45 protein-coding genes (2 of these 45 only partly in view) are annotated in these 57,671 nt (G+C 60.3%); 19 read left to right on the forward strand and 26 right to left on the reverse strand.

The genetic code is table 11. The features are described from left to right. From kdsB to cspE, 5 genes are all read right to left on the reverse strand, one after another. Positions 1 to 67 carry the start of a 3-deoxy-manno-octulosonate cytidylyltransferase gene (kdsB, locus tag ACMGF7_RS23615; protein ID WP_004928235.1) on the reverse strand. The gene continues 683 nt to the left of window position 1, outside the view, so 67 of the gene's 750 nt are visible here — the first part of the coding sequence; it begins with the start codon at positions 65 to 67; the stop codon falls past the left edge of the window. Next, positions 64 to 246, reverse strand: a complete 183-nt coding sequence (locus ACMGF7_RS23620) for a Trm112 family protein (RefSeq protein WP_004928237.1) — start codon at positions 244 to 246, stop codon at positions 64 to 66. Before ACMGF7_RS23620 ends, kdsB begins: the two co-directional genes overlap by 4 nt. A gap of 298 nt (positions 247 to 544) precedes the next feature. Beyond that, complete coding sequence (locus ACMGF7_RS23625; RefSeq protein ID WP_164095249.1) at positions 545 to 1,771, reverse strand: winged helix-turn-helix domain-containing protein; 1,227 nt, start codon at positions 1,769 to 1,771, stop codon at positions 545 to 547. A gap of 113 nt (positions 1,772 to 1,884) precedes the next feature. After that, a complete protein-coding gene (locus ACMGF7_RS23630; RefSeq protein WP_004928241.1) occupies positions 1,885 to 2,106 on the reverse strand; it encodes a cold-shock protein in 222 nt (73 codons plus the stop codon). Between the two features lie 223 nt (positions 2,107 to 2,329). Beyond that, positions 2,330 to 2,539, reverse strand: a complete 210-nt coding sequence (gene cspE, locus ACMGF7_RS23635; protein WP_004928244.1) for a cold shock domain-containing protein — start codon at positions 2,537 to 2,539, stop codon at positions 2,330 to 2,332. 525 nt (positions 2,540 to 3,064) lie between these two features. Between cspE and ACMGF7_RS23640 the strand changes: the two genes are divergently transcribed. Further along, positions 3,065 to 4,471, forward strand: a complete 1,407-nt coding sequence (locus ACMGF7_RS23640) for a VOC family protein (protein ID WP_033633443.1) — start codon at positions 3,065 to 3,067, stop codon at positions 4,469 to 4,471. A gap of 2 nt (positions 4,472 to 4,473) precedes the next feature. Here the strand turns inward: ACMGF7_RS23640 and lpxK are convergent, their stop codons facing one another. From lpxK to ansB, 9 genes are all read right to left on the reverse strand, one after another. Continuing rightward, positions 4,474 to 5,454 carry a tetraacyldisaccharide 4'-kinase gene (gene lpxK, locus ACMGF7_RS23645; RefSeq protein ID WP_004928251.1) on the reverse strand — a complete coding sequence of 327 codons (981 nt, stop codon included), beginning with the start codon at positions 5,452 to 5,454 and terminating at the stop codon, positions 4,474 to 4,476. Continuing rightward, positions 5,454 to 7,202 carry a lipid A ABC transporter ATP-binding protein/permease MsbA gene (msbA, locus tag ACMGF7_RS23650; RefSeq protein ID WP_021504329.1) on the reverse strand — a complete coding sequence of 583 codons (1,749 nt, stop codon included), beginning with the start codon at positions 7,200 to 7,202 and terminating at the stop codon, positions 5,454 to 5,456. The genes lpxK and msbA overlap by 1 nt, the downstream gene beginning before the upstream one ends. A 35-nt stretch (positions 7,203 to 7,237) precedes the next feature. Continuing rightward, positions 7,238 to 9,514 (reverse strand): ComEC family protein, encoded by a 2,277-nt coding sequence (locus tag ACMGF7_RS23655; RefSeq protein WP_420286779.1) that lies wholly within the window; start codon positions 9,512 to 9,514, stop codon positions 7,238 to 7,240. A gap of 270 nt (positions 9,515 to 9,784) precedes the next feature. Next, positions 9,785 to 10,069, reverse strand: coding sequence for an integration host factor subunit beta (gene ihfB / locus ACMGF7_RS23660; protein WP_004928264.1), 285 nt, complete (start codon positions 10,067 to 10,069; stop codon positions 9,785 to 9,787). A 62-nt stretch (positions 10,070 to 10,131) separates the two neighbouring features. Continuing rightward, entirely contained in the window at positions 10,132 to 11,805 is a 1,674-nt protein-coding gene (gene rpsA / locus ACMGF7_RS23665; RefSeq protein ID WP_004928267.1) for a 30S ribosomal protein S1, read from the reverse strand. A gap of 184 nt (positions 11,806 to 11,989) precedes the next feature. Next, positions 11,990 to 12,679: a (d)CMP kinase gene (gene cmk, locus ACMGF7_RS23670; RefSeq protein ID WP_004928270.1), complete on the reverse strand. Its 690-nt coding sequence runs from the start codon at positions 12,677 to 12,679 to the stop codon at positions 11,990 to 11,992. 259 nt (positions 12,680 to 12,938) lie between these two features. After that, positions 12,939 to 14,225 carry a 3-phosphoshikimate 1-carboxyvinyltransferase gene (aroA, locus tag ACMGF7_RS23675; protein WP_016928320.1) on the reverse strand — a complete coding sequence of 429 codons (1,287 nt, stop codon included), beginning with the start codon at positions 14,223 to 14,225 and terminating at the stop codon, positions 12,939 to 12,941. Positions 14,226 to 14,339: 114 nt separating this feature from the next. Next, positions 14,340 to 15,425 carry a 3-phosphoserine/phosphohydroxythreonine transaminase gene (serC, locus tag ACMGF7_RS23680; RefSeq protein ID WP_004928275.1) on the reverse strand — a complete coding sequence of 362 codons (1,086 nt, stop codon included), beginning with the start codon at positions 15,423 to 15,425 and terminating at the stop codon, positions 14,340 to 14,342. A gap of 302 nt (positions 15,426 to 15,727) precedes the next feature. Further along, positions 15,728 to 16,774 (reverse strand): L-asparaginase 2, encoded by a 1,047-nt coding sequence (gene ansB, locus ACMGF7_RS23685; RefSeq protein WP_420286735.1) that lies wholly within the window; start codon positions 16,772 to 16,774, stop codon positions 15,728 to 15,730. A gap of 148 nt (positions 16,775 to 16,922) precedes the next feature. Between ansB and ycaO the strand changes: the two genes are divergently transcribed. The 4 genes from ycaO to pflA all read left to right on the forward strand — a co-directional run bounded on the left by ycaO (position 16,923) and on the right by pflA (position 23,367). Beyond that, positions 16,923 to 18,686 (forward strand): 30S ribosomal protein S12 methylthiotransferase accessory factor YcaO, encoded by a 1,764-nt coding sequence (gene ycaO / locus ACMGF7_RS23690; protein ID WP_004928282.1) that lies wholly within the window; start codon positions 16,923 to 16,925, stop codon positions 18,684 to 18,686. 461 nt (positions 18,687 to 19,147) lie between these two features. Beyond that, complete coding sequence (gene focA, locus ACMGF7_RS23695; protein ID WP_004928284.1) at positions 19,148 to 20,008, forward strand: formate transporter FocA; 861 nt, start codon at positions 19,148 to 19,150, stop codon at positions 20,006 to 20,008. Between the two features lie 54 nt (positions 20,009 to 20,062). After that, positions 20,063 to 22,345: a formate C-acetyltransferase gene (gene pflB / locus ACMGF7_RS23700; RefSeq protein WP_004928286.1), complete on the forward strand. Its 2,283-nt coding sequence runs from the start codon at positions 20,063 to 20,065 to the stop codon at positions 22,343 to 22,345. Positions 22,346 to 22,626: 281 nt separating this feature from the next. Beyond that, positions 22,627 to 23,367, forward strand: a complete 741-nt coding sequence (pflA, locus tag ACMGF7_RS23705) for a pyruvate formate lyase 1-activating protein (protein WP_015377324.1) — start codon at positions 22,627 to 22,629, stop codon at positions 23,365 to 23,367. Between the two features lie 49 nt (positions 23,368 to 23,416). On the opposite strand, the gene ACMGF7_RS23710 is transcribed toward pflA, so the two are convergent. Then, complete coding sequence (locus ACMGF7_RS23710) at positions 23,417 to 24,568, reverse strand: MFS transporter (protein WP_420286736.1); 1,152 nt, start codon at positions 24,566 to 24,568, stop codon at positions 23,417 to 23,419. A 163-nt stretch (positions 24,569 to 24,731) separates the two neighbouring features. Between ACMGF7_RS23710 and ACMGF7_RS23715 the strand changes: the two genes are divergently transcribed. Next, entirely contained in the window at positions 24,732 to 25,097 is a 366-nt protein-coding gene (locus ACMGF7_RS23715) for a DUF1801 domain-containing protein (protein WP_015377322.1), read from the forward strand. Positions 25,098 to 25,150: 53 nt separating this feature from the next. Here ACMGF7_RS23715 and serS read toward each other — a convergent pair whose 3' ends face one another. The 5 genes from serS to lrp form a co-directional block, all read right to left on the reverse strand. Next, positions 25,151 to 26,443 carry a serine--tRNA ligase gene (gene serS / locus ACMGF7_RS23720; protein WP_004928296.1) on the reverse strand — a complete coding sequence of 431 codons (1,293 nt, stop codon included), beginning with the start codon at positions 26,441 to 26,443 and terminating at the stop codon, positions 25,151 to 25,153. A gap of 109 nt (positions 26,444 to 26,552) precedes the next feature. After that, the gene (locus ACMGF7_RS23725) at positions 26,553 to 27,839 is read right to left on the reverse strand and encodes a replication-associated recombination protein A (RefSeq protein WP_273889998.1); all 1,287 of its coding nucleotides are present in this window, start codon (positions 27,837 to 27,839) and stop codon (positions 26,553 to 26,555) included. A 67-nt stretch (positions 27,840 to 27,906) separates the two neighbouring features. Beyond that, positions 27,907 to 28,518 carry an outer membrane lipoprotein chaperone LolA gene (lolA, locus tag ACMGF7_RS23730; RefSeq protein WP_015377319.1) on the reverse strand — a complete coding sequence of 204 codons (612 nt, stop codon included), beginning with the start codon at positions 28,516 to 28,518 and terminating at the stop codon, positions 27,907 to 27,909. Positions 28,519 to 28,713: 195 nt separating this feature from the next. Then, on the reverse strand, positions 28,714 to 32,280 hold the full coding sequence (locus ACMGF7_RS23735; protein WP_420286737.1) for a DNA translocase FtsK 4TM domain-containing protein: 3,567 nt from the start codon (positions 32,278 to 32,280) through the stop codon (positions 28,714 to 28,716). A gap of 120 nt (positions 32,281 to 32,400) precedes the next feature. Next, complete coding sequence (lrp, locus tag ACMGF7_RS23740; RefSeq protein WP_004928318.1) at positions 32,401 to 32,895, reverse strand: leucine-responsive transcriptional regulator Lrp; 495 nt, start codon at positions 32,893 to 32,895, stop codon at positions 32,401 to 32,403. A 654-nt stretch (positions 32,896 to 33,549) separates the two neighbouring features. Between lrp and trxB the strand changes: the two genes are divergently transcribed. The 5 genes from trxB (at position 33,550) to infA (ending at position 39,352) form a co-directional block, all read left to right on the forward strand. After that, entirely contained in the window at positions 33,550 to 34,521 is a 972-nt protein-coding gene (trxB, locus tag ACMGF7_RS23745; protein WP_004928321.1) for a thioredoxin-disulfide reductase, read from the forward strand. Between the two features lie 240 nt (positions 34,522 to 34,761). After that, complete coding sequence (cydD, locus tag ACMGF7_RS23750; protein WP_049241127.1) at positions 34,762 to 36,531, forward strand: heme ABC transporter permease/ATP-binding protein CydD; 1,770 nt, start codon at positions 34,762 to 34,764, stop codon at positions 36,529 to 36,531. 2 nt (positions 36,532 to 36,533) lie between these two features. Further along, entirely contained in the window at positions 36,534 to 38,273 is a 1,740-nt protein-coding gene (gene cydC, locus ACMGF7_RS23755; RefSeq protein ID WP_049241125.1) for a heme ABC transporter ATP-binding protein/permease CydC, read from the forward strand. Positions 38,274 to 38,302: 29 nt separating this feature from the next. Further along, on the forward strand, positions 38,303 to 39,028 hold the full coding sequence (gene aat, locus ACMGF7_RS23760; RefSeq protein WP_015377315.1) for a leucyl/phenylalanyl-tRNA--protein transferase: 726 nt from the start codon (positions 38,303 to 38,305) through the stop codon (positions 39,026 to 39,028). A gap of 105 nt (positions 39,029 to 39,133) precedes the next feature. Next, positions 39,134 to 39,352: a translation initiation factor IF-1 gene (gene infA / locus ACMGF7_RS23765; RefSeq protein WP_002211347.1), complete on the forward strand. Its 219-nt coding sequence runs from the start codon at positions 39,134 to 39,136 to the stop codon at positions 39,350 to 39,352. Between the two features lie 205 nt (positions 39,353 to 39,557). Here infA and clpA read toward each other — a convergent pair whose 3' ends face one another. Then, entirely contained in the window at positions 39,558 to 41,837 is a 2,280-nt protein-coding gene (gene clpA / locus ACMGF7_RS23770; protein WP_004928343.1) for an ATP-dependent Clp protease ATP-binding subunit ClpA, read from the reverse strand. Between the two features lie 27 nt (positions 41,838 to 41,864). Beyond that, positions 41,865 to 42,185: an ATP-dependent Clp protease adapter ClpS gene (gene clpS, locus ACMGF7_RS23775; protein ID WP_004928347.1), complete on the reverse strand. Its 321-nt coding sequence runs from the start codon at positions 42,183 to 42,185 to the stop codon at positions 41,865 to 41,867. A 355-nt stretch (positions 42,186 to 42,540) separates the two neighbouring features. Between clpS and cspD the strand changes: the two genes are divergently transcribed. Continuing rightward, positions 42,541 to 42,762 carry a cold shock-like protein CspD gene (gene cspD, locus ACMGF7_RS23780; protein ID WP_004928349.1) on the forward strand — a complete coding sequence of 74 codons (222 nt, stop codon included), beginning with the start codon at positions 42,541 to 42,543 and terminating at the stop codon, positions 42,760 to 42,762. An 87-nt stretch (positions 42,763 to 42,849) separates the two neighbouring features. On the opposite strand, the gene macB is transcribed toward cspD, so the two are convergent. Both macB and macA read right to left on the reverse strand, forming a co-directional pair. Then, positions 42,850 to 44,796: a macrolide ABC transporter ATP-binding protein/permease MacB gene (gene macB / locus ACMGF7_RS23785; protein WP_164095253.1), complete on the reverse strand. Its 1,947-nt coding sequence runs from the start codon at positions 44,794 to 44,796 to the stop codon at positions 42,850 to 42,852. Further along, a complete protein-coding gene (gene macA, locus ACMGF7_RS23790; RefSeq protein ID WP_031299864.1) occupies positions 44,796 to 45,911 on the reverse strand; it encodes a macrolide transporter subunit MacA in 1,116 nt (371 codons plus the stop codon). The genes macB and macA overlap by 1 nt, the downstream gene beginning before the upstream one ends. A gap of 194 nt (positions 45,912 to 46,105) precedes the next feature. On the opposite strand from macA, the gene ACMGF7_RS23795 reads away from it, so the two are divergent. Further along, the gene (locus ACMGF7_RS23795) at positions 46,106 to 47,059 is read left to right on the forward strand and encodes a VirK/YbjX family protein (RefSeq protein WP_164095254.1); all 954 of its coding nucleotides are present in this window, start codon (positions 46,106 to 46,108) and stop codon (positions 47,057 to 47,059) included. Positions 47,060 to 47,073: 14 nt separating this feature from the next. On the opposite strand, the gene ACMGF7_RS23800 is transcribed toward ACMGF7_RS23795, so the two are convergent. Beyond that, positions 47,074 to 48,732, reverse strand: coding sequence for an ATP-dependent endonuclease (locus tag ACMGF7_RS23800; protein WP_004928362.1), 1,659 nt, complete (start codon positions 48,730 to 48,732; stop codon positions 47,074 to 47,076). 187 nt (positions 48,733 to 48,919) lie between these two features. Between ACMGF7_RS23800 and ACMGF7_RS23805 the strand changes: the two genes are divergently transcribed. From ACMGF7_RS23805 to ltaE, 5 genes are all read left to right on the forward strand, one after another. Continuing rightward, positions 48,920 to 49,816 (forward strand): lysine exporter LysO family protein, encoded by an 897-nt coding sequence (locus ACMGF7_RS23805; RefSeq protein WP_004928363.1) that lies wholly within the window; start codon positions 48,920 to 48,922, stop codon positions 49,814 to 49,816. A gap of 180 nt (positions 49,817 to 49,996) precedes the next feature. Continuing rightward, entirely contained in the window at positions 49,997 to 51,646 is a 1,650-nt protein-coding gene (hcp, locus tag ACMGF7_RS23810; RefSeq protein ID WP_420286738.1) for a hydroxylamine reductase, read from the forward strand. A gap of 56 nt (positions 51,647 to 51,702) precedes the next feature. After that, complete coding sequence (gene hcr / locus ACMGF7_RS23815) at positions 51,703 to 52,704, forward strand: NADH oxidoreductase (RefSeq protein WP_164095256.1); 1,002 nt, start codon at positions 51,703 to 51,705, stop codon at positions 52,702 to 52,704. Between the two features lie 199 nt (positions 52,705 to 52,903). Then, on the forward strand, positions 52,904 to 54,625 hold the full coding sequence (poxB, locus tag ACMGF7_RS23820) for a ubiquinone-dependent pyruvate dehydrogenase (RefSeq protein ID WP_103798747.1): 1,722 nt from the start codon (positions 52,904 to 52,906) through the stop codon (positions 54,623 to 54,625). A gap of 75 nt (positions 54,626 to 54,700) precedes the next feature. After that, positions 54,701 to 55,717, forward strand: a complete 1,017-nt coding sequence (gene ltaE, locus ACMGF7_RS23825) for a low-specificity L-threonine aldolase (protein WP_047572066.1) — start codon at positions 54,701 to 54,703, stop codon at positions 55,715 to 55,717. 28 nt (positions 55,718 to 55,745) lie between these two features. Here the strand turns inward: ltaE and ACMGF7_RS23830 are convergent, their stop codons facing one another. After that, entirely contained in the window at positions 55,746 to 56,093 is a 348-nt protein-coding gene (locus ACMGF7_RS23830; RefSeq protein WP_019454570.1) for a DUF1294 domain-containing protein, read from the reverse strand. A 149-nt stretch (positions 56,094 to 56,242) separates the two neighbouring features. Here ACMGF7_RS23830 and ACMGF7_RS23835 point away from each other — a divergent pair, with 149 nt between their 5' ends. Beyond that, positions 56,243 to 57,671, forward strand: the 5' portion of a protein-coding gene (locus ACMGF7_RS23835; RefSeq protein WP_273889953.1) for a DUF2867 domain-containing protein. Its footprint extends 11 nt past the window's final position; the window shows 1,429 of its 1,440 coding nt (coding positions 1-1,429); the start codon lies at positions 56,243 to 56,245; its stop codon lies beyond the right edge, outside the window.

The raw sequence follows: 57,671 nt of genomic DNA on the forward strand, positions 1-57,671 counted from the left end.
CGGCCAGCGGTTTGCCCGGCAAACGGGTTGAGGCATAGCGGGCGGGAATAATAGCGATAAAACTCATGCGTGCTTCTCATCCAGCGACAGCGCACGCGCTTCATTTTCCAACAGCACCGGAATGCCATCACGCAGCGGGTAAGCCAACCCGTCCGCTTTGCACACCAGTTCCTGGTTTTCTTTATTGAAATAGAGTTTGCCGTTGCATACCGGGCAGGCAACGATTTCGAGTAAACGGTGGTCCATGCATCCTCCGCTAGGGGATAGGTCATCTGGGAAAGGCAGTGAGGATAGCATAACGCCCGGCCTCAGGTTAATCATCGGCGGCGCCAAGCCGCCGATATTTCCTCACTGCGTCAGCGCGACAGCTTGAACTGCGGCGCATCCCGGCGTAGAATTTTGTGACACAAATCACAAAAGAAAGCCGTGATATATGATCAAACGTCTGCATAAAATCATCGCTCTGTTCGCTAACTTCAGCCACTGAGCCCCTTTGTAACGAGCGACGCTTCACTTCGTTTTACCCCACCGACGGCGTCGCTCGTTATCCCACTTCCCAGCCGGCACCCCATTCTGCGGCCAACGCGGCCGGAATGTCGCCCAGCGCGACGCGTTGCGCACCGTGCCATTTGGCCGTGCGCGCGATGGCCTGCCGGATGTCCTGCGTTCGCTGTTTACCGAAGCGCACCTGCGGCTCCGCATGGAAACTGATGATCTCGAAGATGCCCTGGCGACGGTGCGCCTTGGCGTCAATCCGCCCCACCAGCTCGCCCCGATGCAGCACCGGCAACGTGAAGTAACCATAGCGACGTTTTTCTTTCGGCGTGTAACACTCCAGCCGATAGTCAAAGTTGAACAGTTCGAGCGCCCGGCGGCGATCCCACACCACCGGATCAAAAGGCGACAGCAGGCTGGTGACCGTCGATTTCAGTTTGCCCTGCTCCGCCAGCGGCAGCAGTTCCGCCTGTGATTCATGCACATAGAACTGCCCTTCCAGCCCCTCTACCTGCACCGGCGAAATTTCCCCCTGCGCCTGCAGCTCTGCCAGCAAGGCTTTTGGCGCCACGCGTTTCAGCCGATAATAATCCGCCAACCACTCGGCGCGGAAAATGCCCAGATAGCGGCAGGTGCGATGCAACATCTGCCGGCGCGCCCGCTCCGCAGGCAGCGCATGACGCGCATCGTCCCAGGCCGGCAGCAGCCTTTCGGTCAGATCGTAAACCCGGTGGAAGTTGCGACGCTCGGCCACCATCAGCTTGCCGGCGGTAAACAGGATCTCCAGGTGCCGTTTCTCCGGTTTCCAGTCCCACCACCCGCTGTTGCCTTTCTTCTCGGCGCTGAAATCGGCGGAACGCACCGGCCCCTGTTGTTCGATGTGCCGCAGTAGGTTGTCCATCGCTGCCTGGTGCTGCTGCACCCAGTCGGCCGAGTATTTCCAGCCCATATCATGCGGCGCCAGCATGCGATGCCGCAACAGACCAAAATCCTCGATCGGCAGGAAACAGGCCTCGTGCGCCCAATACTCGAACAGCTTGCGGCCGGCGAGCGCCTGCTCCAGCCACTCCGGCTGATAGGCCCCCAAACGGCTGAACAGCACCAGATACGGGCTGCGGGCGACGACGCTAATGGTATCGATTTGTAATAGCCCCATGCGCTGGATCGCGCTCACGACGTCATCGGGCCGAGCCTGGCGTTTAAGCGGAGAAAGCAGCCCCTGGGCGGCAAGGTGCAGCGCGCGAGCGGCGGTAAGGGAAATGGTCGGGGTGGTCATCCTGATATCCGTGGCGAGTAGGCAATGGCCTGATAATAGTGGATATCGCGGGATTTATCTTCGCCAGTGCTTGCGGGTGGCGACACCGGCACTGGCGAGGAAGGAGGATGCGATCAGAACGCGATAACGTCTGCCGCGGACAGCCCATGCGAGCTGCGATAGATCGAGAACTCAACGTTCTGACCTTCGTTCAACGACTTATTTTTGGTGTTGGCGATAGCATTGCGGTTGACATAGATTTCGTCGCTGCCATCTACCGGTGAAATAAAACCATAGCCTTCGGCCTGATTAAACCATTTCACACGACCCATTTTTAACACAGTATTTTTAAACATAACTTATATCCTTTTACTTGAGCATCCTTGACAACGTCATTTTTTATATTGTCTGGACGCTACCAGCCCATCCTAAAGTTTTTCGTAACAAACCTCTCGTGAGCAAAAAAATAAAAAACCCGCACTAAGGCGGGCTTGTTGAACTTAATATCTTCCGCATGACTCAGCGCTGAAGCGTCACCATGGTTGTATTAAGATCTCTTTATACGCGTTCCCTGTCTTCTTACAGAGCAACTACGTTGGCGGCAGCCGGCCCGCGCGGGCTGTCCTGGATGGTGTACTCGACGCGCTGGCCTTCAGCCAGGGTCTTGAAACCGTCGGTCATGATTGCGGAGAAGTGTACGAATACATCTTTGCCGCCGTCGTGCTGCTCAATGAAACCAAAACCTTTGCTTTCGTTGAACCACTTAACTTGACCCGTCTTCTTAGACATTACTTTTACCTTTAAATATATTTACAAAACCTGCCATAAGAGGCAATTGCGGCCATTTCAGAAACATTACTTATGGGAGGTACTTAGAAGGTTCGTCTTTGAAGCGGAATCGGATGATAACGTTTTTGGAGGAACTGCTTAACTCTAAACTCGAACATAAATAGGTCTGGATTACAGGCCGACTTGCATTAACTCATAAAAATGGTGAATGCACAAGAGGTTTATTGCAATAAATTCATCATTACGCCGAATTTATTTTTATCCCCATGAATATACATGACTTAATTTAACGCTCGCCGCAGCCGATCCAGCGCGTTCCTCTCCTCACCGGGGCATCATTTGCCCATCTGAGCGCTGCAAATGAGAGCTAACGCATAAAACTCTAATATGCTTGGCGCCGCTATAACAAATCCCAAATCAGATGGCTAAACTTGAGGGGAAAACAAGGCAGACGGCTTTTTCGCCAGCACTTTTGCCGCTAAAAACACGATTTTTCAGATTATGCTGAATCAAGGAGCTATGCGCATGACCGCCCAGCAGTTCGTTTCACCTAATGAAATCCGCGCCAGATTCTCTCACGCGATGTCGGACATGTATCAAAAAGAGGTACCGCTGTACGGCGATCTGCTGGAGCTGGTGGCGGAAACCAACCGGCAGGTTCTACGCGAAGATGCCGCACTGGCTCATCAACTGCAAATCACCGGCGAGATCGAACGCCTGGCCATGGAGCGCCACGGCGCGATCCGGGTCGGCACGGCGGACGAACTGGCCACCCTGCGCCGCCTGTTCCGGGTGATGGGCATGGCGCCGGTCGGTTACTATGACCTGTCGGTGGCGGGCGTTCCGGTGCACTCCACCGCTTTTCGCGCCATACACGAAGATGCGCTGCAGATCAGTCCTTTCCGCGTGTTCACCTCCCTGCTGCGCCTGGAACTGATAGAAGATCCCGCGCTGCGTGCGCTGGCCGAGCGCTTGCTGGCGCGCCGCCGTATCTTTACCGATCGCGCGCTGGAGCTGATGGCGCTGCAGGAAGCGCAAGGCGGGCTGAATGAAGTGCAGGCGCAAGAATTTGTCGAACAAGCGCTGGAAACCTTCCGCTGGCATAACCAGGCGACGGTCAGCGCCGAAGAATACCGGCAGCTGCACGATCAGCATCGCCTGATCGCCGACGTGGTGGCGTTTAAAGGGCCGCATATCAACCATCTGACACCACGTACGCTGGATATCGATCGCGTTCAGCAAGCGATGCCCGGCCGCGGTATTACGCCCAAAGCGGTCATCGAGGGCCCGCCGCGCCGCCGCCGCGCGATCCTGCTGCGCCAAACCAGCTTCAAAGCGTTGGAAGAAAGCGTCGATTTCGTTGAGCACGACGGCCACGCCATCGCCGGTCACCATACCGCGCGCTTCGGCGAGATCGAACAACGCGGCGTGGCGCTAACGCCTAAAGGACGCGAACTTTATGACCGTTTGCTGCAGGCGACCAACGATGCGTTACAGGCGCCGCCGAGCGAGAAGAATGCCGAGCGCTACTATCAACTGCTGGAAGAAAACTTCCGGGCGTTTCCGGATGATTACGCCACGCTGCGTGAGCAACAGTTGGCCTGGTTCCGCTATTTCCCGACCGAATGCGGCCTGGCGGCCAAAGAGTCGCTGGACAAGCACAGCACCCTGGAACAATTGATCGAGAAAGAACACGTTCGCTTCCAGCCTCTGGTATATGAAGATTTTCTGCCGGTCAGCGCGGCGGGGATTTTCCAGTCAAATCTGGGTGACAGCCGCCACGCGCAGTACAATGCCGCTTCCAGCCGAGCAGCGTTTGAACAAGCGTTGGGCAGTGAGGTGATCGACGAGCTGGCGCTGTATCAACAAACCCAGCAGCGTTCGCTGGAAGCCTGCGCGCAAGCCCTGGGGCTTGCCACGCTGGCATCCTGAGATTACTTAGTCAGCAGAGATTCGATATCCTGCAGCAGTTGCTCAGCCTGAGCGGACGGTAGCACCGCATCAACCGGCAAATACCACCAATTAGGCTGGGCAAAGGCGCGACACTTCACCGCGTCCTTCTCCGTCATCAACAGCGTTTGATCGGCTGCAACCAACGCCGCCAGCGGTTCCTGCTGATATTCCTGATGATCGGCAAACGCCACTTCCTGCACGACTTCGACGTTCAACTTTTCCAACGTCGCGAAGAAACGCGGCGGATGGCCGATGCCCGCCATCGCCACCACGCGCGGCAGCTCGGCCGCCGGGCGACGTTCACCGCTCAGCAGGTTCACCGCATCACGCGCCTGCAGGCGCATGGCAATTTCCCCGGCCTGCGCCACGCCGCCATTGGCGACGCGCGCATCGACGCTGCCAAGCCGCGCGGCGCGCTCGCGCATCGGCCCGGCCGGCAACCACCAGCCGTTGCCGAAACGACGCACGCCGTCGATGACCACCAGCTCGAAGTCACGCTGTAAAGCGTAGTGCTGCAAGCCGTCGTCGGTGATGATCACATCCAGCGGCTGTTGTTGCAGCAGGGCCTGCACCGCCTCGGCTCGCTTGGGCGCGATCGCCACAGGCGCACCGGTACGTTGATAAATCAGCACCGGCTCATCGCCCGCCTCGCGGGTCGACGTATTCTGACCGAGCACCAGCGGATAAACCGCCGACTTGCCGCCGTAGCCGCGTGACACCACGCCAACGCGATAGCCCCGTTGTTGCAGGTGTTCCACCAGCCAAATCACCATCGGCGTTTTACCGTTGCCGCCGGCGGTGAGGTTACCCACCACCACTACCGGCACCGGCGAACGCCAACTTTTACGCAGGCCGCAGCGGTAACTGAGACGGATCAGCCAACTGAACAAGCCATAGAGCCACGAGAGCGGCAATAGCGCCAGATAAAGCAACGAACCGCCGGACCAGATGCGCTCAATCATTATTGACCAAACTGCATGCGGTGCAGCTGCGCATAGGCGCCCTGCCGCTCAAGCAACTCGGCGTGTTCACCGCGTTCGACGATGCGGCCGTCCTCCACCACCAGGATCTCGTCCGCCTTCTCAATGGTCGACAGACGGTGCGCGATCACCAGCGAAGTGCGGTCTTTCTGCAACTCGTCCAGCGCGGCCTGAATGGCACGCTCGGATTCGGTATCCAGCGCAGACGTCGCCTCATCCAGGATCAGGATCGGGCAATCGCGCAGCAAAGCACGCGCGATGGCAATGCGCTGACGTTGGCCGCCGGACAGCATCACACCGTTTTCACCGATCACCGTATCCAGACCGTTTTCCATCTTGTTGATGAAGTCCATCGCGTACGCCATTTCCGCCGCTTTCTCAATCTGCTCGCGGCTGTATTCGCTCTCACGCGCATAGGCGATGTTGTTGGCGATGGTGTCGTTGAACAGGTGCACGTTTTGCGAAACCAGGGCCACCTGATTGCGCAGCGAGGCCAGGGTATATTCACGCAGATCGTGGCCATCCATCAGGATTTCGCCTTCCTGAATATCGTAGAAGCGCGTCAGCAGGTTGGCGATGGTGGATTTACCCGAACCGGAACGGCCCACCAACGCGACGGTCTTGCCTTCGGCGATTTTCAGGTTGATATCACGCAGCGCCGGCGTTTCTTTGGCCGGGTAGTAGAAGGTGACGTTGCGGAATTCGATATCGCCTTTCGCACGCTTCACTTCGCGGGTGCCGGTGTCTTTTTCCTGTTCCATATCCAAAATGGAGAACAGCGTCTGACAGGCCGCCATCCCTCGCTGGAACTGGGCATTGACGTTGGTCAGCGACTTCAGCGGACGCATCAGCGCGATCATCGACGAGAACACCACGGTAATGGTGCCGGCAGTCAGGGTTTCCATCACACTTGGGAAGCTGGCGGCAAACAGCACGAACGCCAGGGCCAGCGAAGCAATCAGCTGAATGATCGGATCGGAAATGGAAGACGCGGAGACCAGTTTCATGCCCTGTTGGCGCATGCGGTTGCTCACCGAGTTAAAGCGCTCGGTTTCCACCTGCTGGCCGCCGAAGATCAGCACTTCTTTATGGCCTTTCAGCATCTGCTCGGCGCTGGTGGTGACCTGCCCCATGGTGTTCTGCATGTTCTTGCTGATGTTGCGGAAACGCTTGGACACCAGGCGAATGGCGATGGAGACGATCGGCGCCAGCACGATCAGGATCACCGACAGCTGCCAGCTGTAGTAGAACATCATGATGAACAGGCCAATGATCGAGGCTCCTTCACGCACTACGGTCACCAGCGCGCTGGAAGAGGAGGAAGCTACCTGCTCGGAATCATAGGTAATGCGCGACAGCAAAGTCCCGGTGGACTGCTGATCGAAGAAGGCCACCGGCATTCTCATCATGTGGCCAAACAGGCGGCGGCGCATTTGCATCACCACCATGCCGGAAACCCAGGAAATGCAGTAGCTTGAAACAAAACTGGTCACGCCGCGCATCAACATCAGCGCAATCACCGCCAACGGCATCCATACCAGCACGCTGCTGTCGGTTTTTCCAAACCCATCGTCCAATAGCGGTTTAAGCAGAGACAGCATCAGCGTGTCCCCCGCTGCGTTCATAATCAACGCAATGGCGGCCACAATCAGCCCGGTCTTAAAAGGAGTGATCATCGGCCAGAGTCGACGGAACGTCTGCCAGGTCGAGAGATCTTTATCATTCATCATGCAAATACCAGCATCGGAAGAAATAGCGGCCTATTTTACTCATTATCACCCTCTACGCCAAACCGCTGATGGTACCAACGGGGCATTAATTGTTCGCGAAAGCCTTTAATTTGCCAATCGTTGTCGAAAAAAAGTACCGATAACTGACCGGAGCGCGTCGTATCGCGCCATTGGATGCCATTTGCCCGGTATCTGGCGACCACTTTCCGCGCCGGCAATCGCCATTTGTTGTAACGCGATGCGGAGGCCAGCGCCACTTCGGGATTGACCGCGCGCAGAAACGGCGGCGTCGAGGACGTCTTGCTGCCGTGATGCCCCACCTGCAACACCGTTGCCGCCAAGCGATCGCGCCGCAACCGTAACAGCTGCGCCTCCGCCTGCTTTTCCGCATCGCCGGTGAGCAGCAAACTGAATTGCCCATCGTCGATGCGGATCACGCAGGAGTCGTCATTGACCGGCCTTTTGCGCGTTTTCGGTGGCCACAGCACCTCGAATTGCAGCGATTGCCAGCGCCAACGCTCCCCGGCGATGCAGGGCAAGTGTCCTTCCCCGCGTATCGGGCTGCGCACCGTCGCCTGCGGAAACGCCCGCCGCATCACCGGCAGCCCGCCGATATGATCGAGGTGAATATGGCTGATAATGATCTGCTCCAGTTCAATATTCCGCCAGTTCAACATCGGTAAGATATGCCGTTCGGCAGCGCAGCCCGTGGGCCAACGATCGCCGGTATCGTACAGTATCCCCTTGCCGTTTTGCTCGATAACCACCGCCAACCCGTGCCCGACATCAAGCATATCGACGCGCCAGCGATAGTCCGGCGCTTTGCCACGCCACAACACGCAGCATATCGCCACCGCCGCCAGCCCCGGCGCATAGCGCCACCACCAATGAAAGCGCCAGCAGATAACGATAAGCCATCCCGCTATGCTGGCCAGCAGCGAGGCGGCCCCCAAATCCACCCAACCGCGTTGCAGGTAATGCAGCGGCACAAACACCCCGCTCAACGTGAAATCTGCCAACCACCAAAGCCCGTAACTTAGCGAGGGGAAGACGCCGCCGATCACCGCCAGCAAAATCAACGGCACCGTCACCAATGAGACGATGGGCACAGCCCAAAGGTTGGCAGGCAGCGAGGTCAGCGTCAGACCTAAAAACAGCGCGACCTGCATCGGTACCAGCAACAACGTCATGCCCAACTGAATATGCAGCCAGCGTACCGGCGCCCAATACCAGGCCGAGCGAAATCGCTCGCTGAGCGGTGCCCATTCAAACCAAAAAATCAAACACCCCACCGCCAGCACCGACAGCCAAAAACTGTCTGACAAAACCGCCAACGGATCGCACAGCAAAATCAGCCCGATACACCACAGCCACACTTGCCAGGAAGAACAATGAACGCCGCGCAAGCGCAACAGCATCCACAGCGTCATCGCCAACGCGGTACGCACCGCCGGCGGTTGGGCGCCCACCAACCAAACATAGATCAGCGTCGCCACCCAGCCTGCGACCAATGGAAAGCGATAGCCAATCAAATGGGCGGGAAGAAAAAACTGCAGCGCTCGCAACGCGGCCCAGAACAAAATGGCGACCATCGCCACATGCAACCCTGAAATGGCCATCAGGTGAGCGATGCCGGTTTTCAGCATCAGCGTGCGCAAAGCCTGCTCCAGCGCGGTTCGTTCCCCAAACGCCAGCGCCAGCAATACCGCCTTGTAACGCAATTCACCGATGTTGGTTTCCGCATGGCTGATGATGCGCTGGCGCAGCCCGCAATCGCCATCCAGCAAACTTGCCTGCCTGACCCGCCCCGTCAACGGCTGGCGCTGGGCAATCGCCCAACGTTGGCTGTCAAATCCGCCTTCATTGAGCTTGCCATGTACCGGCCGCAGGCGCAGTTTCAATTGCCAACGCTGCCCGGCGCACAGCCGCTGCCGTTCGGGAGCCCACGTCGTGGTAAACGCCAGCGCAGGCGCCAACCAATGACCGTCGACCCGCTCGATGCGCATCAGCGTCTGTTTACTGGCGGCGGGCTCCAGCGCGACGCTGCTCACCTGCACCACCGCCGTCACGTCCGGCATGCGAGTTAAGCGCTCCATTTGCCCGAGCAGGCTTCCGGCGTTGAAAACCGCCCATGTGAATCCCAATCCCAGGCAGGCCAAATAGCGGCAGAACGGCCAACGCGCGCGCAACAGCAAGCAGCCGACAAACAGCATCGGCCACAGCAGCCATAGTTCTGGCAACTGCGGTAAAATCAGCAGCGGCAGGATGCCGCAGATAACGGCGAATATCGCCAGATTCAGCGAAATTTTGATCGTTCTTCTCCCATCGCACCCGCCACGCGCACAAGCGCGTTACGGCAGGCAAACAGGATGAGTCAAGCGGCATGTCGCGACCAGCGGGCTTTAGCGAGAATGCGGCGATCACGCCAGGGTAAGAGAGGTTTATGCAGCAACTACACCGCAAATGCGGCGCAGTACGCAATTCACAAGCGTATCGTGGAGAATCGCAGGCGAAAAAAAACGGCGCCTTACAGGCACCGTTTTATATTCTTTACAAGCAACAACGCTATGATCAGTCAGCGACTAGCCATAGATATTGGCGCGGTCACGCAACTCTTTGCCTGGTTTGAAGTGAGGAACGTACTTGCCGTCCAGCTCGACTTTGTCACCGGTTTTCGGGTTGCGGCCTACACGCGGGGCACGGTAGTGAAGAGAAAAACTGCCGAATCCGCGGATCTCAATGCGTTCGCCCTCGGCCAGCGTAGCGGCCATGTGCTCAAGCATCTCTTTCACTGCATCCTCAACGGCCTTCGCCGGAATATGAGATTGCTGGCCAGCAAGTCTTTCAATAAGTTCAGACTTGGTCATAGTACCTCCAAGCTTTGCAGCTAAACTACCGTATTGGGGCGGTCAGCGACCGCCCCCCGTCATTACTCGCCTTTAGCCGCTTTGAAAGCTTCAGCCATTGCGTTAGAGAAGTTGCCTTCTTCCTGTTTGTTGTTAACAGTTGCGATGGCGTCTTTCTCGTCAGCTTCGTCCTTAGCACGTACGGACAGGCTTACAACGCGGTTCTTACGGTCAACGCCGGTGAATTTAGCTTCAACTTCGTCACCTACGTTCAGAACCAGAGTTGCATCTTCAATGCGGTCGCGAGAGGCTTCAGATGCACGCAGGTAACCTTCTACGCCGCCTGCCAATTCAACTGTAGCACCTTTGGCGTCAACTGCAGTGACTTTACCAGTAACAATAGCACCTTTCTTGTTCATAGACAGGTAGTTATTGAACGGGTCTTCAGCCAGTTGTTTCACGCCCAGGGAGATACGCTCGCGCTCTGCGTCAACTTGCAGAACAACAGCAGCGATTTCGTCGCCTTTCTTGTATTCACGTACTGCTTCTTCGCCTGCAACGTTCCAGGAGATGTCAGACAGGTGAACCAGGCCGTCGATGCCGCCGTCCAGGCCGATGAAGATACCGAAGTCAGTGATAGACTTGATTTTACCTTCAACGCGGTCGCCCTTGTTGTGGGTTTCTGCGAACTGCTGCCATGGGTTGGATTTGCACTGCTTCAGGCCCAGGGAGATACGACGACGTTCTTCATCGATGTCCAGAACCATCACTTCCACTACATCGCCCACGTTAACAACTTTGGACGGATGGATGTTTTTGTTGGTCCAATCCATTTCAGAAACGTGTACCAGACCTTCAACGCCTTCTTCGATTTCTACGAAGCAGCCGTAATCAGTCAGGTTGGTTACACGGCCAGTCAGCTTGGTGCCTTCTGGGTAACGTTTCGCGATAGCAACCCATGGATCTTCGCCCAGCTGTTTCAGGCCCAGGGATACACGAGTACGCTCGCGGTCGAACTTCAGCACTTTAACAGTGATTTCATCGCCAACATTGACGATTTCGCTTGGGTGCTTAACGCGTTTCCAAGCCATGTCAGTGATGTGCAGCAGGCCGTCTACGCCGCCCAGATCAACGAATGCACCGTAGTCAGTGAGGTTCTTAACGATACCTTTAACTTCCATGCCTTCCTGCAGGTTTTCCAGCAGTTGATCGCGCTCAGCGCTGTTCTCGGATTCGATAACCGCACGGCGAGAAACGACAACGTTGTTGCGCTTCTGATCCAGCTTGATGACTTTGAACTCAAGCTCTTTGCCTTCCAGGTGCAGAGTGTCACGTACCGGACGCACGTCAACCAGAGAACCTGGCAGGAACGCGCGGATGCCGTTCAGCTCGACGGTGAAGCCACCCTTCACTTTGCCGTTGATAACACCGGTTACAGTCTCAGCTTCTTCGTAGGCTTTTTCCAGCGTGATCCAAGCTTCGTGACGCTTAGCTTTCTCACGGGACAGCAGGGTTTCACCGAAGCCGTCTTCAACAGCATCCAGAGCAACGTCAACTTCGTCACCAACCTGGATTTCCAGCTCGCCCTGGGCGTTTTTGAATTGCTCAGCCGGGATGGCAGACTCAGATTTCAGACCGGCGTCAACCAGTACGATATCTTTGTCGATAGCAACAACGACGCCACGAACGATGGAACCCGGGCGGGTTTCGATTTCTTTTAAGGATTCTTCAAAGAGTTGAGCGAAAGATTCAGTCATGTTGTTAATCTTCAGGGTTCTTTAGTTTAACGTCCATTTAGCGTCCCGCCGAATGGGGTTGTTTCACATACCCCGCCATTGGCTCCATGCCGACAGGGTTTAAGGTTACAGGGGTAAAATTTTACCCGATATATTGCGATACCGCTATGACAAATATGACAAAAAGCCAATAGCGCCGCCGCGCTTATTGCTGCGGCAACGCCAACACTTTCTGTGCATACGTCAACGCCTGCCGGATCACTTCTTCGATCGACATGCTGGTAGAATCCAGCACGAGGGCGTCAGAAGCGGGCACCAGAGGCGCGATAGGCCGATTACGGTCACGGTCGTCCCGTTCCTTTATCTCGGCTAAAAGACGTTCAAAGTTAACATTAAAGCCTTTCTCCTGCAACTGCAGCATGCGGCGGTGCGCGCGCTCCTCCGAGCTGGCGTCGAGGAAAATCTTGACCGGCGCGTCAGGGAACACCACCGTGCCCATGTCGCGGCCATCGGCAATCAGGCCGGGCGCCTCGCGGAATGCGCGCTGGCGGCGCAGCAACGCCTCGCGCACGCGCGGAAACGCAGCCGCTTGCGACGCGGTGTTGCCGACGGTTTCGGTGCGGATCTCATTACTGACGTCCTCACCTTCCAAAATCACCTGCAGCTTGCCGTCCTGGGCAACGAAGCGAACATCGAGATGTGCGGCCAGCGGAACCAGCGCTTCCTCAGAAGTGATATCCACCTGATGATGCAACGCCGCCAGCGCCAGCACGCGATAGATCGCGCCGGAGTCCAGCAAACGCCAACCAAGGGACTCGGCCAACGCTTTACACAGCGTGCCTTTGCCCGCGCCACTTGGTCCATCAACGGTTATCACCGGGGCTGTAGCCGTCATTTCTCTCTCCTTCAGGTAGAAAACCTCACAGAGACACGGCGTGCTTCGACTCGAAGCCCGTGAGCTCTGTCACCTGCCCAATCAGGGGCAAATACGGTGGCGTATTATACGCTGCCCTACGGCGATCTGTTACCCTGGAACTATCCGGTTGTTGAAAATAAGCGCATAACCGCGAAAAAGTATAGAAGAAACGCCGGTCGCCAAAGGTTAAAAACGATAAAGGCCCGCAAAGGGGCCTTAAAATAAACGATTTGACGGGTTACGCCGGCTGGCTGATGCGCGCCAGCTGTTCGAAATAATCCGGGAAGGTCTTCGCGGTGCATTTCGGATCGAGAATGGTGACCGGCGTATCCGACAGCGCCACCAGCGAGAAGCACATTGCCATGCGGTGATCGTTGTAGGTGCCGATCTCGGCGAACTGCAGTTTGGCCGGCGGCACGACGTGAATGTAGTCTTCGCCTTCGTCCACTTCCGCCCCCACTTTACGCAGCTCGGTGGCCATCGCCGCCAGACGGTCGGTCTCCTTCACCCGCCAGTTGTAGATATTGCGGATGGTGGTCGGCCCCTCGGCGAACAGCGCTGCGGTGGCGATGGTCATCGCCGCGTCGGGAATGTGGTTCATGTCCATGTCGATGCCGCGCAGTTCACCGCGGCTGCACTCGATGAAATCGTCGCCCCAGGTGATGCGCGCGCCCATTTTCTCCAGCACGTCGGCAAACTTGGTGTCGCCCTGCACGCTTTTGCGACCGATGCCGGTCACGCGCACGGTGCCGCCCTTGATCGCCGCCGCCGCCAGGAAGTAAGAGGCGGAAGAAGCGTCGCCCTCAACCAGGTAATCGCCCGGCGCGATATACGTCTGGCGCCCCTGGATATGGAATACCCGGTAGTTGTCGTGGCTCACCGATACGCCGAAGGTGCGCATCAGGTGCAGCGTGATGTCGATGTACGGCTTGGAAACCAGCTCGCCCTTGATGTGGATCTGCGTATCCTGCGGCGCCAGGGGCGCGGTCATCAGCAACGCGGTCAGGAACTGGCTGGAGACGCTGCCGTCAACGGTGACATCGCCGCCCTGGAAACCGCCGCGTAGGCGAATCGGCGGGTAATCGGTCTGTTCGAGGTAATCAATCTGCGCCCCGCCCTGGCGCAACGCGTCCACCAGATGGCCGATCGGGCGTTCTTTCATGCGGGGTTCCCCGGTCAGCACCACGTCGCCTTCACCGAGGCACAGCGCCGCCGCCAGTGGGCGCATCGCGGTGCCGGCATTGCCGAGGAACAGTTCCAGCGGCTGGTTGGCCACCAACGGCCCGGCCACGCCGGTCACTTCACACACGGTGCGGTCGGCGGAAAGCCGGTAGTTCACACCCAACGCCTGCAGCGCATTCAGCATATGACGCACGTCGTCGCTGTCCAGCAGGTTGGTCAGCCGGGTCGTTCCCTCCGCCAGCGCCGCCAGCAGCAGAGCGCGGTTAGAAACGCTCTTCGAGCCGGGTAAGTTGACGGTGCCATTGACCAGGGCGACCGGTTGTAACGTCAGGGAATCCACCATGTGAACAAAACTCTCCAATTCTGATAAACGAAACGGCTCCGGAATAATGCCGGAGCCGCTTTAATGCAAAAGGACAACAGCCTGAGGCCGCCCGCGCCTGGCGGGCTGCCGGAATCAACCGTGACGACGTTCGAAGTCGGCCATGAAGTCGGTCAGCGCCTGGACGCCGGCCAGCGGCATGGCATTGTAAATAGAAGCGCGCATGCCGCCAACTACCCGGTGGCCTTTCAGCGCCTGCAGGCCGATGGCCTCGGCTTCGCTGAGGAACACCTTGTCCAGCGCCGCATCGGCCAGCTGGAACGGCACGTTCATCCAGGAACGGTTGGCGATCGCCACCTGGCTGCGGTAAAAGTCGGATTTATCGATGGTTGCGTACAGCAGCTCGGCCTTGGCCTGATTGCGTTTTTGCATCTCCACCAGGCCGCCCTGCTCTTTCAGCCATTTGAACACCAGCCCGGACAAGTACCAGGCGAAGGTCGGCGGGGTGTTGAACATCGAGCCGTTCTCGGCCAGCACGGTGTAATCAAGGATAGACGGCACTTCTTTGCGCGCCTTGCCCAGCAGATCGTCGCGCACGATCACCAGCGTCAGGCCGGCCGGGCCGATATTTTTCTGCGCGCCGGCGTAAATCACGCCGAAACGGCTGACGTCGAGCGGGCGGGACAGGATGGTCGAGGAGTAATCGCCGATCACCACTTTGTCGCCGAAGTCCGGCGTTTCATCGATGGCCACGCCGTCGATGGTCTCATTCGGGCAATAGTGCACGTAAGCCGCGTCGTTGCTCAGTTGCCACTCTTTCATCGGCGTGATGCCGCTCAGGCCGTCGATGCGGGTTTTCACGTCGATGACGTTCGGGGCGCAATACTTTTCCGCTTCCTTGATGGCGCTGTGCGCCCAATAGCCGCCGTCGATATAGTCGGCGGTGGCCTTGTCGCCCAGCAGGTTCAGCGGCAGCGCGGCGAACTGCGCGCGGGCGCCGCCGTGGCAAAACAGCACTTTATAGTTGGAGGGGACTTTCAGCAGATCGCGCAGATCCTGTTCCGCCTGCTCGGCAACGGCGATGAATTCTTTGCTGCGGTGACTGATCTCCATCACAGACGTTCCCAGGCCGTGCCAGTTGCACAGTTCCTGTTCCGCACGACGCAACACTTCCACCGGCAGCATCGCCGGACCAGAGCTAAAATTATAAACCTGAGTCATTTCCCCTCACCACATTCACTGTTCGCCGCAGAAAAGCGACCTGTCGAAAAGACGCCCGAAGTTAACGCTCGCGTTAACCAACCCATCGGTTTTATCACTCACGCCCCATGGCTGCAACGCTTATTCGCCCGTCGGCGGCAAACGGCCGTGCCGGGTGATGACAGGCTCTGCGGCCGTCGCGATTGTTTGGACGATAAAACCCTGTGACATGGGGAAATTCAGCGGGTTAACGCGGTGTTTTATGCTGTATTCAGCCAACATGGCTGCGGGAGCCCGGATGGCCCCCGCAGGAGAGGAAACGATCAGTACTGATTAAACATCTGCTGGATCTGCTTCGCGTCTTTGGTTTGCGTCAGCGCCAGCTGCAGCAGAATGCGCGCCTTTTGCGGATTCAGCGTGCCGGCGGCCACGAAGCCGTACTTGGCGTCGTCCACTTCCGCATCCTCGGTGGTGGCGCCGGTCGGCACGCGCGAAGAACGCACCACCGCCACGCCGTTGTGCGCCGCCGTCGCCAGGGTGTCGAACACGGTTTTATACAGGTTGCCGTTGCCGACCCCGGCGCTGACGATACCCTGATAGCCTTCGGCGATCAGCGCCTTGGCCGGCGCATCGGAGGCGTTGGCGTAGTTGTAGACGATGCCGACCTTCGGCAGCTCGTTCAGCTTGCTGACGTCGAACGGCGTCTCCCGGGTATGCTTACGCTGCGGCGAGCGCTGGTAATCGATCTTGCCGTTGTGGGTATACCCCAGCGGGCCGTAGTTTGGCGACTGGAAGGTCTGCACGGCGGTGGTATTGGTCTTGGTGACGTCACGCGCGTCCAGCACGGTGTCGTTCATCGCCACCAGCACCCCGCGATTGGCCGATTGCGGATCTGCCGCCGTCACCACCGCGTTATACAGGTTGAACGGGCCGTCGGCGCTCATCGCCGTCGCCGGCCGCATCGCCCCCACCAACACCACCGGCTTGTCGCATTTCACCGTCAAATCAAGGAAATAGGCCGTCTCTTCCAGCGTATCGGTGCCGTGGGTGATGACGAAGCCGTCGGTTTTGCCGCAGTCGGCGTCAATTTTCTTCGCCAGCGTCAGCCAGACCTGATCGTTCATGTCCTGCGAGCCGATGTTCACCACCTGTTCCCCCTGCACGTTGGCGATATCTTTCAGCGCCGGCACCGCATCGACCAACGCCTCGACGCCCAGTTTGCCCGCGGTATAGTTGGATTTCGTCGCCGAATCGCCGCCGCCGGCGATAGTGCCGCCGGTCGCCAGCAGGGTGATGTTGGGCAGCGCCAGCGCCGAGGCGCTGACACCGGTCAACAAGAGGGTTAACGCGCTGAGTTTCACTGATTTCATTAGATTTCTCCGTGACAGATAACTTGCTGAATTATGGCCTTTATCCTTAAAAAAACTGTGACTTTGCCACCGCTTTAGGAATACATGGAGCTCCAGCGTAAAACCCCGTATCATTGCGCGTTTTTAGTACGCGCAAAAAGTGAAGACAATGACGCAAACTTTTATCCCCGGTAAAGACGCCGCCCTGGAAGACTCCATCTCCCGTTTCCAGCAGAAACTGAGCGATCTCGGTTTCAACATCGAAGAAGCCTCCTGGCTGAACCCGGTGCCGCACGTGTGGTCGGTGCACATCCGCGATCGCGATTGCCCGCTGTGCTTCACCAACGGCAAAGGCGCCAGCAAAAAAGCCGCGCTGGCCTCCGCGCTGGGTGAATATTTCGAGCGCCTGTCCACCAACTACTTCTTCGCCGATTTCTATCTGGGCAAGCAGATCGCCGAAGGCGACTTCGTGCACTATCCGAATGAGAAATGGTTCCCGATCCCTGAAGACGACGCGCTGCCGGCCGGCATCCTCGACGAACGTCTGCACGCCTTCTACGATCCGCAGCAAGAGCTGAGCGCCAGCGATCTGGTCGATCTGCAGTCCGGCAACGCCGATCGCGGCGTGTGTGCACTGCCGTTTACCCGTCAGTCCGACCAGCAAACCGTGTACATCCCGATGAATATCATCGGCAACCTGTATGTTTCCAACGGCATGTCCGCCGGCAACACCGCCAACGAAGCGCGCGTGCAGGGCCTGTCGGAAGTGTTCGAGCGTTATGTGAAAAACCGCATCATCGCCGAATCCATCAGCCTGCCGGCGATCCCGGACGAGGTGCTGAACCGCTACCCGGGCGTGGTGGAAGCTATCGCCAAGCTGGAAGAGGAAGGTTTCCCGATCCTCTCCTATGACGCCTCGCTGGGCGGCAACTACCCGGTGATCTGCGTGGTGCTGTTCAACCCGACCAACGGCACCTGCTTCGCTTCATTCGGCGCGCACCCGGACTTCGGCGTGGCGCTGGAGCGCACGGTAACCGAACTGCTGCAGGGCCGCAGCCTGAAAGATCTCGACGTGTTCACCGCGCCGACCTTCGATGACGAAGAAGTGGCGGAACACACCAACCTGGAAACGCACTTCATCGACTCGAGCGGCCTGATTTCCTGGGATCTGTTCAAACAGGATGCCGATTACCCGTTCGTTGACTGGAACTTCAGCGGCAGCACGCAGGAAGAGTTCGCCACCCTGATGAGCATCTTCGACAAGGAAGACGCGGAAGTGTACATCGCCGACTACGAGCACCTGGGCGTCTACGCTTGCCGCATCATCGTGCCGGGCATGTCCGATATCTACCCGGCGGAAGACCTGCTGCTGGCTAACAACAGCATGGGCGCGCACCTGCGCGATACGCTGCTGGCGCTGCCGGGCAGCGAGTGGGAGCCGGAAGAATACCTGGCGCTGATCGAGCAGTTGGACGACGAAGGGCTGGACGATTTCACCCGCGTACGCGAACTGCTGGGCATTGCCAGCGGCAAAGACAACGCCTGGTATACCCTGCGCGTGGGCGAGCTGAAATCGATGCTGGCGCTGGCGGGCGGCGATCTGGATCAGGCGCTGATCTGGACCGAATGGACGCAGGACTTCAACGCCTCGGTGCTGAGCCCGGCGCGCAGCAACTACTACCGCTGCCTGCAAACGCTGCTGCTGCTGGCGCAGGAGCCTGAACGCGAAGCGGCGCAGTACTATACCGCGTTCGTGAAGATGTACGGCCAGGAAGCGGTCGACGCCGCCTCCGCCGCCATCAGCGGTGAAGAGCGCTTCAACGGGCTGTTCGCCGTCGATGCCGATCTGAAGGCGCTGCCGGCCCATCAGGCGCTGCTGGCGGCTTACGAGAAGCTGCAGGCGGCCAAACGCCGCCACTGGGCCAAGGCCTAAGCATCATCAGGGGATACTGCCACTTTGGGAGTACCCCTGTTGCCAAACGCCGCACTCCGTTGCGGCGTTTTCAATTTTACGGTTTATTTCAACGCATTCGGTTTTATTTTTTCGCCGGGAAATAGGTGGTTAAACGACCATAAAAATAAATAAACCGTCAATTGTTGCCGGACGGTGAAATAATAATTAACCGATAATTAAACTTTCAACGCCGCGCGGCGACAAAACGCCTAAAAATTTAACTTTACTCCACGCCGACCACTCGGTGGATTCAAAAAAATTTGCAAACATTAAAAAATTGTTTTTGATTAAAAATCAATAAATTAACCATAAAAACCACACAAAAAACACGCCATTTCACCGCTCTACTTCCCCGCCTTATGATCCAAATCAAATTTTCCCCTATACTGCTTTGCTAGTATCTCATTGCGTTGTTTTAACCCTTAAGAGCGAGAGTTAGTTTGAAAACTGACAGCCCCTTCGATCTGATTTTACCTGCGGCAACGGCGAAAATCGCTGAAGATGCCGGCGTGTATAAAGCCACCAAACATCCGCTGAAAACGTTTTATTTGGCGATCACCGCCGGTGTCTTCATTTCCATCGCCTTCGTCTTCTACATCACGGCGACCACCGGCACCGCCGGCGTGCCTTTCGGGCTGGCGAAACTGGTCGGCGGCATCTGCTTCTCTCTCGGGTTAATGCTGGTGGTGGTGTCGGGCGCCGACCTGTTCACCTCTACCGTGCTTATCGTCATCGCCAAGGCCAGCGGCCGCATCAGCTGGGGCCAGCTGGGCGCCAACTGGCTGAACGTTTATCTCGGCAACCTGGTCGGCGCGCTGTTCTTCGTGGCGCTGATCTGGTTCTCCGGCGAGTATATGGTCGCCAACGGCCAGTGGGGCCTGAATGTCCTGCAAACCGCAGACCACAAGCTGCATCACACCTTCATCGAAGCCGTCTGCCTCGGCATTCTGGCCAACCTGATGGTCTGCCTGGCGGTCTGGATGAGCTACTCCGGCCGCACCCTGACCGACAAGATGCTCGCCATGGTGCTGCCGGTCGGGATGTTTGTCGCCAGCGGCTTCGAGCACAGCATCGCCAACATGTTTATGATCCCTATGGGCATCGTGGTCAAACACTTCGCCACGCCGGAATTCTGGCAAGCCGTAGGGGCGGTACCTGAGCAATTCGCTCATCTGACAGTAAGCAACTTCATCATCGATAACCTGATTCCGGTCACCCTCGGTAACATCATCGGCGGTGGTCTGCTGGTTGGGTTGACTTACTGGGTAATTTATCTGCGCGGGGGCCGCGAGCAGCACTAAGCTGTGAGTAACCGCGCGCAGAGTTAGAAATCCACAATCAAAGGTAGGTGTACAATGACCGAACTTAACGAGAAATTAGCCAACGCTTGGGAAGGTTTCAGCAAGGGTGACTGGCAGAATGAAGTCAACGTTCGTGACTTCATCCAGAAAAACTACACGCCTTATGAGGGTGACGAGTCTTTCCTGGCTGGCGCTACTCAAGCCACCACCACCTTGTGGGACAAGGTTATGGAAGGGATCAAACTGGAAAACCGCACTCATGCGCCGGTTGATTTCGACACCAACGTTGCTTCAACCATCGTTTCTCACGACGCGGGTTACATCGCCAAAGAGCTGGAAACCATCGTGGGTCTGCAGACCGACGCCCCGCTGAAACGCGCTCTGATCCCGTTCGGCGGCATCAAAATGGTCGAAGGTTCGTGCAAAGTGTACGGCCGCGAACTGGATCCGCAGCTGAAAAAAGTGTTCACCGAATACCGCAAAACCCACAACCAGGGCGTATTCGACGTTTACACCAAAGACATCCTGAACTGCCGTAAATCCGGCGTGCTGACCGGTCTGCCGGACGCCTACGGCCGCGGCCGCATCATCGGCGACTACCGCCGCGTTGCGCTGTACGGTATCGACTTCCTGATGGCCGACAAGCTGAACCAGTTCAAATCGCTGCAGGAAAAACTGGAAAACGGCGAAGACCTGGAAATGACCATCCAGCTGCGCGAAGAGATCGCTGAACAGCATCGCGCTCTGGCTCAGATCAAAGAGATGGCCGCCAAATACGGTTACGACATCTCCGGCCCGGCCACCAGCGCCCAAGAAGCGGTGCAGTGGACCTACTTCGGCTACCTGGCCGCGGTGAAATCCCAGAACGGCGCCGCCATGTCCTTCGGCCGCGTGTCCACCTTCCTCGACGTGTTCATCGAGCGCGACATCAAGGCGGGCAAACTGACCGAAGAGCAAGCGCAGGAGCTGATCGACCACCTGGTGATGAAACTGCGTATGGTGCGCTTCCTGCGTACCCCTGAGTACGATGAGCTGTTCTCCGGCGACCCAATCTGGGCGACTGAGTCCCTGGCCGGTATGGGCGTCGACGGCCGTACCTTGGTCACCAAAAACAGCTTCCGCTTCCTGAACACCCTGTACACCATGGGGCCGTCTCCGGAACCGAACATGACCATCCTGTGGTCTGAGAAGCTGCCGCTGAACTTCAAGAAATTCGCGGCGAAAGTGTCCATCGACACCTCTTCCGTTCAGTACGAAAACGACGACCTGATGCGCCCTGACTTCAACAACGATGACTACGCCATCGCTTGCTGCGTCAGCCCGATGATCGTCGGCAAACAAATGCAGTTCTTCGGCGCCCGCGCCAACCTGGCGAAAACCATGCTGTACGCCATCAACGGCGGCGTTGACGAAAAACTGAAAATGCAGGTCGGCCCGAAAGAAGCGCCGATGATGGACGAAGTGCTGGACTATGACAAAGTCATGGCGCGCATGGACCACTTTATGGATTGGCTGGCCAAGCAGTACGTGACCGCGCTGAACATCATTCACTACATGCACGACAAGTACAGCTACGAAGCTGCGCTGATGGCGCTGCATGACCGTGACGTTTATCGCACCATGGCTTGCGGCATCGCCGGTCTGTCCGTGGCGGCCGACTCCCTGTCCGCCATCAAGTACGCGAAAGTCACCACCATTCGCGACGAAGACGGCCTGGCTATCGACTTCAAAGTGGAAGGCGAGTATCCGCAGTTCGGTAACAACGACGCCCGCGTCGATGACATCGCCTGCGACCTGGTTGAGCGTTTCATGAAGAAAATTCAGAAACTGCGCACCTACCGCAACGCGGTACCGACCCAGTCCGTACTGACCATCACATCCAACGTGGTGTACGGTAAGAAAACCGGTAACACCCCGGATGGCCGCCGCGCCGGCGCACCATTCGGCCCAGGCGCCAACCCGATGCACGGCCGCGACCAGAAAGGCGCAGTAGCCTCCCTGACCTCGGTAGCCAAACTGCCGTTTGCCTACGCGAAAGACGGGATCTCCTACACCTTCTCCATCGTGCCTAACGCGCTGGGTAAAGACGACGACGTGCGTAAAGCCAACCTGGCGGGCCTGATGGATGGTTACTTCCACCATGAAGCCTCCATCGAAGGCGGCCAGCACCTGAACGTCAACGTAATGAACCGCGAAATGCTGCTGGACGCGATGGAAAACCCTGAGAAATACCCTCAGCTGACCATCCGCGTCTCCGGTTACGCCGTGCGCTTCAACTCGCTGACCAAAGAGCAACAGCAGGACGTCATTACTCGTACTTTCACTCAAACGATGTAATGCGCCAGCCGGGCGGGAAACCGCTCGGTAGCAACGTCAGGGCCGGTTCTGCCGGCCCTTTTCTCCCACCGCTCTCCCCTGACTCTGTACGAGTCTGTTTTGCCGGACATCTATACTGAATGGATAGCCGGCAAAACAGTTATCCGGCAACTGACCGGCCGACAGGCATCATTACCCCCGGTGGCGGGCTCACTCCGCCACTGCATCGCAGATACCTGGCCGGCGGCCACGCGCCTATTTTTAGACTGCGTTTGACAGTCAATATTGGAGAAAACCCCGCAATGTCAGTAACTGGTCGCATCCACTCCTTCGAATCCTGCGGCACCGTCGACGGGCCAGGGATCCGCTTTATCGTCTTCTTCCAAGGCTGCCTGATGCGCTGCCTCTATTGCCATAACCGCGACACCTGGGATACCCACGGCGGCAAAGAAGTGACCGTCGAAGAGCTGATGAAAGACGCGGTGGCCTACCGCCACTTCATGAACGCTTCCGGCGGCGGCGTGACCGCATCCGGCGGCGAAGCGATCCTGCAGGCTGAATTCGTGCGCGACTGGTTCCGCGCCTGCCATGCCGAAGGCATCAATACCTGCCTGGATACCAACGGCTTCGTGCGCCGCTACGATCCGGTGATCGACGAGCTGCTGGACACCACCGATCTGGTGATGCTGGATCTGAAACAGATGAACGATGAGATCCATCAGAATCTGGTCGGCGTCTCCAACCATCGCACGCTGGAATTCGCCCGCTACCTGGCGAAACGCAACCAGCGCACCTGGATCCGCTACGTGGTGGTGCCGGGTTGGTCAGACGACGACAAATCGGCGCATTTGCTGGGCGAGTTTACCAAAGACATGACCAACATCGAGAAAATCGAGCTGCTGCCCTACCACGAGCTGGGCAAGCACAAATGGGTGGCGATGGGGGAAGAGTACAAGCTGGACGGCGTTCATCCGCCGAAGGCCGAGACCATGGATCGCGTCAAAGGCATCCTGGAAAGCTACGGCCACAAAGTGATCTACTGATTGGCGCGCGCCACAAGAAAAAACCGGCTCATGGCCGGTTTTTTTATGCTCAGGCGGCGGCGAACGGCGTATGGTGGCGATCCGGTTTCTGCTTCTTCAGCAGCATCAGCAGGTAAACCAGCGCCACGGCGGCGATCATCACGAACAGTACGCGGTCAGAGTAGTTCTGCATCAGCAGCGCCGTCATCGACGGACCCAGCAGGCTGCCGATGGTGTAGCTCATCAGCAGCGCCTGGTTCATCGCCACCAGCTCGTGCGGCAGCGCCTTCTCACAGGCCCAGGACATCGCCACCGGATACAGGGTAAAGCCGGCGCAGCCGAGGATGAACAGTGAAGGCGCCATGGCGTAGTTGCCGAGCATCGCCACGCTGGCGAGGATCACCACGAACACCTGAATGCGCAGCACCAGCAGGCGCCCGTAACGATCGGCCAGGCGTCCGACCGGCCATTGGCCGACGATGCCGGAGCTGACCAGCAGCGCCATCCAGTAGCCGACGTTGGCGTCGCTCATGCCCTGATGGGAGAGATACAGCGGCATCAGGCCGTACAGCGAACCGAGCACGATGCCGGAGATGATGCAGCCGTTGATGCCGAGGCGCGCGCTGCGGCGTCTCAGCATCGACCACACCGCCGCCTGCTGCGGCTCGTCTTCATGGCGGTTGACCCGCGCGAACAGCATCGGCAGCATGGCGCTGATCACGATGGTGGTCACCCACGGCACCACGTGCAGCAATTCGGTCGAGGTCATGCTCAACAGCAATTGGCCGGTCACCGTCCCGAGGTAATAGACAATCATATAGGCCGCCAGCAGCTGGCCGCGGTTGCTGAGATTGCCGCTGCGCAGCAGCGCGCTTTCCACAATCACCCAAATCCAGGCGCAACCGACGCCGGCGAAGAAGCGCCAGCCCAGCCAGCTCCAGAAATCGATCGACAGCACCATGCCGGCGGTCGCGGCGGCGAACAACAAACAGGAGAGATGGTAGCTGCGGGTGAAGCCGACGCGCTGGATCAGTTTGCCCGCCACCAACGTGCCCAACAGGTTGCCGCTGAAATAGGAGGAGCTGACCATTCCCACTTGCCAGGTCGACAGCTGAGCATGGGTTAACCAAAGAGGCACTAACGTATTCAAAACGGCAATGGATACCGTGAGCAACAACAGGCCGCAGAGCAACAGGAGCACTGGGCGGGAGTATGCGGACATAGTGAAATTGTGACCGAACGCGCAATGAGAGTGCGCGCATCATGCCACTGGCGATAAAAAAGTCAATCGCCTCTTATCATTCCAGCGCACGATTTGTTTCCGGCTAAGCGGCTGAAAAAGCGCTATGCTCAGCGCAGAGCGGATTTAACGACGGAGAAGCGAGATGAGTCAGGCAAATAATGCGGCGGTCGAGACCTTGCTGGCGGACATCGGCAGCACGCACGGCGAGCTGCTGGAGATCGTACAACAGGTGCGCCGGATCGCCACGGCGAGCGGCAGTGGCGTCAGCGAATCGGTCAAATACGGCGGCATCATGTTCTCGCATACTCAATTTTTCTGCGGCGTTTTCGCCTACCGCAATCACGTCACGGTGGAATTCGGCCAAGGGCACCGACTGGAAGATCGCTATCAGCAACTTGAAGGCAACGGCCAATATCGGCGGCACATCAAGCTTCACTCGCCCGCCGAAGTGAAAAGCAAGCACCTGGCGGACTACATTAAACAAGCCTACGCGCTGGCGAAAGGCTGAATTCTCGACATAAAAAAAGCGCCCGCAGGCGCTTTTTTCTAGTGATTGGCTGTTCAGCCGATATATTCCAGGCCGCCCATATAAGGACGCAGCACTTCAGGCACCTGAATGCGACCGTCGGCCTGCTGGTAGTTTTCCAGCACCGCCACCAGCGTACGGCCGACCGCCAGGCCGGAGCCGTTCAGCGTGTGGACCAGACGCGGCTTCTTGTCGGCCTTGCTGCGGCAGCGCGCCTGCATGCGGCGCGCCTGGAAGTCCCACATGTTGGAGCAGGACGAGATCTCGCGGTAAGTGTTCTGCGCCGGCAGCCACACTTCCAGATCGTAAGTCTTGCACGCGCCGAAGCCCATGTCGCCGGTGCACAGCAGCACCTTGCGGTAAGGCAAGTTCAGCAGCTGCAGCACTTTTTCCGCGTGGCCGGTCAGCTCTTCCAGGGCATCCATCGAATCTTCCGGACGGACGATCTGCACCATTTCAACCTTGTCGAACTGGTGCATACGGATCAAACCACGGGTGTCGCGGCCGTAAGAACCGGCTTCCGCACGGAAGCATGGCGTGTGTGCGGTCATCTTCAGCGGCAGAGATTCCTCTTCCACGATCTCGTCGCGCACCAGGTTGGTCAGCGGCACTTCCGCCGTTGGGATCAACGCGTAGTTGCTGCTGTCGGCTTCTTCTTCCAGCGGGCGGGTATGGAACAGATCTTCGCCGAACTTCGGCAGCTGGCCGGTGCCATACAGCGTGGCGTGGTTGACCAGATAAGGCACGTAGGCCTCCAGATAGCCATGCTGCTCGGTGTGCAGATCCAGCATGAACTGGGACAGCGCGCGGTGCATGCGGGCGATTTGCCCTTTCATCACCACGAAGCGTGAACCGGTCAGCTTAACTGCGGCGGCAAAATCCAGCCCGCCGGCCATTTCGCCCAGATCGACATGATCACGCACCGCGAAGTCGTATTGGCGCGGTTCACCCCAGCGGGTGACTTCCAGGTTTTCGCTGTCGTCTTTACCATCCGGCACCGCGTCGTCCGGCAGGTTAGGCAGCGTCAGAGCGTAATCGCGGATCTCGCTCTGCAGCGCATCCAGCGCCGCCTTGGCGGCATCCAGCTTGTCACCCAGCTCGTTCACTTCGCGACGCAGCGGCTCGATGTCTTCCCCACGCGCTTTGGCCGCGCCGATGGATTTCGATCGGGAGTTGCGTTCCGCTTGCAGCGTTTCAGTTTCTACCTGCAGAACTTTGCGGCGTTCTTCCTGCGAACGCAGCAGATCCAGATCGAGTTTAAAGCCTCGGCGAGCCAGTTTGACGGCGACTGCGTCTAGCTCATTACGCAGCAGATTGGGATCGAGCATGCTAATCCTGTGCTTGTTGTTATTGAAAGAAGTGTTGTTGTTCTATGCGGCTGATTTATAGCCGCATAAAAGAAGAGTGATACCCGCTAACCTTACCGCAACGGCCACGCTAGCGGTAGCGTTTTGTCGGGCTATTTTGATCCTGCTCAGCCAGCCATGCCAACTTTTCGCCGATTTTCCCTTCCAGCCCGCGCGAGGTCGGTTGGTAGTAGCGCGTATGGGCCATTTCGGGCGGGAAGTAGTTCTCGCCGGCGGCGTAGGCGTTGGGTTCGTCGTGGGCGTAACGGTACTCCGCCCCCAGCCCCATCTCCTTCATCAGCTTGGTCGGCGCGTTGCGCAAATGCTCCGGCACGTCATAATCGGCCTGCTCTTTGGCGTCACGCATGGCGGCCTTGAACGCGGTGTAAACCGCGTTGCTTTTCGGTGCGCAGGCCAGATACACGATCGCCTGCGCGATGGCGCGCTCGCCCTCCGCCGGCCCCACGCGGGTGAAGCAATCCCAGGCGGCGATCGCCACCTGCATGCCGCGCGGATCGGCGTTGCCCACGTCTTCAGAGGCGATCGCCAACAGACGGCGCGCCACATAGAGCGGATCGCCGCCGGCGGTAATGATGCGCGCATACCAATACAGCGCGGCGTCCGGCGCCGAACCGCGCACCGATTTATGCAGCGCGGAAATCAGGTCGTAATAACGGTCGCCCTTGTTGTCGAAGCGCGCGCTGCGCTCGCCCGACACCTCTTTCAGCAGCTGCGGCGTCAGCACCCGCACGCCTTTGGTGTCGATCTCCGCCATGTCCGCCATCATTTCCAGGCTGTTCAGCGCCCGGCGCGCATCGCCGCCCACCAACTCCGACAGCAGGCGGCGCGTTTCCGCCGGCAGCTCGACGTTCTGGCCGCCAAAGCCGCGCGCCTTGTCGTTCATCGCCTGATCCAGCACCTGGCCGATATCTTCGGCGGTCAGCGCCTTAAGCAGATACACGCGGGCGCGCGACAGCAGCGCCGAGTTCAATTCGAACGACGGGTTTTCGGTAGTGGCGCCGATAAAGGTGATGGTGCCGTCTTCAATGTGCGGCAGGAAGGCGTCCTGCTGACTTTTGTTGAAGCGGTGCACTTCATCGACGAACAGAATAGTGCGGCGGCCGGCGTCGCGGTTTTGCCGCGCCCGTTCGATCGCCTCGCGGATCTCCTTGATGCCGGAGGTCACGGCGGATATCCGTTCGACGTCCGCCTGACCATAACGGCCGATCAGCTCTGCCAGCGTCGTCTTCCCGGTGCCCGGCGGCCCCCATAAAATCATCGAGTGCAGCTGCCCGGCCTCGATGGCGCGCGGCAGCGGCTTGCCGGCGGCCAGCAGGTGTTGCTGGCCGATATACTGCGCCAGCGTGGTCGGCCGCATGCGCGCGGCCAACGGCTGGAACTCGTTCTGGGAAAAATCGAGCGACAGATTATTACTCACTTGCACCTCACTGGCGCTGGTCGTCCAGCGTCACCCCCTTCGGCGGGGTAAATTTGAATTTGGCCGGATCGGCGGCAACGTTCTGCTGACTTTTCAGCGTATAAGCGCTGCGCTGGCCGTCCTGCTCCACCGCGGCGAAGCTGCGGATGGTGCCGCTGTTGGTCACGCTGATGGCGAATTGCTTCAGGTTGCCGCTGGCGGATTTCGGCGTCAGTTCGAAATCATCGCCCTTTTGCTTCACGTTGTACTGTTTCCAGTCGCTGGCATTGTTGCGGGTGATCAGCATAAACGGCGTATTGCCGGTGGCGTTCTTCAACCAGGTCGCCGTCACCTGCTCGACGAACGGGTTGTAAAACCACAGGGTTTGGCCATCGGAGACCAGCACGCTCTCATCGGGTGAGGTCATGTGCCAGTTGAACAGGTTCGGCCGCTTCACCCACAGCTCGCCTTCACCCTGTTGCACCGCGGCGCCTTCGGCGCTGGTCACGGTTTGCGAGAAGCTGGCGTGGAAACTGTTCACCTTCGCCAGGCGACTTTGCAGATCCTGTGCGGCGTCGGCCAGCACGGAGGTAGAAGCGAATCCCGAAAGCAGACAGCAGGCAACTAACAGTTTTTTCATTATTCCAGATACCTTATGAAATGCGTTAACCGCAGGGCGACGCCGTGCGGGTCAATCAACCCTTTACTCCCGTTACTTTACCTGAAGCCGGCGATCGGCCGGTAGGCCAATGTTCCGAGAAGAAACGGGTTTACGCTTCTTTGCACAAGGGCCGCTTAAGCGGCCCTTTCTTATTGAATTGCAACGGCTAAACCATCAGTCATGCCGCGGCGGCGCCAGCACCTCGCGGTTGCCGTTATGCCCCTGCTCACTGACGATGCCCTGCGCCTCCATCTGCTCGATGATGCGCGCCGCGCGGTTGTAGCCGATACGGAACTGGCGCTGTACGCCGGAGATGGAGGCGCGGCGTTTATCCACCACGAAATCCACCGCCTGGTCAAACAGCGGATCCAGCTCTTCGTCGCCGTCCATGCCGCCGCCGGCACCGCCCTCGCCGTCTTCACCGCCGCTGAGAATGCCCTCTTTATATTGGGGCCGCTCGCGCGCTTTCCAATCCTTGACCACCGCGTGCACTTCCTGATCGCGCACGAATGCGCCATGTACGCGCACCGGGATCGAGGAGTTCGGCGCCAGATAAAGCATATCACCCATGCCCAGCAAGGACTCGGCGCCCCCCTGATCGAGGATGGTGCGAGAGTCGATCTTGCTCGACACGGTAAAGGCGATACGCGTCGGGATGTTGGCCTTGATCAGGCCGGTGATCACATCCACCGACGGACGCTGGGTCGCCAGCACCAGGTGGATACCCGCCGCACGCGCTTTCTGCGCCAGGCGAGCGATCAACTCTTCGACCTTCTTGCCCACCGTCATGATCAGATCGGCGAATTCGTCGACCATCACCACGATGTACGGCTCTTTCTCCAGCACCGGCGGCGTGATGTCCATGCTGTCGGTCGGCTTCCAGAATGGATCCGGGATCGGACGCCCCATCGCTTCGGCCTGATCGACGCGCTCGTTGTAGCCGGCCAGGTTACGCACGCCCAGAGCTGACATCAGCTTGTAGCGGCGTTCCATTTCACCCACGCACCAGCGCAGCGCGTTGGCGGCGTCTTTCATGTCGGTGACCACGTCGGTCAACAGGTGCGGAATGCCTTCGTAAACCGACAGCTCCAGCATTTTCGGGTCGATCATGATAAAGCGCACTTCTTTCGGCGTGGCCTTATACAAGATGCTCAGGATCATGGCGTTGACCCCGACCGACTTACCGGAACCGGTGGTACCGGCGACCAGCAAGTGCGGCATTTTGCCCAGATCGGCCACTACCGGTTCGCCGGAGATGTCTTTACCCAATACGATGGACAGCGGCGACGGATTGTCACGGAAGGCCGGGCAATCCAGCACTTCGCGCAGATACACCGTTTGCCGTTTGGCGTTCGGCAGCTCCAGACCGACATAAGGCTTGCCGGGGATGACTTCCACCACGCGCACCGCCGAAGTCGACAGCGAGCGCGCCAGATCGCGCGACAGGTTGGAAATGCGCGCCGCTTTAACGCCCGGCGCCAGATCCAGCTCGAAGCGGGTGATGACCGGCCCCGGCAGGATGTCCACCACGTCGGCTTTCACGCGGTAATCGGCCAGGCTGGCCTCCACCAGGCGCGCCTTCTGTTCCAGCGCGAAGGAATCGACCGGCTCCACCTCTTTCGGCGCTTCGGTCAACAGATCCAGCGTCGGCAGCGGCGTGGTCGGCTTCTGCAGCGGCTGATCGTTGCGCATCAGGAACGGGTGAATCAGGCTGTCCATCGCCGGATGTTGCTCGGCCTGAGCTTGCTGAGGCTGCTGCTGCGCCGGTTGCTGCGGCTGCTGATATTGCGGCTGCGACGGCTGTTGATACTGCTGTTGCTGCGGCTGCTGGTATTGTTGAGGCGGCTGATGCGATTGCTGAGGTTGAGCCGCAGGCGCCACAGGCTCAAACTGACCGAACGGCACATCGTCCTCCTGCTCGCTTTGCTGTTCAATGCGCTCTTCAAGTTGCGGGGACAGCGTGAACATTGGCTCGCTCGGGCCATCGTCCACCAGATCCGCCATCGGCGAGAAGCTGAAAGCATTGCGGGTATCGATCGGGCTGGTGGCCAGTGCCTGCGGAGCAGGTGCTTGCTGGCCGTAGCGCGCCTGCTGCTGCTCGGCAAACGCCTTGCTCAGCTCGGCTTCCTGCTGAGCCTGTTCATCATCCTGCTCCGGCGCGTAGCTTTCGCCATAGCGCTGGCTTTGCTGCTCGGCAAACGCCTGACGCAGCGCGGCTTCCTGTAGCGCCTCTTCTTCCTGCGGGTTCACCACCGCCGGCTGCTGAGGCTCCGCCTCTGTCTGGCGCTGCTCCTGTTCGGCCGCACGCTGCGAAGGCAGCTTGATGCCGTAGGAAGCCAGTTCGCGACGGGTCGGGATGCGCACCGGATTCGGCCGCGGCAGTTCAGGGCCGATGCCCTGCTTAACCTGCGGATTGTCGTCGCTGGTCGCCGTAAAGGCCGGCATAAAGGTCGCCGCCGCGGCACCTGCAGCAGCAGCGGCTGCCGCCGTATCCGGCTGCGGTTTGGCGCCGGTGGCGCTGAAACCGCTCGAATTGCCGATGTCGACGCTGTCACGCTGTGCGGCGGTAAAATCAAAGGGAGAACGCGCCGGCGGCTGCGGTGCGGCCGGCTCTTGCCAGTTGCCGAGGCGCGGCTCATCGTCATCCTGATAAGGATCGACAGGACGCGTCGCCTTAGGCGCGGGCGTTTCCTCCGGGATCTCGAAGGAATACAGCGGCGGCGTAGCGTCTTGCGCCGGGGCGCTCACCGGGTGCTGATTGACAGAGGCCGGCGCGGCCGGCGCCACCGTCACCGACGGCGCCTGTGTGGCGATCGGCGCTGCAACGGGCTCGTGGATCTCTGCCTTCACCGCCGGTGCAGGCGAAGCCGCCGGCGCGATGGATGCGGCTTCTGCTTCAAGCTCGCCATCGTCGGCGCGCAGGCCGCTGAGCAACGGATCGGCGGCGTCTTCCGCCGCCGCTTTGGCGCTTTCGGTGACCGAAGGCGCGGAGAACAGCACGTCGTCATCGGCGGCCGCGGCTCCGGCGGCGGTCGCGGCAACCGCTGCGGCGGCGCCCTTCTCTGCCTGCTCAGGCTCGTCGTCGACGTAACGCTCGTCATCCTCAAAATAGCGCTCTTCGCGACGTGAGCGATTGGTCATCACCGTCGCGACGCCCAGCACCGCCCCGCCGATCTTCTCGGCGATCACCAGCCAGGACCAGCCGGTAAACAGCGTCAACCCCGCCGCCCATACGCACAGCAGCGCCAGCGTAGCGCCGATGCCGTTGAACCACGGCAACATGGCGTTGCTCAGCAGGCTGCCGATCACGCCGCCGGAAGCGAAGTAATAGAGATCGTCGACGTTCAGCGCCGCCAGCCCGCAGGAGGTGAGCACTAACGCCAGGGTGCCGATCAGGCGCAGGGAAAGCGCGAAATAGTCGATGTAGTCTCTGTTGCTGCGTTGGCGATAAGCCGCCCAGCACAGGACCAGCATGATCGGCGGTATCGCGTAGGCGAGCACCCCGAAGGTGAAGAACAGCGTATCGGCCAACCAGGCCCCGACACCGCCGCCCAGATTGTGAATCGGCTCATGCCACGCGGTCTGCGACCAGCTTGGGTCAGACGGATTGAAACTGACCAACGCAGCCATGAGGTAAACGGCAAAAATCGCTACCACGATAAGCACAGCTTCCAGCAAACGCCGGCCACTGCTGAGTCTTTTCAGGGTAACTTCTTTATCTTCTGTATATTCCTGGCTCAAGAAAGGCTCTCCAGGTTCCTGTTAGCTGACATAGCAACAGCGCCGAGAAACTGCCCCGGCGCCGAAACTGTATGAATAAACAGGAGTGTAACCAATTTAATCAGGTTTTGCACCTGCACCTTACCGTGTTTTGATAACCAGACGGTTACTCTGTTTCACTTCTTCCATCACTACGTAGGTACGGGTGTCGTTAACCCCCGGCAAACGCAGCAAGGTTTCGCCCAGCAATTTGCGGTAAGCCGACATGTCCGGTACGCGGGTTTTCAACAGATAGTCGAAATCGCCGGAAACCAGATGACACTCCTGAATCTCTTCAAGCTTCTGCACTGCCGAGTTGAATTGCTCAAACACATCCGGCGCACCGCGGTTCAGCGTGATCTCCACGAAAACCAGCAGGGACGCATCCAGATAATGCGGGTTAAGCAATGCGGTATAGCCATGAATGAAACCCTGGCGCTCGAGACGGCGCACGCGTTCCAAACATGGTGTCGGGGATAACCCCACGCGCTTCGAAAGCTCGACGTTCGAAATACGCCCATCCTTCTGCAGCTCATTCAGGATGTTGCGGTCGATACGGTCAAGATCTTTACCCGGGCGTTTCTTGTTGTCTGCCATTATTATTGTCTCTCTTATTTTCTTCCGTGCACTTGCCACACCCTAGCCAACGTCAATGTGTAAGGGTTCGTTCCAAGCGAAGACCCGATGCCTGTCATATGCTTCTTCACTACCATCATTCCACGCCGCGCAGCCTGTCTGTCCAACCCCGCGCGATGCAGGTAACGACGTTTAGGTCGAGAAAAAATCAGCAAACGCTTGCGCGCTCTGCTCCGCACACCCATCGCGCATTGCCGCCTCGCGGCGCAAATACGTACGATTTGCTGGTGTTACGGGGATAATTTCTTCTTCCTATGATGTTTTCGCAAATGCGCAGCGGATTGTCAAAGTAAAAGAAGCAAAATCAGAACAACGTACCGTCACGAAAAGTCTGCATCCCATTTTTGGTTATGAATCGCTGGCAGATAAACCCCGGCGGGGAGCGGCTGAAGTCGCAGAATGCGCCGTTTTTGCACGGTTGGCGATTCAGCGGCCGAATGCGGCTTTGATAAGGTAAATTTCTGCGTTCGGCGTACGATTTGCCGACAGCGGGTGCATTAATAGGCGACAACTATCATACAAATCGTTAACAACGTCGCCCGGCGCTTTTTTTACTGCGCCATTTTCCCTACAATCGGCTTCATTGTCCGCCATTGTGGAATAAAGAGGTTATTCATGGGCACGGCTAAACATAGCAAATTACTGATTCTGGGCTCCGGCCCGGCCGGTTACACCGCCGCCGTCTACGCGGCGCGCGCCAACCTGAATCCGGTGCTGATCACCGGTCTGGAGCAAGGCGGCCAGCTGACCACCACCACCGAAGTGGAAAACTGGCCGGGCGACGCCGAAGGCCTGACCGGCCCGGCGCTGATGGAGCGCATGCGCGAGCACGCGGAGAAGTTCCAGACTGAAATTGTCTTCGATCATATCAACAGCGTCGATCTGCAGCAGCGTCCGTTCCGCCTGTTCGGCGACAGCGGCGAATACAGCTGCGACGCGCTGATCATCGCGACCGGCGCCTCCGCCCGCTACCTTGGCCTGCCTTCCGAAGACGCCTTCAAGGGCAAAGGCGTTTCCGCCTGCGCGACCTGCGACGGTTTCTTCTACCGCAACCAGAAAGTCGCGGTGGTCGGCGGCGGCAACACCGCCGTTGAAGAGGCGCTGTACCTGTCCAACATCGCCGCCGAGGTTCACCTGATCCACCGTCGCGACAGCTTCCGCTCGGAGAAGATCCTGATCGACCGGCTGATGGAAAAAGTGAAAAGCGGCAACATCGTGCTGCACACCGACCATACGCTGGACGAAGTGCTGGGCGATGAAATGGGCGTGACCGGCGTGCGCATCCGCAGCACCAAAGCGGAAAACGAAACCCGTGAACTGGAACTGGCCGGCGTGTTCATCGCTATCGGCCACAGCCCGAACACCGGCATCTTCGGCGGCCAGCTGGAGCTGGAAAACGGCTACATCAAGGTACAGTCCGGCATTCACGGCAATGCGACCCAAACCACTATCCCCGGCGTCTTCGCCGCAGGCGACGTGATGGATCACGTCTACCGCCAGGCGATCACTTCCGCCGGCACCGGCTGTATGGCGGCGCTGGACGCAGAACGTTACCTGGACGGCATCGCCGGCGCAGAAGTCTGCTAAGACTTTCTCGTCATCAGCAAAAAGCGGCTCTCGGGCCGCTTTTTTTGTTTCCCCCCTCCGCACTCTCCTTCCCGCGTCTGTTATAGCCACATTTGGCCGCTTTATTATTTTCAGTCTGCCGGGTGACGAGGTAACATGGGACCTCGCTTGTTTGTCGCCGATTGCGCCAAACACTATTATTTAACAGTACGTTAACCCAGCCTGTAACAAACGGGCACCGGCGACGCAGACGCATATCTGATGAAAAAAACCAGACAGCAACAGTTAACCCGTTGGCTTAAAACCCAGAGTTCGTTGGCGCAGCGTTGGCTGCGCCTTTCCATGCTGTTGGGGCTGTTCAGCGGCCTGCTGATCGTGGCGCAGGCGTGGCTGCTGGCCAGCCTGCTGCACGCCCTGATCATCGAACATACCCCACGTGAACAGCTGCTCCCTTCGTTTATCTGGCTGACCGCCGCGTTCGCATTGCGGGCGCTGTTGAGCTGGCTGCGGGAGCGGGTCGGTTTCCAGTGTGGCCAGGTGATCCGTCAACGCATGCGCCATCAGGTGCTGGATAAGTTGCAGCAGCTCGGCCCGGCCTGGATCCAGGGCAAACCGGCGGGCAGTTGGGCCAGCATCATCGTCGAGCAGATCGAGGATATGCAGGACTATTACTCGCGCTATCTGCCGCAGATGTATCTGGCGGTCTTCATCCCGCTGCTGATCCTGATCGCCGTTTTCCCGATCAATTGGGCCGCCGGTTTGATTCTATTGGCGACCGCGCCGCTGATCCCGCTGTTCATGGCGCTGGTCGGTATGGGGGCCGCCGACGCCAACCGCCGCAACTTCGTGGCACTGGCGCGATTGAGCGGTAACTTCCTCGACCGCCTGCGCGGCCTGGACACCCTGAGGTTGTTCGACCGCGCGCAGGCCGAAACCGCGCAAATCGCCAAATCCTCCGAAGACTTCCGCAGCCGCACCATGGAAGTGCTGCGCATGGCCTTCCTCTCCTCCGGCGTGCTGGAGTTCTTCGCGTCGATCTCCATCGCCGTAGTGGCGGTGTATTTCGGTTTTTCTTACCTCGGCGAACTCAATTTCGGCAGCTACGGCCTCGGCGTAACGCTGTTTTCCGGTTTTCTGGTGCTGATTCTGGCGCCGGAGTTCTTCCAACCGCTGCGCGATCTCGGCACCTTCTATCATGCCAAGGCGCAGGCGGTCGGCGCGGCGGAAGCGCTGGAAACCTTCCTCAGCGCCGAAGGCGAGCAGATGGGCAACGGCACGCGGCAGCTGCTGCCCGCCGATCAGCCGCTGACGCTGCAGGCGAACGCGTTGGAAATCCTGTCGCCGAACGGCGTGCTGCTGGCCGGGCCGCTGAGTTTCACCCTGCAACCGCAGCAGCGCGTGGCGCTGGTCGGGCTGAGCGGCGCCGGTAAAAGCTCGCTGCTCAATCTGCTGCTCGGCTTCCTGCCCTACCGTGGGTCGTTGACCGTCAACGGCGTCGAGCTGCGTGAACTGTCCGCAGAAAACTGGCGTCAACAGCTCAGCTGGGTCGGGCAGAACCCGCACCTGCCGGCGCAAACCTTGCGCGCCAATATCCTGTTGGGCTGCCCACAGGCCGACGAAGCGCAGCTGCAGCAGGCGGTGGAACACGCCTACGTCAGCGAACTGTTGCCCTATCTGCCACAGGGGCTCGACACCGAAGTGGGCGACAACGCCGCCCGCCTGTCGGTAGGCCAGGCGCAGCGCGTGGCGGTCGCCCGGGCGCTGATCGGCCCACGCCGCCTGCTGCTGCTGGATGAACCGGCCGCCAGCCTCGATGCCCATAGCGAACAACGGGTGATGCAGGCGTTGAATGCCGCTTCGCATCAGCAAACCACCCTGCTGGTGACGCATCAGCTGGAAGATACCGAAGACTACGATCAGATTTGGGTGATGGATAACGGGCGCATCGTGCAACAGGGCGATTACGCCACCCTCAGCGCCCAGCCGGGCCTGTTCGCCACGCTGATCGCCCATCGCCGCGGGGAGCTTTAATCATGCGCGTTTTGCTGCCGTTTTTGGCGTTGTATCGCCGCCATAGCCTGCTGATTAGCCTGGGCATCCTTTTGGCGATCGTCACCCTGCTGGCCAGCATCGGCCTGCTGGCGCTCTCCGGCTGGTTCCTGGCCGCCTCTTCGCTGGCCGGATTGGCGGGCCTGCTGACCTTCAACTATATGCTGCCGGCCGCCGGCGTGCGCGGCGCGGCGATCTTCCGCACCGCCGGGCGCTACGCCGAGCGCGTGGTCAGCCACGACGCCACCTTCCGCGTGCTGTCGCACCTGCGGGTGTTCACCTTCAGCAAGATCCTGCCGCTGACGCCGGGCGGCATCGCCCGTTTCCGCCAGGCCGACCTGCTCAATCGCCTGGTGGCGGACGTGGACACGCTGGATCACCTTTATCTGCGGGTGATCTCACCGCTGGTAGGCGCGGCGGCGGTGATCCTGGTGGTCACCTACGGCCTGAGCTGGCTGGATCCTGCGCTCGCCCTGACGCTGGGCGGCATACTGTTGCTGCTGTTGCTGCTGGTGCCGCCGGTGTTCTATCGCGCCGGCAAACCGATCGGCGGGCAACTCACCGCGCTGCGCGGCCAATACCGCACCGACCTGACCGCCTGGCTGCAGGGGCAGGCTGAGCTGGTGGTGTTCGGCGCCGTCAACGACTTCCGCCAGACGCTGACCGCCACCGAACAGCTGTGGCAACGCCGCCAGTGGCAGCAAGCCTCGCTGAGCGGCAAGGCGCAGGCGCTGATGATCCTCGCCAGCGGGCTGACGGTGACGCTGCTGCTGTGGCTGACCGCCGCCGGCATCGGCGGCGATACCCAACCCGGCGCGCTGATCGCGCTGTTTGTCTTCGCCGCGCTGGCGTCGTTCGAAGCGCTGATGCCGGTGGCCGGCGCCTTCCAGCACCTCGGCCAGGTGATCGCCTCCGCCACGCGGGTCAAACAGATCATCGATCGCCAACCGGAAGTCTCCTTCCCGTCCGTCGGCCCGGCCGCCGCCGACCGGGCTCAGCTTAGCCTGCGGCAGTTGAGTTTCACCTACCCCGATCAGCCGCAGCCGGTGCTGCGCGACGTCACGCTCGAGGTGGCAGCCGGCGAACACATCGCCTTGCTCGGCCGCACCGGCTGCGGCAAGTCCACCCTGCTGCAGCTGCTGACCCGCGCCTGGCGCACCGACGGCGGAAAAATTCTGCTCAACGGCGAACCGCTGGAGGATTATGATGAAACCACGCTGCGCCGAATGACCACGGTCGTCAGCCAGCGAGTGCATATCTTCAGCGATACGCTGCGGGAAAACCTGCGGCTGGCCGCACCGGATGCCGGCGACGCTCGCCTGAGCGAGGTGTTGCAGCAGGTGGGGCTCGGCAAATTGCTGGACAGCGACGGCGGGCTGAACGCCTGGCTGGGCGAAGGCGGCCGGCAGCTGTCCGGCGGTGAACAGCGCCGGCTGGGCATCGCCCGCGCGCTGCTGCACCCTGCCCCGCTGCTGTTGCTTGACGAACCGACCGAAGGGCTGGACGCCGAGACCGAGCAGCAGATCCTGGCGCTGCTGCGCCGGCATTGTCAGGGCAAGACGCTGATCCTGGTGACGCACCGCCTGTACGGCCTGGAGCATCTCGATCGCATTTGCGTAATGGATGACGGCCAAATTGTCGAACAGGGCGATCACGCCGCCCTAATGCGCCAGCAGGGCCGCTATGCCCGCTTTCGCAACCGTATCAGCAACCTGGCGCCGTAATCGGCCCGTAGAGGACGCAGAAACCCTGTATGCGCATCGTTAAGCTTTCCCCTCAGTCGCTGGCGTTTCCCTCGCCTGAGGGCGCCCTGCGCGATCCCAACGGCCTGCTGGCGATCGGCGGCGACCTGACGGCGCCACGGCTGCTGGCAGCCTACGAGCGCGGCATCTTCCCCTGGTACTCGCCGGGGGAAGCGATTCTGTGGTGGTCACCCGATCCGCGTGCGGTGCTGTTCCCGGCCGAGTTTCATCTCAACCGCAGCCTGAAACGCTTTCTGCGCCACGATCCGTTTCGCATCACACTTAATCACGACTTCGCCTCAGTGATCGCCGCCTGCGCCCACCGGCCGGATGAAGGCACCTGGATCGGCCCGGAGGTACAGCGCGCCTATCAACATCTTCATCGCCTCGGCTACGCGCACTCGGTGGAGGTATGGCAGGATGATCAACTGGTCGGCGGCATGTACGGCGTGGCGCAGGGCGCGTTGTTCTGCGGCGAATCGATGTTCAGCCGCGTCACCAACGCCTCAAAATGCGCATTGATGGCCTTTTGCCGCCATTTTGCCGCTTATGGCGGGGAATTGATTGACTGCCAGGTGCTGAACGCTCACACTGCCCGCCTTGGCGCGCGTGAAATTCCGCGCCGTCAATTTTTGCAGCAGCTCAGCACCCTTCAACGGCGGCCTTTGGCACCGGCGTGCTGGGCGCCGCAAGTCATATCCCCACAGCCGGTTGAACCACCCTGCCCAGCAAACTAATTGGTGGAAACGGTGCAATGTTCACCGACACATCTTTACATAATGGGGGTTTTTCGGCATTATCTTGCCGGTTAAAAACTAAGGTAGTTAGACCTAGAGGATTCGATGGCCAAAGAAGACAATATTGAAATGCAGGGCACCGTTCTTGATACGCTGCCGAACACCATGTTCCGCGTTGAATTGGAAAACGGGCACGTGGTAACCGCACACATCTCCGGTAAAATGCGTAAAAACTATATCCGCATCCTGACGGGTGACAAAGTCACTGTAGAGCTGACCCCGTACGACCTGAGCAAAGGCCGCATTGTCTTCCGTAGCCGTTAATCGGCTCACCGCGCGCCACACGCTGGCGGCATCGAGGATGTAATCCCTCGGGAGCCCTTTCCGTTTACCCCCGCAGCGACGTTACACAACGGGTTGCAGGTGCGCAGGTAAACTGAGAGGGCTCACTCGTTTCTGCTGTACGGTGAATCTCACCCATAAAAAAAGCGATGCCGAAGCATCGCTTTTTCTTTGCCTGAAGGCAGCCTTAGTGCACCGCGCCCTCGTCCGCTTTGCGCTTGGCGGCGCTGAGGAAGTGGTAGGTCAGCTGTTTCTTGTCCTTGTCCAGCTCGACCTTCACGGAACCGCCGTCCACCAGCGAGCCGAACAGCAACTCGTTGGCCAGCGGTTTCTTCAGGTTCTCCTGCATGACGCGCGCCATCGGACGAGCGCCCATCGCACGGTCGTAGCCCTTCACCGACAGCCAATCGCGCGCTTCGTCGCTCACTTCCAGCGAGACGCCCTTCGCATCCAGCTGCGCCTGCAGTTCGACGATAAACTTGTCGACCACCTGCTGGATCACCTCGGTAGACAGATGGTTGAACCAGATGATGTTGTCCAGACGGTTGCGGAACTCCGGCGTAAACACCTTCTTGATCTCTTCCATCGCGTCGGTACTGTTGTCCTGCTGCACCAGACCGATCGACTTGCGTTCAGTTTCCCGCACCCCGGCGTTGGTGGTCATCACCAGGATCACGTTGCGGAAGTCCGCCTTGCGGCCGTTGTTATCAGTCAGCGTGCCGTTGTCCATCACCTGCAGCAGCAGGTTGAACACGTCCGGATGCGCCTTCTCGATCTCATCGAGCAGCACCACCGCATGCGGATGCTTGATCACCGCATCGGTCAGCAACCCGCCCTGATCGTAACCGACGTAGCCCGGAGGCGCGCCGATCAGACGGCTGACGGTATGCCGCTCCATGTACTCGGACATGTCGAAACGCAGCAGCTCGATATCCATCGCCTTGGCCAACTGTACGGTGACCTCGGTTTTCCCGACCCCGGTCGGCCCGGCGAACAGGAAGGAACCGACCGGCTTGCGCTCGTGGCCCAGACCGGCGCGGCTCATCTTGATCGCTTCGGTCAGCGCTTCGATCGCCTGATCCTGGCCGAATACCAGCATCTTCAAGCGATCGCCCAGGTTTCTCAGCACGTCGCGATCGCTGGCCGACACGGTTTTCTCCGGGATGCGCGCGATGCGCGCCACCACGGATTCGATATCGGCCACGTTGACGGTTTTCTTGCGCTTGCTGGCCGGCATCAACCGGCTGCGGGCGCCCGCCTCGTCGATCACGTCGATCGCCTTGTCCGGCAGATGACGATCGTTGATGTATTTCACCGACAGCTCCACCGCGGCGCGGATCGCTTTGGCGGTATAACGCACGTCGTGGTGCGCTTCATACTTGGCCTTCAGGCCGTTGATGATCTGAACGGTCTCTTCCGCCGTCGGTTCGGTGATATCGATCTTCTGGAAGCGGCGCGCCAAAGCGCGATCCTTTTCGAAGATGTTGCTGAACTCCTGGTAGGTGGTCGAGCCGATCACCCGGATCTTGCCGCTCGACAGCAGCGGTTTGATCAGGTTGGCGGCATCCACTTGCCCACCGGAAGCCGCACCGGCGCCGATGATGGTGTGAATTTCATCGATGAACAGGATGCTGTTCTGATCCTGTTCCAGCTGCTTGAGCAGCGCCTTGAAGCGCTTCTCGAAGTCGCCGCGGTATTTGGTGCCGGCCAGCAGTGAACCGATATCCAGCGAATACAGCGTGCAGTCCGCCATCACTTCCGGCACGTCGCCCTGCACGATACGCCAGGCCAGGCCTTCGGCGATGGCGGTCTTGCCCACGCCGGATTCACCGACCAGCAGCGGGTTGTTTTTACGACGACGGCACAGCACCTGAATCGCGCGCTCCAGCTCACGATCGCGGCCGATCAACGGATCGATGCCGCCCACACGGGCCAACTGATTGAGGTTGGTGGTGAAGTTTTCCATACGGTCTTCCCCTCCGGACTGCTCTTCGTTCACCGGGTTTTCCGCATTCGGCGCTTGGCCCGGCTCGTCTTTACGCGTGCCATGTGAAATGAAGTTCACCACGTCGAGACGGCTGACGTCGTGCTTGCGCAGCAGATAGGCCGCCTGCGACTCCTGCTCGCTGAAGATGGCCACCAACACGTTGGCGCCGGACACTTCGCTGCGGCCGGAAGATTGCACATGGAAGACCGCGCGCTGCAGCACGCGCTGGAAGCTGAGCGTCGGCTGAGTGTCGCGCTCTTCTTCGCCGGCGGGCAGCGTCGGTGTGGTTTGTTCGATGAAGGCTTCCAGCTCCTGGCGCAACGCGGCCAGATCCACCGTACATGCCTCGAGCGCTTCTCGCGCGGCAGGGTTGCTCAGCAACGCCAGCAACAGGTGCTCCACGGTCATAAACTCGTGTCTGTGCTCACGCGCCCTGGCGAAAGCCATGTTGAGACTGAGTTCCAGTTCTTGATTGAGCATAAGCACCTCCCCAATAGATTGCCTTATTCAGGCTTTTTCCAGCGTACAAAGCAACGGATGCTCGTTCTCCCTTGCGTACCGGTTCACATGGACGACTTTGGTTTCCGCCACCTCGGCGGTGAAAACACCACAGATCGCCTTGCCTTGATAGTGGACCGTGAGCATCAGTTGCGTTGCGCGTTCAATATCATAAGAAAAGAACTTTTGCAGAACGTCAATCACAAATTCCATCGGTGTGTAATCGTCGTTGTTAAGTATAACTTTATACATAGACGGCGGTTTTACCGCATCGATTTGTTTTTCTTCGGCCAAGTGTTCAAAATTCAGCCAGTCGTTGTTATTGCCCATCGCTGCTCATCTTCTCTGCTCTGCCCTCTGATATGGGGACAGGTTTCGGTTATTCAAAGTGGGGATAGTTACTATTTTATCATCTTCGCCATCGTCCCGCCGCACTGTAACGTGCGCAAAAAAACGGGCCAATTGTGACTGAATCGTGGCAATAGCGTTACCTGCTTCAAACTTTGGTGAACTGCTCCCCGCCGACAAAAGCCGATCCCTTGACGCCCCGATCATTTGCTCTAGAGTGTAAATTCGTGGCTGGTGGTCTTTTAACCACCCCTTGTCCACCCTGCTACCCGCCCACGGCGGGTGCGAATTCAGTTATTCATCTCACTTAAAATAGCGTTGCGAGGGATGTAAAAGCATGGAGACGGGTACTGTTAAATGGTTTAACAACGCCAAAGGCTTTGGCTTCATCTGCCCAGCCGGCGGTGGCGAAGATATTTTCGCGCATTATTCCACCATCAAGATGGATGGTTACAGAACGTTGAAGGCAGGCCAGCAGGTCAGCTTCGACGTGCATCAAGGGCCAAAAGGGAACCATGCCAGTCTGATTGTGCCGGTGGAAAGCGAGGCGCTGTCCTGAACGCCTCCAGCAGCGTCGCGCTGCATTGACCCTGACTGCGATAAAAATGCCAGCCGCCGTGTGACTGGCATTTTTTATGCCTTTTACTTACTCGCGCGCCAGCGCATCGATCGGATTCAGCCGCGCGGCATTGCGCGCCGGCAGATAGCCGAACACCACGCCGATACCGGTGGAACAGAGGAACGCGCTCAGCAACGCCGCCGGCGGGAAGCTGATCTGCCAGCCCGGCAATACCAACTGCACCGCCAGGCCGATGGCGAACGACAGCGTAATCCCCAGCGCGCCCCCCACCAGGCAGACCAACACCGCTTCGATCAAGAACTGCTGCAACACGTCGCCGGAACGGGCGCCCACCGCCATGCGGATGCCGATCTCGCGCGTGCGCTCGGTCACCGACACCAGCATGATGTTCATCACGCCGATGCCGCCGACCACCAGCGAAATCACCGCCACCAGCGTCAGGAACAGCTGCAGCGTGCGGGTGGTTTTCTCCGCGGTTTGCACCAGGCTGTCCATGTTATAGGTGAAAAAGTCCTTCTTGCCGTGGCGCAGCGTCAACAGGCGCGACAGTTGCTGCTCCGCTTCCTTGCTGTCGTAACCGTCGCGGATGCGCACGGTGATCGAATCGAAATAGCTGTTGCCCATCAGCCGGTTGGCCATGGTGCTGTACGGCACCCATACGTTCAGCGTCTTACTGCTGCCGAACATCGACTGCTTCTCCTTGGCCACGCCGACCACCGTCGCCGGCATGTTGCCCACCAGGATCACTTCCCCCACCACGTTCTTCTGGTGCGGGAACAGCCGCCGTTGGGTATTGGCGTCAATCACCACCGTCTGCGCCTGCGACTGTACCTGCATCGGATCGATGCCGACGCCCTGGGTAAAGCTCATGCCATACACGCGGAAGAACTGCTCGCTGACGCCGTTGACGTTGGCCGCCGCATCAACGTTGCCCAAACGCAGCCGCATGCTGCTGCTGATGCTCGGCGACAGCGCACTGATGTAAGGCTGTTCGCGCAGCGCATCGAGATCGCCGTATTTCAACGATTGCCGGTAGGTCGGATCGTCGTCGCCGAAATCCTTGCCGGGATAGATATCGACAGTATTGGTGCCGATGGATTTGATGTCCGCCAGCACCATCTGCTTGGCGGCGTCGCCGATCACCAGGATCGACACCACCGAGGCGATGCCGATAATGATGCCGAGCATGGTCAGCGCGGTGCGCATCTTGTTGGCCGCCATCGCGCGCCAGGCCATGATCAGCGCCTCGCGGAAACGGCCGCCCATCTGCCGCCAGGAAGGCGCCACGGCGGCCAGCGCCAGCGGCTTGGCCTGGGCATCCTCCGACGGCGTCGGGCGCGAATCGGAGATGATTTCGCCGTCGCGGATCTCGATGATCCGTTCAGCCTGGCGCGCCACCGCCGGATCGTGAGTCACCAGGATCACCGTGTGCCCCTGGGCGCACAACTGTTTAAGGATCGCCATCACCTCTTCGCCGGAATGGCTGTCGAGCGCGCCGGTCGGCTCATCCGCCAGGATCACCTGCCCGCCGTTCATCAACGCGCGGGCGATACTGACGCGCTGCTGCTGGCCGCCGGAAAGCTGGCTCGGCCGATAGTTGACGCGCTCCCCCAGCCCCAGACGGCGCAACAGCGCTTCCGCCCGTTCGCGCCGCGCCGCTTTGCCCAGCCCGGCATACACCGCCGGCACCTCGACGTTGTGCGCCGCGCTCAGGTGCGGCAGCAGATGATAGCGTTGAAAGATAAAGCCGAAATGCTCGCGCCGCAGCTGCGCCAACGCATCGTCGCTCAGCGTCGCCACATCTTGCCCGGCTACCCGATACACGCCGGCGCTCGGCTTGTCCAGGCAGCCGAGAATGTTCATCAGCGTCGATTTGCCGGAGCCGGAAGCCCCCATGATCGCCACCATTTCACCGGCGTCGATGCTCAGGCTGATCCCCTTCAGCACCTCGACCGTCTGCTCGCCGGAACGGTAGCTGCGGCGAATGCCGCTCAGCTGCAACAGCGCCGCCATCAGCCGGCCTCCACGCCGCCGCGGCTGACGATCACCTCATCGCCCGCCTCAAGCCCGCTGAGGATCTGCACGTCGATATTGTTGCGCAGGCCGATGGCCACTTCGCGCTTCTCTTCCTTGCCCTGTTTCAGCACCGAGACGTGGTAGCGATTGTCGGCGATCTGATCACCCAGCGCCGCCAGCGGGATCACCAGCGCCTGCTGAACGCCGGCCAGCTGAATGTGCACCTGCGCCGTCATTTGCAAGCGCAGCAACCTTTCCGGGTTAGGCACTTCGAAACGCGCGTAATAGAAGATGGCGTTGTTGACCTTTTCCGGCGTCGGCTGGATGTCTTTCAGCACGCCGTCGAAGCGCCGGGTCGGATCGCCCAGCACCGTGAACCAGGCCTTCTGACCCGGCTTGAGGTTAATGACGTCGGCCTCCGAGACCTGCGCCTTCACCAGCATGGTGCCGAGATCCGCCAGCGTCAGAATGTTTGGCGCCTGTTGCGCCGCGATCACCGTCTGGCCCTGCAGCGTGGTGATCTGCACCACGTCGCCATCCATCGGCGCTTCGATGCGGGTGTAGGCCAGGTTGATCTTGGCGGTGTCCAGGCTGGCCTGATTCCGCGCGATCTGCGCATTGATGGTGCCCACCTGCGCCTTCTTCACCGCCAGCTGCGTCGCCGCCTGATCCAAATCCTGACGCGACACCGCCTGCAGCCTGGCCAGCGCCTGGTTGCGCTGCAGCGTAACCGCCGCCAGCTGCTGTTCCGCCTGCGCCTGCAGCAGCTGCGCATGCAGCTCGCGCAGCGTCGCCTCGCCTTCACGGATGCTGTTCTGCGCCTGCTGCGGATCGATAACCCCCAGCAACTGACCTTTTTTCACCTTGTCGCCGATCTCGACATACAGTTTTTCCAACTGCCCGCTGACCTGCGCGCCGACGTCAACCTTGCGCACGGCGTCCAGCTGGCCGGTCGCCAACACGTTCTGCTGCAGATCGCGCTGGGTGACCTTTACCGTTTTGAAATCGGTCGGCGCCGGATGGCGAAAGTGCCAAACGGCCGCCGCGGCAAGCGCCGCAATCACCGCCAGTGCGAGTATCCAGCGGCGTTTATGTCCTTTAAACCCTGTCAAAATTGACCTGCCTGTGCTTGTGAATATCGACCGCCCATTGCGGCGGCGGAGCTAAATTAGCATGCAACGTAGGGAATAACTAAACCTTAGCTCAACACAATGTGGAGACACGCCTGGTTACAGTTCAGCATTGAACTCCCGTTTAGTGAAACCTTGATGAAATACCGCCATTCAACACAGCCAAGGATTTCATCATGTCACAGCTCAGCTACCCACTCGCCTCCCCCCGGCCGCTTAACGGCTGGCAACTGATGACGGCGCTGATCAATGGCGAAAAGGCGCCAAGCAACGCCTGGAAAAAAACCTCGTTTCGCCTGAAGTTTCTCGGCCGTTCGCTGCTCAACTGGCGCACCACCAGCGGCCTGCTCAGCACCCTGGCCAGCAACCCGCTGCTGGAAGAGATCCTGAGCGCGCAGCCGAACCTGCCGTGCAAGCTGCATCGCCCCTACCTGGCGGCCAACATGAGCAAGATCGAATGCTTGTTCGCCCTGCGCGATCATTACGATCTCATCGTGCAGCGCATGCCGCTGAAGATGCGTCTCGGCCACCTCGGCCCACAGCCTTTCGTGCTGGCCCGCGCGATGGGCAAAAACGAAGCGCCGATCTCGCTGGAACTGGCGGCGATCGACAAACTGAATAAGGAAGGGGAAGCCACGCTGCTGCTGCGCAACGCCAACGGCGTGATGCTGGCGGAAATCACCTTTGCGCTGATGCATTATCAGCAGCAGCCGACGCTGTTCATCGGCGGCCTGCAGGGCGCGAACCATGAGGTGCCGCACGCCGAGATCCAGCACACCACCAAGGAGTGTCACGGTCTGTTCCCTAAACGTCTGGTGCTGGAAGGCGTTTGCACGCTGGCTCGGCATCTCGGCATCCGCCGGATCGTAGCCGTCGGCAATGCCACCCATATCTATCAAAACTGGCGTTACCAGAGTAAGAAGAAGGATCAACTGCACGCCGATTACGATCAGTTCTGGCTGTCGATGGGCGCCAAACCGCTCGACAGCGGCTATTTCCTGCTGCCCGAGCGCATCGCCCGCAAGCCGATCGAAGAGATTGCCAGCAAGAAGCGCGCCGAGTATCGCCGCCGCTATCAGTTGCTGGACGAACTGGAACAGGGATTGACGGCGCATTTCTGCGCCCGATAACGCCCGACGGGCCGTCAGTCCGCCCGGCCGCGCGCCAGCCAGATTACCCGTGAGAACATTTTCTTCAGCAGCGGCGGCACCGAGTCCGTGCCCCATTCGCCGGCCTGCATCGCGACCTCAATCGCCAGATCCGGCTTCGACGAGTGGTGAACCGCTTTCAGGATCACCTTGCGCACCGGCATCTGCGCGTTGAGCGGCACCGACGCCATTCGGTGATAAACCGGGCCGAACCCTTCGCGGAACATGAAGTGCTCCATGTCCGGCGCCGGCAGCGCGGTCAGCCGATCGCGTTCGTTGTCTTCATGATTGTCCAGCAGGCTGCGCACGGTATTGGCGTACTTTTTGCCCGCCTCGTCGCCGTCCACCAGCGCATGCCACTCGATACCCATACGGCGGGCGAAGCGCAGCAGCGGCTTCAGGCCGCACTGGGCGAATTCGATGACCCTCACCCCTTCCGCCTCGAAATGGTAGCCGCACTGGCGCGCCAGCTCGTTCAGCAGCCACACTTCGGTCTCGCCTTCCACCAGCAGCCAGCAGCGGGCGAACAGCGACGACGGCCGGTTGAAACGGATGTGAAACGCGATGCGCCGCCCGTCTTCGGCGCTCAGCCCGCGCGGCCCGAGACGGTAGGTCGCAACCCGCCCCGACTCGCGCACCAGCCGGCAGACGTGCTCCACCGGCACCAGCGACACCAGTTCGCTGGAGTTGGTGGTGGTGATGCGCTGCAGCGGCAGCTGATTGAGCAGCCCCCAGGCCACCGACAGCATGATCGGATGCAGGCGAGTTTCCGGGTCCTCCACCAGCAGCAACGGCCGGGCATGGGGATCCAGCTTGACGTCGCCCTTGGCCTGCAGCAGGGTGGAAAACATCCCCAGCAGGATCAGGCGCATGCTGCGGCTGTTCGGCTCGGCCACCATGCGGTTGATGCCGTCCAGCGCGCGCCAGGCGTCCTGCTCCGGTTCACCGCCGCGGCGGCGCGGCCGCGTCACCTGTGAACTCTGCTCGGCGAAATAGTGCTCCAGCAGCTGCTGCATCGCCGCCAGCCCCTGACGCAGCTCACCGTTGGTCAACTTCTGCGGATTGCGCACCAGCTCGCGCGTCAGCTGATCCAACTGCTGCGCCAGCGCCTGGGTATCGGGTTTGCGTTCATCGCCGAGGCTGCTGGGGCGCAGGCGACGAATAAAGCGCGCGTCGCGCAGGCGCAATACCGGATGGATGCGGATAATGGCGTGGGCCAGTTGTTCGATATGGTGCAGTTGAAAGGCGTTGCCGTCGGCGTCGAGAAAACCACGCCAGGTGCACACCGTGCCGTCGTCGGCCAACTCGCCCTCGCAGCGGTAATGAATGCGGCTCAAGCCATCTTCGCCCTTGACCCACAGCGGCGTCAGGTGGCGATAGCGCGGCAGGTGCGCATGGCCGATGTCTTTTTCGCAGAAGGTGAACACCACCTGCAGGTGGCGCTCTTTGGCCGCCTCCTCACCGGGAGGGAAATGGAAGTCGTGCGCTTCAAACCGATACAGCTTTTGCTCCGGCGCCAGCAGCAGCGTCAGCGCATCCAGCAGGCTGGATTTACCCCAGGCATTTTCGCCGAGCAACAGCGTGTTGTCGTCCAGCATCAGCGACAGCCGGTTAATGCCGCGAAAACCTACAATTTCGATACGCTCCAAGAACATCCGCCGCCTCCCGTGCGCGCCGTCGCCTCTTCAATGAGGCGACTTTCACAGAGCATGGTCAAAAAACCCCTTGCAGGTCAAGCGGCCAACGTCAAATCTGCCGCTTTACTCCGGCCGGGCTTTTGGTTAGCGTGTGCTCCTCGTCGGCGTTCGGCGCGCTTCAAAACTCAAGGACACAAGCTGCACCATGTACTCAGGACTGTTGATTATTCTGTTACCGCTGATTGTCGGTTACCTCATTCCCCTACGCCATCGCCCGCTGCTGGTGCTGATCAACCGGCTGCTGAGCTGGATGGTGTACGTGATCCTGTTTTTCATGGGCATCAGCCTGGCGTTCATGGAAGATCTCAGCAGCAACCTGGTGCTGATCTTCCAGTACAGCGCGGTGTTCTTCTTCTGCATTCTCTGCGCCAATCTGCTGTTGCTGGCGCTGCTGGAGCGGCGCATGCCGTGGCGCAGCAGCCATAAACAGGAAAAGCTGCCTTCGCGCGTGCACATGGCGCTGGAGTCGCTCAAGCTGTGCGGCGTGGTGCTCGGCGGTTTCCTGCTCGGCCTGACGCAGTGGCAATGGCTGCAGTTCGCCCATAAAGGCAGCGAATATGCGCTGATCTTCCTGCTGTTGCTGGTCGGCATTCAGCTGCGCAACAGCGGCATGACGCTGCGCCAGATCGTGCTCAACCGCCGCGGCACGCTGGTGGCATTGGTGGTGACCGTCGCGTCGCTGGCCGGCGGCGCGCTGGCGGCGCAGCTGCTGGGGTTGCCGGTCAAGGCCGGGCTGGCGATGGCCTCCGGCTTCGGCTGGTACTCGCTGTCCGGCATTCTGATCACCGACGCCTACGGCCCGGTGATGGGCAGCGCCGCGTTCTTCAACGATCTGGCGCGCGAGCTGGTGGCGATCATGCTGATCCCGACGCTGGTGCGCCGCAGCCGCTCCACCGCCCTCGGCCTGTGCGGCGCCACCTCGATGGACTTCACCCTGCCGGTGCTGCAGCGCAGCGGCGGGCTGGACATGGTGCCGCCCGCCATCGTGCACGGCTTCCTGCTGAGCCTGCTGGCGCCGGTGCTGATCGCCCTGTTCTCCTGATCCTTTCCCCCTGGGGGCCGCCTGGCCCCCAAAGCGTAATAATTCCCATCCGCACGGCAAAATTGCGCTAAATCAAACTTGCCCGCAGTAGTCGCACAAAAGCCTTTTGCAACCCCGATCGCCGATCTATGCTTTTAAACAAGCATTACAAATGCAACTTTAAAATAAAAGGAAGCGACTATGTTCTGTGTGCAATGTGAACAAACCATCCGTACCCCGGCAGGCAACGGCTGCGCGTATGCTCAGGGCATGTGCGGCAAAACGGCGGAAACCTCCGATCTGCAGGATCTGCTGGTGGCGGCGCTGCAGGGCCTCTCCGCCTGGGCGCTGCAGGCGCGTTCGCTGGGCATCGTCGACCACGAGATCGACAGCTTCGCTCCGCGCGCCTTCTTCGCCACCCTGACCAACGTCAACTTCGATTCCCAGCGCATCATCGGCTACGCGCGCGAAACCCTGCTGCTGCGCGATTCGCTGGCCGCCCGTTGCCGGCTGCTGGACGCCGGCGTACGCGTCGATCACCCGATGGCGGCGCTGCAGCTGGCCGGTGACGATATGCCTGCGCTGCTGCAACAGGCGGCGCAGTTTGCCCTCGACAGCGACAAGGCCGAGGTCGGCGACGACGTACACGGTTTGCGCCTGCTGTGCCTGTACGGCCTGAAAGGCGCGGCGGCCTATATGGAACACGCGCACGTGCTCGGCCAGTTCGACGAGCAACTCTATGCCGACTACCACGCCTTTATGGCCTGGCTCGGCACCCGGCCGCGCGACGTCGATACCCTGCTGAACAACGCCATGGGCATCGGCAAGATGAACTTCAGCGTGATGGCGATCCTCGATCGCGGCGAAACCCAGGCCTACGGCGATCCGCAGCCCAGTACGGTCAACGTGCGCCCGGTGGCCGGGAAAGCCATTCTGATTTCCGGCCACGATCTCAAAGATCTGCGCATGCTGCTCGAACAAACCGAAGGGCAAAACGTCAACGTCTACACCCACGGCGAAATGCTGCCGGCGCACGGCTATCCGGAACTGAAAAAATTCAAGCACCTGGTGGGCAACTACGGCAGCGGCTGGCAAAACCAGCAGACGGAATTCGCCAAATTCCCCGGCCCGATCGTGATGACCTCCAACTGCATCATCGATCCTAACGTCGGCAACTACGGCGATCGTATCTGGACCCGCAGCATCGTCGGCTGGCCGGGCGTCAACCATCTGGAAAGCGACGACTTCGGCGCCGTGATCCGCCAGGCACAGGGCATGAACGGCTTCCCTTACACCGAGATCGAGCACCTGATCACCGTCGGCTTCGGCCGCCAGACGTTGCTGAACGCCGCCGACACGGTCATCGACCTGGTGTCGCAGAAAAAACTGCGCCACGTCTTCCTGGTCGGCGGCTGCGACGGCAGCCGCGACGAGCGCAGCTACTTCACCGACTTCGCCCGCAGCGTGCCGCAAGACTGCCTGATCATGACGCTGGCCTGCGGCAAGTACCGCTTCAACAAGCTGGATTTCGGCACGCTGGAAGGGTTGCCGCGCCTGCTGGACGTCGGCCAGTGCAACGACGCCTACTCCGCCATCATGCTGGCGGTCAAGCTGGCGGACACGCTCGGCTGCAGCGTCAACGAGCTGCCGCTCAGTCTGGTGCTGTCGTGGTTTGAACAGAAGGCGATCGTCATTCTGCTGACGCTGCTGTCGCTGGGGGTGAAAAACATCGTCACCGGCCCGACCGCGCCGGGCTTCCTGACCGACAACCTGATGGCGATCCTCAACGAGAAATTCGGCCTGCGCCCGATCACTACCGTCGAGCAGGATATCATCGCGCTGCTCGCCTGATGCCGTTACGTTATGGGGCCGCCTGCGCCGGCCCCTTTGCTTTTTGAGGTGCCCCGATGACTCAACCCACTCCGCTTTGCCCGAACCGCATGCAGGTGCATTCCATCCAGCGTGAAACCGCCGACGTCTGGACGCTGAACCTGATCTGCGACGTTTTTTATCCTTACCAGGCCGGCCAGTTTGCGCTGGTCAGCATCCGCAACAGCGAGGAGACGCTGCGCGCCTATACGCTCTCCTCCTCGCCCGGCCAGAGCCGCTTTCTCAGCATCAGCGTGCGCTGCCTGCCGGACGGCGTGGGATCGCGTTGGCTGACGCAAGAGGTCAAGCCCGGCAACACGCTGTGGCTGTCCGACGCGCAGGGCGAATTCAGCTGCGAGCGCCACCCGGCCGATCGTTACCTGATGCTGGCCGCCGGCTGTGGCGTGACGCCGATCGTCTCGATGTGCCGCTGGCTGACCGCTAACCGTCCGGCCTGCGATATCGTCGCGATCTTTAACGTGCGCACCCCCGCCGACACGATCTTCGCCGATCAATGGCGCGCGCTGTGTGCCGCCCATCCGCAGCTGCACCTGACGCTGATGGCCGAGCAGGATCTGCAACCCGGCTACCTCAGCGGCCGCATCGATGAACAGACGCTGCGGCAGGCGGCGCCGGATATCGCCGAACGCACGGTGATGACCTGCGGCCCTGCGCCCTACATGGATCAGGTGGAGCAGCTGTGCCACCGGCTCGGCGTGCCGGCCGAGCGTTTCCATAAAGAGCAGTTCCACACGCCGGCGGCGCAGGCCGACGCCACCGAAGGGCTGACGCTGCGCGCCGCGCGCCCGCTGCGCGAATTCCGCGTACCGGTTGGCAGCACGCTGCTGGCGGCGATGGAGGCCCATGCCCTGCCGGTCAACGCCGCCTGCCGCGCCGGGGTGTGCGGCTCGTGCAAAACCCGCATCCTTGAGGGCGACTACACCACCACCAGCACCATGACGCTGAGCGCGGAAGAGATAGCGCAAGGCTACGTGCTGGCCTGCAGTTGCCAGCTGCAGGGTGACGTCACGCTGGCGTGATCCCCTGGCCCCATCGCCGCGATGGGGCATTTATCGGCAAGCTCCCCGCGGCCAGCCCGATTACACTTTTCCCCGTCCTACGCTCTTTACCCTTCCTGACCGCACCTCGTCCACAGCCGGTAAGCTATGCTTGCAGTTGTTCTGCTGCCACTCACCGGATCGAGTCCACATCGTTTTTCAAACCTTGTTTGGGGGAACCATGAAGCAAACCGTAGCCACACTGATCGCCAAAACGCTGGATCAAGCCGGCGTAAAACGCATTTGGGGCGTGACCGGCGATTCGCTCAACGGCCTTAGCGACAGCCTGCACCGCATGGGCACCATCGAATGGCTGGGCACCCGCCATGAAGAGGTTGCCGCCTTCGCCGCCGGCGCCGAAGCCCAGCTTACCGGCCAGTTGGCGGTGTGCGCCGGTTCCTGCGGCCCCGGCAACCTGCATCTGATCAACGGCCTGTTCGACTGCCACCGCAACCATGTGCCGGTGCTGGCGATCGCCGCGCATATCCCTTCCAGCGAAATCGGCAGCGGCTACTTCCAGGAAACGCATCCGCAGGAGCTGTTCCGCGAATGCAGCCACTATTGCGAGCTGGTTTCCAACCCGGAACAGCTGCCGCGCGTGCTGGAGATCGCCATGCGCAAGGCGATCCTCAATCGCGGCGTCTCGGTGGTCGTCTTGCCGGGCGACGTGGCGCTGCGCATGGCGCCGGAAGACGCGCCCCTGACCTGGCATACCCCGGCGCTGCCGCTGGTGCAGCCGCCGATGAGCGAGCTGAACAAGCTGGCGGAAACGCTGAACAAAGCGAAGAACATCACCCTGATGTGCGGCAGCGGCTGCGCCGGCGCGCACGATGAAGTGGTTAAGCTGGCCGAACTGCTGCAGGCGCCGGTGGTGCACGCGCTGCGCGGCAAAGAACATATCGAATGGGACAACCCCTACAGCGTCGGCATGACCGGGCTAATCGGCTTCTCCTCCGGTTATCACGCGATGATGAACGCCGACACGCTGGTGCTGCTCGGCACCCAGTTCCCCTATCGCGCGTTCTACCCCACCAACGCCAACATCATTCAGATCGACATCAACCCCGGCAGCATCGGCGCGCACTGCCCGGTCAACATGGCGCTGGTGGGCGATATCCACACCACCCTCACCGCCCTGCTTCCGCAGCTGGAGCCGAAGCGCGACCGGGCGTTCCTCGACAAGGCGCTGGAGCATTACCGCAACGCGCGCAAGGATCTCGATGGGCTGGCGACCGCCAACGACGACCAGCCGATCCACCCGCAGTATCTGGCGCAGCAGCTCAGCCAGTACGCCAGCGACGACGCCATCTTCACCTGCGACGTCGGCACGCCGACGGTATGGGCCGCCCGCTACGTGAAAATGAACGGCAAGCGCCGCCTGCTCGGTTCGTTCAACCACGGTTCGATGGCCAACGCCATGCCGCAGGCGATCGGCGCTCAGGCCACCGCGCCGGATAAACAGGTGATCGCCATGTGCGGCGACGGCGGCTTCACCATGCTGATGGGGGATTTCCTGTCGCTGGCGCAGCTCAAGCTGCCGGTGAAAATCGTGGTGTTCAACAACAGCGTGCTGGGTTTCGTGGCGATGGAGATGAAGGCCGGCGGCTACCTGACCGACGGCACCGACCTGCATAATCCGGACTTCGCGGCGATCGCCAACGCCGCCGGCATCAAGGGCATCCGCGTGGAAAAAGCCTCCGAGCTGGACGGCGCGCTGCAGGAGATGTTGGCGCATCCCGGTCCGGCGCTGCTGGACGTGGTCACCGCCAAGCAAGAGCTGGCGATGCCGCCGCAGATCAAGTTCGAACAGGCGAAAGGCTTCAGCCTGTACATGCTGCGCGCCATCATCAACGGCCGCGGCGACGAAGTGGTTGAACTGGCGAAAACCAACTGGCTGCGTTAAGCAAGCTGCCCCGGTAAAATAAAGGGTATATGATGCCATGTACCCTTTTCCTCTCCCTTACATTCCAGGAACCCTATGCTTATCGATCTACGCAGCGACACCGTTACCCGCCCCAGCGCCGCCATGCGCCAGGCGATGGCTCAGGCAGAGGTCGGCGACGACGTCTACGGCGATGACCCGACGGTCAACGCGCTGGAGGCCGAGGCGGTGCGCCTGTCAGGCAAAGAAGCGGCATTGTTTCTGCCCAGCGGCACCCAGGCCAACCTGGTGGCGCTGCTCAGCCACTGCCAGCGCGGCGATGAATACCTGGTCGGCCAGCAGGCGCACAACTACAAATACGAAGCCGGCGGCGCAGCGGTGCTGGGCAGCATTCAGCCGCAGCCGATCGAGGCCGACGCCGACGGCACGCTGCCGCTGGACAAGCTCGCCGCCGCCATCAAACCCGACGACATCCACTTCGCCCGCACCCGGCTGTTGAGCCTGGAAAACACCATCAGCGGCAGAGTCTTGCCGCAGGCCTACCTGCAGCAGGCGTGGCAGTTTACCCGCGAGCGGCAGCTGGCGCTGCATATCGACGGCGCGCGCATCTTCAACGCCGCCGTGGCGCTGAACCTGCCGCTAAAAGAGATCGTGCAGTACTGCGACACCTTCACCATTTGCCTGTCGAAAGGGTTGGGCGCGCCGGTCGGCTCGCTGCTGTGCGGCAGCGAGGCTTTCATCCAACGCGCGCTGCGCTGGCGCAAGATGACCGGCGGCGGGCTGCGCCAGGCCGGCATTTTGGCGGCGGCCGGCCTCTACGCGCTGGAGCATAACGTCGCGCGGCTGCGCGAAGACCATGACAACGCGGTCTGGCTGGAGCAACAGCTGCGGCAGATCGGCGTGGAGATCGCCGAACCCGGCGCGCAGACCAACGTGCTGTACCTGCGCCAAACGCCGGCGCTGGCGGCCAAACTCGGTCCGTGGATGCGCGAACGCGGCGTGCTGATCAGCAGTGGCCCGCTGACGCGCATTCTGACCCACCTCGACGTCAGCCGCCAGGACCTGCAGCGGGTGGTCGAGCTGTGGCGGGAGTTCCTGCAGCAGCACGCCTGATCCTTCGGGGCGCAGGCCGCGCCCCGCATCAGAAAATCCAGCGGCCGTAAACCCAGTACCACAGCCCCAGCACCGCCGCCAGGTTGAGCGCCACGCTGAGGATGAACCAGGTTTTAAACGGCTGCTTCTGGGTCTTGTGGCGAAACAGCTGCTGCGCCGCCAGTGCGCCCAACCACCCGCCCAGCGCGCCGAACAGCAACAGCGTCGCCTCCGGCACCCGCCGCCACCCCTTGCGCGCCGCCAGCTTATCGCCGCCATAGATCAGAAACGTCAGCAGATTGGCCGACAGCAGCCACATCCACACCGGATGCGGCGAGAACAAACTGGCGATCAGCGCCAGGCCCAGCAGGGCGTAACAAATCACATTGAGCTTCATGACATCCGGTCTTCGTTCGATAAGGGGCGCGTAGTGTGAACCTGCGCCGCGGCGGATGCAACCGGCTTATACCCATACAAAAAGTGCATTTAAACCCTGAATTTGGCATCCTGTCGTTCTGCGACTCTTTCACCGCACAAGGCGGCCCGATGACACCCCAACGCGTACTGGTTCTTGGAGCCAGCGGCTATATAGGCCAGAACCTGATCCCGCACCTGATCGAACAGGGGCACCAGATTACCGCCGCCGCGCGGCGCATCGAGTGGCTGCAGGAGCAGAACTGGCCGCAGGTCAACTGCCTGTATGTCGATCTGTACCGCCCGGACACCCTGAGCGCGGCGCTGTGGGAAATCGATACGCTGTACTATCTGGTGCACGCGATGGGCGACGGCGACGACTTTATCGAGAAGGAACGCCGGGCGGCGGAAAACCTGCGCGACGCGCTGCGCAATGCCTGCGTCAAGCAGGTGATCTTTCTCGGCGCGCTGCAGCCGAACGACGACAGTTCGCCACACCTGGCGGCGCGCCGCCTGACCGGCGAGATCTTGCGCCAGAGCGGCGTGCCGGTGACCGAGCTGCGCGCCGGCATCATCGTCGGCCCCGGCTCGGCGGCGTTCGAAGTGATGCGCGACATGGTCTATAACCTGCCAGTGCTGACGCCGCCGCGCTGGGTGCGCTCGAAGTCGTCGCCGGTGGCGCTGGAGAACCTGCTGGTTTACCTGGCCGATCTGCTGGCGCACCCGGTACAGGAACACCGCATCTTCGATGTCGCCGGACCGGAATACCTCAGCTATCAGGACATGTTCCAACGCTTTATCGCCATCAGCGGCAAACGGCGCTGGCTAATCCCGATCCCCCTGCCGACGCGGCTGATTTCAGTGTGGTTCATCAGCCTGATCACCTCGGTGCCGACGCCGATCGCCCGCGCGCTGATCCAGGGATTGAAGCACGATCTGCCCGCCGACGGCCGGCCGCTGCAAGCCTTGATCCCGCAGCGTCTGCACACTTTTGATCAGGCGGTCACCGCCACGCTGCAGCGCGAACTGGAAGTGGTCGACTCCGCCGACTGGGGCTACGATCCGGCGGCGCGGGCCCGCTGGCGCCCCGGCTACGGCTACTACCCGAAACAGGCGGGGTGTTCGCTCGACACCGCCGCCTCCAGCCAGGCGCTGTGGCAAACGGTGCAGCAGCTGGGAGGCGAGGAAGGCTATTTCTACGCCAATATCCTGTGGCGGATCCGCGCCCGCATGGACGACATGATCGGCAACGGCGTGGTCTATGGCCGCCCGGCGCGCGTGGCCCTGGCGCTGGGTGACGAAATCGACGGCTGGAAAGTCATCACGCTGAAGCCGCTGCGGCAGCTGGCGCTGCTGTTCGGCATGAAGGCGCCCGGCCTGGGGCGGCTGAGCTTCACCATCACCGATCGCGGCGATCGCCGCACGCTGGACGTGCGCGCCTGGTGGCACCCGGCCGGCTTCAGCGGGCTGCTGTATTGGTTCGCCATGATGCCCGCGCATCTGTTTATTTTTCGCGGCATGGCGAAGCGCATCGCCGAGCTTGCCGAGAACCTGGACCGCC

Source organism: Serratia sp. BNK-17 (genome assembly GCF_048684935.1).
Lineage (GTDB): Bacteria > Pseudomonadota > Gammaproteobacteria > Enterobacterales > Enterobacteriaceae > Serratia > Serratia nematodiphila.

What these genes read in the sequence shown, in the direction of transcription:
- aat (WP_015377315.1), top strand. Translation starts at nt 38,303, where the DNA reads ATGCGCATCGTTAAGCTTTCCCCTCAGTCGCTGGCGTTTCCCTCGCCT.
- ACMGF7_RS23725 (WP_273889998.1), bottom strand. Translation starts at nt 27,839, where the DNA reads ATGCGGCCGACCACGCTGGCGCAGTATATCGGCCAGCAACACCTGCTG.
- lrp (WP_004928318.1), bottom strand. Translation starts at nt 32,895, where the DNA reads ATGGCAGACAACAAGAAACGCCCGGGTAAAGATCTTGACCGTATCGAC.
- ACMGF7_RS23805 (WP_004928363.1), top strand. Translation starts at nt 48,920, where the DNA reads ATGTACTCAGGACTGTTGATTATTCTGTTACCGCTGATTGTCGGTTAC.
- ansB (WP_420286735.1), bottom strand. Translation starts at nt 16,774, where the DNA reads ATGAAATCAGTGAAACTCAGCGCGTTAACCCTCTTGTTGACCGGTGTC.
- hcr (WP_164095256.1), top strand. Translation starts at nt 51,703, where the DNA reads ATGACTCAACCCACTCCGCTTTGCCCGAACCGCATGCAGGTGCATTCC.
- rpsA (WP_004928267.1), bottom strand. Translation starts at nt 11,805, where the DNA reads ATGACTGAATCTTTCGCTCAACTCTTTGAAGAATCCTTAAAAGAAATC.
- lpxK (WP_004928251.1), bottom strand. Translation starts at nt 5,454, where the DNA reads ATGATTGAGCGCATCTGGTCCGGCGGTTCGTTGCTTTATCTGGCGCTA.
- ACMGF7_RS23800 (WP_004928362.1), bottom strand. Translation starts at nt 48,732, where the DNA reads ATGTTCTTGGAGCGTATCGAAATTGTAGGTTTTCGCGGCATTAACCGG.
- macB (WP_164095253.1), bottom strand. Translation starts at nt 44,796, where the DNA reads ATGGCGGCGCTGTTGCAGCTGAGCGGCATTCGCCGCAGCTACCGTTCC.
- ACMGF7_RS23625 (WP_164095249.1), bottom strand. Translation starts at nt 1,771, where the DNA reads ATGACCACCCCGACCATTTCCCTTACCGCCGCTCGCGCGCTGCACCTT.
- lolA (WP_015377319.1), bottom strand. Translation starts at nt 28,518, where the DNA reads ATGAAAAAACTGTTAGTTGCCTGCTGTCTGCTTTCGGGATTCGCTTCT.
- msbA (WP_021504329.1), bottom strand. Translation starts at nt 7,202, where the DNA reads ATGATGAATGATAAAGATCTCTCGACCTGGCAGACGTTCCGTCGACTC.
- hcp (WP_420286738.1), top strand. Translation starts at nt 49,997, where the DNA reads ATGTTCTGTGTGCAATGTGAACAAACCATCCGTACCCCGGCAGGCAAC.
- clpS (WP_004928347.1), bottom strand. Translation starts at nt 42,185, where the DNA reads ATGGGCAATAACAACGACTGGCTGAATTTTGAACACTTGGCCGAAGAA.
- ACMGF7_RS23795 (WP_164095254.1), top strand. Translation starts at nt 46,106, where the DNA reads ATGTCACAGCTCAGCTACCCACTCGCCTCCCCCCGGCCGCTTAACGGC.
- trxB (WP_004928321.1), top strand. Translation starts at nt 33,550, where the DNA reads ATGGGCACGGCTAAACATAGCAAATTACTGATTCTGGGCTCCGGCCCG.
- ACMGF7_RS23715 (WP_015377322.1), top strand. Translation starts at nt 24,732, where the DNA reads ATGAGTCAGGCAAATAATGCGGCGGTCGAGACCTTGCTGGCGGACATC.
- serS (WP_004928296.1), bottom strand. Translation starts at nt 26,443, where the DNA reads ATGCTCGATCCCAATCTGCTGCGTAATGAGCTAGACGCAGTCGCCGTC.
- ltaE (WP_047572066.1), top strand. Translation starts at nt 54,701, where the DNA reads ATGCTTATCGATCTACGCAGCGACACCGTTACCCGCCCCAGCGCCGCC.
- pflB (WP_004928286.1), top strand. Translation starts at nt 20,063, where the DNA reads ATGACCGAACTTAACGAGAAATTAGCCAACGCTTGGGAAGGTTTCAGC.
- cspD (WP_004928349.1), top strand. Translation starts at nt 42,541, where the DNA reads ATGGAGACGGGTACTGTTAAATGGTTTAACAACGCCAAAGGCTTTGGC.
- cydD (WP_049241127.1), top strand. Translation starts at nt 34,762, where the DNA reads ATGAAAAAAACCAGACAGCAACAGTTAACCCGTTGGCTTAAAACCCAG.
- clpA (WP_004928343.1), bottom strand. Translation starts at nt 41,837, where the DNA reads ATGCTCAATCAAGAACTGGAACTCAGTCTCAACATGGCTTTCGCCAGG.
- serC (WP_004928275.1), bottom strand. Translation starts at nt 15,425, where the DNA reads ATGACTCAGGTTTATAATTTTAGCTCTGGTCCGGCGATGCTGCCGGTG.
- pflA (WP_015377324.1), top strand. Translation starts at nt 22,627, where the DNA reads ATGTCAGTAACTGGTCGCATCCACTCCTTCGAATCCTGCGGCACCGTC.
- cydC (WP_049241125.1), top strand. Translation starts at nt 36,534, where the DNA reads ATGCGCGTTTTGCTGCCGTTTTTGGCGTTGTATCGCCGCCATAGCCTG.
- ACMGF7_RS23830 (WP_019454570.1), bottom strand. Translation starts at nt 56,093, where the DNA reads ATGAAGCTCAATGTGATTTGTTACGCCCTGCTGGGCCTGGCGCTGATC.
- infA (WP_002211347.1), top strand. Translation starts at nt 39,134, where the DNA reads ATGGCCAAAGAAGACAATATTGAAATGCAGGGCACCGTTCTTGATACG.
- poxB (WP_103798747.1), top strand. Translation starts at nt 52,904, where the DNA reads ATGAAGCAAACCGTAGCCACACTGATCGCCAAAACGCTGGATCAAGCC.
- ACMGF7_RS23710 (WP_420286736.1), bottom strand. Translation starts at nt 24,568, where the DNA reads ATGTCCGCATACTCCCGCCCAGTGCTCCTGTTGCTCTGCGGCCTGTTG.
- ACMGF7_RS23620 (WP_004928237.1), bottom strand. Translation starts at nt 246, where the DNA reads ATGGACCACCGTTTACTCGAAATCGTTGCCTGCCCGGTATGCAACGGC.
- ycaO (WP_004928282.1), top strand. Translation starts at nt 16,923, where the DNA reads ATGACGCAAACTTTTATCCCCGGTAAAGACGCCGCCCTGGAAGACTCC.
- cspE (WP_004928244.1), bottom strand. Translation starts at nt 2,539, where the DNA reads ATGTCTAAGAAGACGGGTCAAGTTAAGTGGTTCAACGAAAGCAAAGGT.
- ACMGF7_RS23640 (WP_033633443.1), top strand. Translation starts at nt 3,065, where the DNA reads ATGACCGCCCAGCAGTTCGTTTCACCTAATGAAATCCGCGCCAGATTC.
- aroA (WP_016928320.1), bottom strand. Translation starts at nt 14,225, where the DNA reads ATGGTGGATTCCCTGACGTTACAACCGGTCGCCCTGGTCAATGGCACC.
- ACMGF7_RS23630 (WP_004928241.1), bottom strand. Translation starts at nt 2,106, where the DNA reads ATGTTTAAAAATACTGTGTTAAAAATGGGTCGTGTGAAATGGTTTAAT.
- cmk (WP_004928270.1), bottom strand. Translation starts at nt 12,679, where the DNA reads ATGACGGCTACAGCCCCGGTGATAACCGTTGATGGACCAAGTGGCGCG.
- ihfB (WP_004928264.1), bottom strand. Translation starts at nt 10,069, where the DNA reads ATGACCAAGTCTGAACTTATTGAAAGACTTGCTGGCCAGCAATCTCAT.